This window comes from Anaerotignum sp. (assembly GCF_040307045.1).
Lineage (GTDB): Bacteria > Bacillota > Clostridia > Lachnospirales > Anaerotignaceae > Chakrabartyella.
The window spans coordinates 1-57,671 of the sequence record NZ_JAWRKF010000015.1 but is presented as its reverse complement, the minus strand read 5'-3'; the positions used below and the strand labels follow the sequence as shown (position 1 = coordinate 57,671).

Annotated in this window: 55 protein-coding genes, 2 tRNA genes and 1 rRNA gene (1 of these 58 running past the window's edge); 49 read left to right on the top strand and 9 right to left on the bottom strand. The window is 39.0% G+C overall.

Features of this window, described 5'->3' with window-relative positions:
- The 21 genes from ABVZ64_RS08075 to hflX all read left to right on the top strand — a co-directional run.
- Positions 1–272, top strand: the 3' end of a protein-coding gene (locus ABVZ64_RS08075; protein ID WP_502892589.1) for a transporter substrate-binding domain-containing protein. Its footprint begins 529 nt before the window's first position; only the last 272 of its 801 coding nucleotides appear in the window; its start codon lies off the left edge, out of view; the stop codon is at positions 270–272.
- Positions 273–307: 35 nt separating this feature from the next.
- Positions 308–967 (top strand): amino acid ABC transporter permease, encoded by a 660-nt coding sequence (locus ABVZ64_RS08070; RefSeq protein WP_352400503.1) that lies wholly within the window; start codon positions 308–310, stop codon positions 965–967.
- Positions 964–1,692: an amino acid ABC transporter ATP-binding protein gene (locus ABVZ64_RS08065; RefSeq protein WP_352400502.1), complete on the top strand. Its 729-nt coding sequence runs from the start codon at positions 964–966 to the stop codon at positions 1,690–1,692. Before ABVZ64_RS08070 ends, ABVZ64_RS08065 begins: the two co-directional genes overlap by 4 nt.
- Positions 1,693–1,988: 296 nt before the next feature.
- A complete protein-coding gene (locus tag ABVZ64_RS08060) occupies positions 1,989–2,795 on the top strand; it encodes a transporter substrate-binding domain-containing protein (RefSeq protein WP_352400501.1) in 807 nt (268 codons plus the stop codon).
- Between the two features lie 193 nt (positions 2,796–2,988).
- Positions 2,989–3,681 (top strand): DUF554 domain-containing protein, encoded by a 693-nt coding sequence (locus tag ABVZ64_RS08055; protein ID WP_352400500.1) that lies wholly within the window; start codon positions 2,989–2,991, stop codon positions 3,679–3,681.
- Between the two features lie 315 nt (positions 3,682–3,996).
- Positions 3,997–4,464 carry a ribosome maturation factor RimP gene (gene rimP / locus ABVZ64_RS08050; RefSeq protein WP_352400499.1) on the top strand — a complete coding sequence of 156 codons (468 nt, stop codon included), beginning with the start codon at positions 3,997–3,999 and terminating at the stop codon, positions 4,462–4,464.
- Between the two features lie 23 nt (positions 4,465–4,487).
- Positions 4,488–5,615, top strand: a complete 1,128-nt coding sequence (gene nusA, locus ABVZ64_RS08045; protein WP_352400498.1) for a transcription termination factor NusA — start codon at positions 4,488–4,490, stop codon at positions 5,613–5,615.
- A 17-nt stretch (positions 5,616–5,632) separates the two neighbouring features.
- Positions 5,633–5,908 (top strand): RNase P modulator RnpM, encoded by a 276-nt coding sequence (gene rnpM, locus ABVZ64_RS08040; RefSeq protein ID WP_352400497.1) that lies wholly within the window; start codon positions 5,633–5,635, stop codon positions 5,906–5,908.
- A complete protein-coding gene (locus ABVZ64_RS08035) occupies positions 5,901–6,215 on the top strand; it encodes a L7Ae/L30e/S12e/Gadd45 family ribosomal protein (protein WP_352400496.1) in 315 nt (104 codons plus the stop codon). The genes rnpM and ABVZ64_RS08035 overlap by 8 nt, the downstream gene beginning before the upstream one ends.
- Before the next feature lie 45 nt (positions 6,216–6,260).
- Complete coding sequence (gene infB, locus ABVZ64_RS08030; protein ID WP_352400495.1) at positions 6,261–8,495, top strand: translation initiation factor IF-2; 2,235 nt, start codon at positions 6,261–6,263, stop codon at positions 8,493–8,495.
- A gap of 12 nt (positions 8,496–8,507) precedes the next feature.
- Complete coding sequence (gene rbfA / locus ABVZ64_RS08025; protein WP_352400494.1) at positions 8,508–8,891, top strand: 30S ribosome-binding factor RbfA; 384 nt, start codon at positions 8,508–8,510, stop codon at positions 8,889–8,891.
- Positions 8,875–9,837 carry a DHH family phosphoesterase gene (locus ABVZ64_RS08020; RefSeq protein ID WP_352400493.1) on the top strand — a complete coding sequence of 321 codons (963 nt, stop codon included), beginning with the start codon at positions 8,875–8,877 and terminating at the stop codon, positions 9,835–9,837. Before rbfA ends, ABVZ64_RS08020 begins: the two co-directional genes overlap by 17 nt.
- 12 nt (positions 9,838–9,849) lie before the next feature.
- The gene (truB, locus tag ABVZ64_RS08015) at positions 9,850–10,752 is read left to right on the top strand and encodes a tRNA pseudouridine(55) synthase TruB (RefSeq protein ID WP_352400492.1); all 903 of its coding nucleotides are present in this window, start codon (positions 9,850–9,852) and stop codon (positions 10,750–10,752) included.
- An 11-nt stretch (positions 10,753–10,763) separates the two neighbouring features.
- Complete coding sequence (locus ABVZ64_RS08010; RefSeq protein WP_352400491.1) at positions 10,764–11,720, top strand: bifunctional riboflavin kinase/FAD synthetase; 957 nt, start codon at positions 10,764–10,766, stop codon at positions 11,718–11,720.
- Positions 11,721–11,738: 18 nt separating this feature from the next.
- Complete coding sequence (locus tag ABVZ64_RS08005) at positions 11,739–12,638, top strand: DMT family transporter (RefSeq protein WP_352400490.1); 900 nt, start codon at positions 11,739–11,741, stop codon at positions 12,636–12,638.
- Positions 12,639–12,784: 146 nt separating this feature from the next.
- Positions 12,785–13,048: a 30S ribosomal protein S15 gene (gene rpsO, locus ABVZ64_RS08000; RefSeq protein ID WP_352400489.1), complete on the top strand. Its 264-nt coding sequence runs from the start codon at positions 12,785–12,787 to the stop codon at positions 13,046–13,048.
- Positions 13,049–13,224: 176 nt separating this feature from the next.
- Positions 13,225–15,378: a polyribonucleotide nucleotidyltransferase gene (locus ABVZ64_RS07995; protein ID WP_352400488.1), complete on the top strand. Its 2,154-nt coding sequence runs from the start codon at positions 13,225–13,227 to the stop codon at positions 15,376–15,378.
- 129 nt (positions 15,379–15,507) lie between these two features.
- Positions 15,508–16,776 (top strand): M16 family metallopeptidase, encoded by a 1,269-nt coding sequence (locus tag ABVZ64_RS07990; protein ID WP_352400487.1) that lies wholly within the window; start codon positions 15,508–15,510, stop codon positions 16,774–16,776.
- Between the two features lie 65 nt (positions 16,777–16,841).
- Positions 16,842–17,069, top strand: coding sequence for a DUF378 domain-containing protein (locus tag ABVZ64_RS07985; RefSeq protein WP_502892588.1), 228 nt, complete (start codon positions 16,842–16,844; stop codon positions 17,067–17,069).
- 51 nt (positions 17,070–17,120) lie between these two features.
- Positions 17,121–17,960, top strand: coding sequence for a diaminopimelate epimerase (gene dapF, locus ABVZ64_RS07980; protein ID WP_352400486.1), 840 nt, complete (start codon positions 17,121–17,123; stop codon positions 17,958–17,960).
- Positions 17,961–17,992: 32 nt separating this feature from the next.
- Positions 17,993–19,270 (top strand): GTPase HflX, encoded by a 1,278-nt coding sequence (gene hflX, locus ABVZ64_RS07975; RefSeq protein ID WP_352400485.1) that lies wholly within the window; start codon positions 17,993–17,995, stop codon positions 19,268–19,270.
- Between the two features lie 114 nt (positions 19,271–19,384).
- Here hflX and ABVZ64_RS07970 read toward each other — a convergent pair whose 3' ends face one another.
- Complete coding sequence (locus tag ABVZ64_RS07970) at positions 19,385–19,645, bottom strand: hypothetical protein (protein WP_352400484.1); 261 nt, start codon at positions 19,643–19,645, stop codon at positions 19,385–19,387.
- 251 nt (positions 19,646–19,896) lie between these two features.
- Here ABVZ64_RS07970 and ABVZ64_RS07965 point away from each other — a divergent pair, with 251 nt between their 5' ends.
- The 12 genes from ABVZ64_RS07965 (at position 19,897) to eno (ending at position 32,767) form a co-directional block, all read left to right on the top strand.
- Positions 19,897–20,562: an ABC transporter ATP-binding protein gene (locus tag ABVZ64_RS07965; RefSeq protein ID WP_352400658.1), complete on the top strand. Its 666-nt coding sequence runs from the start codon at positions 19,897–19,899 to the stop codon at positions 20,560–20,562.
- On the top strand, positions 20,559–22,670 hold the full coding sequence (locus tag ABVZ64_RS07960) for a COG1361 S-layer family protein (RefSeq protein ID WP_352400483.1): 2,112 nt from the start codon (positions 20,559–20,561) through the stop codon (positions 22,668–22,670). Before ABVZ64_RS07965 ends, ABVZ64_RS07960 begins: the two co-directional genes overlap by 4 nt.
- Entirely contained in the window at positions 22,667–23,995 is a 1,329-nt protein-coding gene (locus tag ABVZ64_RS07955) for an ABC transporter permease (RefSeq protein ID WP_352400482.1), read from the top strand. The genes ABVZ64_RS07960 and ABVZ64_RS07955 overlap by 4 nt, the downstream gene beginning before the upstream one ends.
- A gap of 137 nt (positions 23,996–24,132) precedes the next feature.
- Entirely contained in the window at positions 24,133–24,789 is a 657-nt protein-coding gene (locus tag ABVZ64_RS07950) for a PrsW family glutamic-type intramembrane protease (RefSeq protein WP_352400481.1), read from the top strand.
- A gap of 105 nt (positions 24,790–24,894) precedes the next feature.
- Complete coding sequence (locus tag ABVZ64_RS07945) at positions 24,895–25,359, top strand: NUDIX hydrolase (protein WP_313528995.1); 465 nt, start codon at positions 24,895–24,897, stop codon at positions 25,357–25,359.
- 13 nt (positions 25,360–25,372) lie between these two features.
- Positions 25,373–25,669: a hypothetical protein gene (locus ABVZ64_RS07940; protein WP_352400480.1), complete on the top strand. Its 297-nt coding sequence runs from the start codon at positions 25,373–25,375 to the stop codon at positions 25,667–25,669.
- A 123-nt stretch (positions 25,670–25,792) separates the two neighbouring features.
- Positions 25,793–26,821, top strand: a complete 1,029-nt coding sequence (locus tag ABVZ64_RS07935) for a sugar-binding transcriptional regulator (RefSeq protein ID WP_352400479.1) — start codon at positions 25,793–25,795, stop codon at positions 26,819–26,821.
- Positions 26,822–26,975: 154 nt separating this feature from the next.
- Positions 26,976–28,169, top strand: coding sequence for a phosphoglycerate kinase (locus ABVZ64_RS07930; RefSeq protein ID WP_352400478.1), 1,194 nt, complete (start codon positions 26,976–26,978; stop codon positions 28,167–28,169).
- Positions 28,170–28,207: 38 nt separating this feature from the next.
- Complete coding sequence (locus ABVZ64_RS07925; protein ID WP_352400657.1) at positions 28,208–29,122, top strand: polysaccharide deacetylase family protein; 915 nt, start codon at positions 28,208–28,210, stop codon at positions 29,120–29,122.
- Positions 29,094–29,846: a triose-phosphate isomerase gene (gene tpiA / locus ABVZ64_RS07920; RefSeq protein WP_352400656.1), complete on the top strand. Its 753-nt coding sequence runs from the start codon at positions 29,094–29,096 to the stop codon at positions 29,844–29,846. Before ABVZ64_RS07925 ends, tpiA begins: the two co-directional genes overlap by 29 nt.
- 31 nt (positions 29,847–29,877) lie before the next feature.
- Entirely contained in the window at positions 29,878–31,425 is a 1,548-nt protein-coding gene (gpmI, locus tag ABVZ64_RS07915; protein ID WP_352400477.1) for a 2,3-bisphosphoglycerate-independent phosphoglycerate mutase, read from the top strand.
- 28 nt (positions 31,426–31,453) lie between these two features.
- Positions 31,454–32,767, top strand: a complete 1,314-nt coding sequence (eno, locus tag ABVZ64_RS07910; protein WP_352400476.1) for a phosphopyruvate hydratase — start codon at positions 31,454–31,456, stop codon at positions 32,765–32,767.
- 201 nt (positions 32,768–32,968) lie between these two features.
- Here the strand turns inward: eno and ABVZ64_RS07905 are convergent, their stop codons facing one another.
- Positions 32,969–33,688, bottom strand: a complete 720-nt coding sequence (locus ABVZ64_RS07905; RefSeq protein ID WP_352400475.1) for a GntR family transcriptional regulator — start codon at positions 33,686–33,688, stop codon at positions 32,969–32,971.
- Between the two features lie 278 nt (positions 33,689–33,966).
- Between ABVZ64_RS07905 and spoIVB the strand changes: the two genes are divergently transcribed.
- The 4 genes from spoIVB (at position 33,967) to ABVZ64_RS07885 (ending at position 38,266) form a co-directional block, all read left to right on the top strand.
- Entirely contained in the window at positions 33,967–35,232 is a 1,266-nt protein-coding gene (gene spoIVB / locus ABVZ64_RS07900; protein WP_352400474.1) for a SpoIVB peptidase, read from the top strand.
- 441 nt (positions 35,233–35,673) lie between these two features.
- Positions 35,674–36,501 carry a sporulation initiation factor Spo0A C-terminal domain-containing protein gene (locus ABVZ64_RS07895; RefSeq protein WP_352400473.1) on the top strand — a complete coding sequence of 276 codons (828 nt, stop codon included), beginning with the start codon at positions 35,674–35,676 and terminating at the stop codon, positions 36,499–36,501.
- A gap of 215 nt (positions 36,502–36,716) precedes the next feature.
- A complete protein-coding gene (locus tag ABVZ64_RS07890) occupies positions 36,717–37,655 on the top strand; it encodes a dipeptidase (protein ID WP_352400472.1) in 939 nt (312 codons plus the stop codon).
- Positions 37,656–37,732: 77 nt separating this feature from the next.
- On the top strand, positions 37,733–38,266 hold the full coding sequence (locus tag ABVZ64_RS07885; RefSeq protein ID WP_352400471.1) for a hypothetical protein: 534 nt from the start codon (positions 37,733–37,735) through the stop codon (positions 38,264–38,266).
- Between the two features lie 189 nt (positions 38,267–38,455).
- Here the strand turns inward: ABVZ64_RS07885 and ABVZ64_RS07880 are convergent, their stop codons facing one another.
- From ABVZ64_RS07880 to ABVZ64_RS07870, 3 genes are all read right to left on the bottom strand, one after another.
- Complete coding sequence (locus ABVZ64_RS07880) at positions 38,456–39,598, bottom strand: Glu/Leu/Phe/Val family dehydrogenase (RefSeq protein ID WP_352400470.1); 1,143 nt, start codon at positions 39,596–39,598, stop codon at positions 38,456–38,458.
- A 232-nt stretch (positions 39,599–39,830) separates the two neighbouring features.
- Positions 39,831–40,976: a DmpA family aminopeptidase gene (locus tag ABVZ64_RS07875; protein ID WP_352400469.1), complete on the bottom strand. Its 1,146-nt coding sequence runs from the start codon at positions 40,974–40,976 to the stop codon at positions 39,831–39,833.
- A 14-nt stretch (positions 40,977–40,990) separates the two neighbouring features.
- Positions 40,991–41,824, bottom strand: a complete 834-nt coding sequence (locus ABVZ64_RS07870) for an IclR family transcriptional regulator (RefSeq protein ID WP_352400468.1) — start codon at positions 41,822–41,824, stop codon at positions 40,991–40,993.
- Positions 41,825–42,185: 361 nt separating this feature from the next.
- Here ABVZ64_RS07870 and ABVZ64_RS07865 point away from each other — a divergent pair, with 361 nt between their 5' ends.
- From ABVZ64_RS07865 to ABVZ64_RS07850, 4 genes are all read left to right on the top strand, one after another.
- A complete protein-coding gene (locus ABVZ64_RS07865) occupies positions 42,186–43,019 on the top strand; it encodes a polysaccharide deacetylase family protein (protein WP_352400467.1) in 834 nt (277 codons plus the stop codon).
- A gap of 47 nt (positions 43,020–43,066) precedes the next feature.
- Positions 43,067–43,726, top strand: a complete 660-nt coding sequence (locus ABVZ64_RS07860; protein WP_352400466.1) for a flavodoxin family protein — start codon at positions 43,067–43,069, stop codon at positions 43,724–43,726.
- A gap of 109 nt (positions 43,727–43,835) precedes the next feature.
- Complete coding sequence (locus ABVZ64_RS07855; RefSeq protein WP_352400465.1) at positions 43,836–45,251, top strand: alanine/glycine:cation symporter family protein; 1,416 nt, start codon at positions 43,836–43,838, stop codon at positions 45,249–45,251.
- Positions 45,252–45,462: 211 nt separating this feature from the next.
- Positions 45,463–46,608 (top strand): M20/M25/M40 family metallo-hydrolase, encoded by a 1,146-nt coding sequence (locus tag ABVZ64_RS07850; protein ID WP_352400464.1) that lies wholly within the window; start codon positions 45,463–45,465, stop codon positions 46,606–46,608.
- Between the two features lie 366 nt (positions 46,609–46,974).
- On the opposite strand, the gene ABVZ64_RS07845 is transcribed toward ABVZ64_RS07850, so the two are convergent.
- Positions 46,975–47,142 (bottom strand): DUF1540 domain-containing protein, encoded by a 168-nt coding sequence (locus tag ABVZ64_RS07845; protein ID WP_352400463.1) that lies wholly within the window; start codon positions 47,140–47,142, stop codon positions 46,975–46,977.
- 300 nt (positions 47,143–47,442) lie between these two features.
- Here ABVZ64_RS07845 and ABVZ64_RS07840 point away from each other — a divergent pair, with 300 nt between their 5' ends.
- From ABVZ64_RS07840 to xerD, 4 genes are all read left to right on the top strand, one after another.
- Positions 47,443–48,639 (top strand): pyridoxal phosphate-dependent aminotransferase, encoded by a 1,197-nt coding sequence (locus ABVZ64_RS07840; protein WP_352400462.1) that lies wholly within the window; start codon positions 47,443–47,445, stop codon positions 48,637–48,639.
- Positions 48,640–48,698: 59 nt separating this feature from the next.
- Positions 48,699–49,229 (top strand): NUDIX hydrolase, encoded by a 531-nt coding sequence (locus ABVZ64_RS07835; protein WP_352400461.1) that lies wholly within the window; start codon positions 48,699–48,701, stop codon positions 49,227–49,229.
- A gap of 53 nt (positions 49,230–49,282) precedes the next feature.
- On the top strand, positions 49,283–49,858 hold the full coding sequence (locus ABVZ64_RS07830; RefSeq protein ID WP_352400460.1) for a stage II sporulation protein M: 576 nt from the start codon (positions 49,283–49,285) through the stop codon (positions 49,856–49,858).
- Between the two features lie 155 nt (positions 49,859–50,013).
- Complete coding sequence (gene xerD / locus ABVZ64_RS07825) at positions 50,014–50,898, top strand: site-specific tyrosine recombinase XerD (protein ID WP_352400459.1); 885 nt, start codon at positions 50,014–50,016, stop codon at positions 50,896–50,898.
- Positions 50,899–51,036: 138 nt separating this feature from the next.
- On the opposite strand, the gene ABVZ64_RS07820 is transcribed toward xerD, so the two are convergent.
- Positions 51,037–51,615 carry a DJ-1/PfpI family protein gene (locus ABVZ64_RS07820; protein ID WP_352400458.1) on the bottom strand — a complete coding sequence of 193 codons (579 nt, stop codon included), beginning with the start codon at positions 51,613–51,615 and terminating at the stop codon, positions 51,037–51,039.
- Between the two features lie 279 nt (positions 51,616–51,894).
- On the opposite strand from ABVZ64_RS07820, the gene ABVZ64_RS07815 reads away from it, so the two are divergent.
- On the top strand, positions 51,895–52,329 hold the full coding sequence (locus ABVZ64_RS07815) for a zinc ribbon domain-containing protein (protein ID WP_352400655.1): 435 nt from the start codon (positions 51,895–51,897) through the stop codon (positions 52,327–52,329).
- A 255-nt stretch (positions 52,330–52,584) separates the two neighbouring features.
- Here the strand turns inward: ABVZ64_RS07815 and tyrS are convergent, their stop codons facing one another.
- Together tyrS and pepT are read right to left on the bottom strand one after the other, a co-directional pair.
- On the bottom strand, positions 52,585–53,814 hold the full coding sequence (tyrS, locus tag ABVZ64_RS07810; protein WP_352400457.1) for a tyrosine--tRNA ligase: 1,230 nt from the start codon (positions 53,812–53,814) through the stop codon (positions 52,585–52,587).
- A 318-nt stretch (positions 53,815–54,132) separates the two neighbouring features.
- On the bottom strand, positions 54,133–55,362 hold the full coding sequence (gene pepT, locus ABVZ64_RS07805) for a peptidase T (protein ID WP_352400456.1): 1,230 nt from the start codon (positions 55,360–55,362) through the stop codon (positions 54,133–54,135).
- 412 nt (positions 55,363–55,774) lie between these two features.
- On the opposite strand from pepT, the gene ABVZ64_RS07800 reads away from it, so the two are divergent.
- The 3 genes from ABVZ64_RS07800 to ABVZ64_RS07790 all read left to right on the top strand — a co-directional run.
- Positions 55,775–55,860: transfer RNA gene (locus tag ABVZ64_RS07800), tRNA-Ser, on the top strand.
- Positions 55,861–55,903: 43 nt separating this feature from the next.
- Positions 55,904–55,994: transfer RNA gene (locus tag ABVZ64_RS07795), tRNA-Ser, on the top strand.
- Positions 55,995–56,241: 247 nt separating this feature from the next.
- A 16S ribosomal RNA gene (locus tag ABVZ64_RS07790) occupies positions 56,242–57,671 on the top strand; the annotation flags it as partial.

Below are 57,671 nucleotides of genomic sequence, written 5' to 3'. Positions count from 1 at the left end.
CTGTAACTTTTGATGATTCCAGTGCAATGTATATGGACGTAATGGTTGGTAACAGTGCAGCTTGCTTTGAAGACTATCCTGTAATGGGTTATGCAATTACCCAGGGAGTTGAACTGAAAATGGTAACAGATATGGAACAGGGCAGCTCTTATGGCTTTGCGGTTGCAAAAGGAAAAAATGCAGAACTTTTGGAAATGTTCAACAAAGGTCTTGTAAATGTGAAAGAAAACGGAAAATATCAGGAAATCATGGATACTTATATCCAAAAGTAATTTCTGATAAATAAAGCAATAGGGAGCAGTGCCTTATGAATGGTTCAAATTTTTTCGAATATACAATACAAATTTTGCCTCAGCTATTAGAGGGTATGTCATTTACAATACAGATGACTGTTGTGTCTTTGGTGTTAGCTTTGATTGTGGGCATCGTTTCTTGTATGTTTACCATCTCTAAAATAAAGGTGTTAAATTGGATTGCAGCTATCTATTTAAGCGTAATTCGGGGTACACCATTGATGGTACAGGCGTTCTTTATCTACTTTGGTATCACTTCGGCTTTAGATATTAGGATTTCGGCTTTTACAGCATCAATCATTGTTCTTTGCCTGAATGCAGGTGCATACTTATCCGAAATTTTCCGCAGTGGTATTATGGCGGTTAATAAAGGTCAGATGGAAGCGGCAAGAAGCCTTGGTTTGCCTCATGGCGTTGCGATGCGTAAGGTTGTCTTACCGCAGGCTATCCGAATTGTAATCCCTTCGGTGGTAAATCAGTTTATTATCACATTAAAGGATACCTCAATCCTTTCAGTTATTGGTTGTGCGGAGTTAATGCGTCAAGGGAGTCAGATTGTTGCAAGAAACTTCCGTAGCTTTGAAACCTATGCTGTAATTGCAATCATGTATTATATAATGATTACAATTCTGACAAAGGTCGCAAAGATCATTGAAAGGAGGCTAGCAAAATGATAAAAGTTAAAGTTGAAAACCTGAAAAAGAACTTTGGCAAATTGGAGGTTCTAAAAGGAATCGACCTTGAAGTCAAAGAAGGGGAAGTAGTTTGTTTGATTGGCCCTTCGGGCTCGGGTAAAAGTACTTTCTTGCGCTGCCTAAATCGTTTGGAAGAAATTAGCTGTGGTATTGTTATTGTTGATGACAATGATCTAACTGCCAAAGGTAGTGATATAAACAAAATCAGAGAAAATATTGGAATGGTATTCCAACAATTTAATTTATTTCCCCACTTAAATGTACTAGAAAACATTATGTTAGCCCCAGTGGATCGTAAAAAGATGACCAAAGACGAAGCAAAAGAGAAAGCAATTTCTTTATTAGAATCCGTAGGGTTGGCAGAAAAAGCAACAGAATATCCCGCAAATCTTTCTGGTGGACAGCAACAGCGTGTTGCAATTGCAAGGGCTTTGGCAATGGAACCAGATATTATGCTTTTTGATGAACCTACTTCAGCCCTAGATCCTGAAATGGTTGGGGAAGTTTTAGAAGTAATGAAAAAATTAGCAGCTGATGGTATGACAATGGTTGTTGTTACCCATGAGATGGGATTTGCAAGAGAAGTTGCAGATCGTGTTATCTTTATGGATGGTGGCTACATCGTGGAAGAAGGTACTCCAGAGGAAGTTTTTGGAAACCCTCAAAATAAAAGGACACAAGATTTTTTAAACAAAGTATTGTAATATTAGAATCCCTCGCAAATTGCGAGGGATTTTTTTGTATGGACTCCCTAAATTTTAGGAAAAAAGAGAAGTTAATGGACTTTGAAGTTGTAAGTGGTTTTGCTGCAGAATATATTAAAACAAGTGCGGCGTATTGCAGGAAAACGCCTAACAGTTTCTAAGAAAGCAAGATAACGTAATACAGAAGAAATTTATGGTGGTACATAGATAATAAAACGATAAAAGCCACAGAAACAGGATGGTTTTTCTGGATCTTTCATTTGTAGTGATAATTTATAAAAAAGGGGGTAATGTTAATGAGTTTTATGAAGAAAGGTGGTTTTGCTATTTTAGCGTTGGCTTTGGTTACAGGCTTGGCAGCATGTAATGATAAAGTGACAATTAGCGCCGAACAGAAAACCAATAGTGAGGTGCAGGAAGAAGGGAAAAAGTATGTTATTGCAACAAATACATTTTTTGCGCCTTTTGAGTTTCAAAATAATATGGGGGAATACGTAGGAATAGACATGGACCTTCTGGAGGCTATTGCTAAGGATCAGGGATTTAGGTATGAATTAGTCACCATGTCTTTTAATGAAGTTTTAACAGCAGTTGAGGAAGGACGGGTAGATGGGGCTTTAGCAGGCATTAGCATTACAGAGAAAAGAAAAGAAATATTTGACTATTCTAACCCTTACCTAGTGGGCGGTGTTGTAATGGCTGTTGCAGCTAACAGAAATGACATTAATAATTACGAAGATTTAGCAGGGAAAACAGTTGCCGTTGCAGTTGCTCAGGGAACTGAGGCGGAGGCATTTGCTGAGTCTATCAAGGATATATATGGTTTTAATATAACAACATTTAATGAATTTAGTGATGTATATATTGATGTATTAGAGGGGAATAGCCAAGCTTTATTTGAGGATTATCCAGTAATGGGTTATATCATATCACAGGGGGTTGACTTTAAAATAGTTTCTGACATTGAACGGAAGAACCCTTATGGATTTGCTGTGCCAAAAGGAAAAAACCCAGAACTGATAGAAATGTTTAACAATGGACTTGAAAATATTAGAAAGAATGGTAAATATCAAGAAATCATAGATACATATGTCCAAAGTTAAGTTCTATTTTTTATAGGTGTTTTTAAGATGGAATTGTTGCGTCTAAAATGAGATGCTCCTCGTTTAATAGAGGAGCTTTTTTGTGAGAAAAAATAGAGGTATGGAGGCTGCTTTTTTACTATTGTATTTCTAGACAAACACTTCTAGTAAATGGTATACTAATATTGTTTATACAAAAGAAGGGAGAATACAAATGATAGGAGTTCTGATTAACGTTATAGCAATCGTGATTGGTAGTGGCTTAGGAATACTGGTAAAGAAGGGGATGCCTTATAGGATTTCAGAGGCTATGATGAAAGGGCTGGGTTTTTGCACCTTATATATTGGTTGGTCAGGGTCGCTTAAAGGTAGTAACACTTTGGGTTTGATTATTTCCATGGCAATTGGTACTATGATTGGTGAGGGGTTTGACTTAGATGCAAAATTAAATGGATTTGCGGAGAAATTAGAAGCAAAGTTTCACAAGGGTGATGGCAAAGTATCTATGGCAGAGGGCTTTACCGCTGCATCTTTATTGTTTTGTGTTGGCGCCATGACTGTAGTGGGGTCTATGCAAGCAGGCTTATCTGGTGATTATGAAATGCTTTTTACAAAGTCTGTTTTGGATTTTATTTCTTCCATGGTTTTCGCATCGTCTTTAGGAATTGGGGTTATGCTTTCTGCTGTCTTTGTTTTCATTTTTCAGGGAAGCATTGTTGTATTGGCCCAAATTGTTGCACCGTTTTTAACGGATGCAGTGGTGGCGGAGATGACTTGTATTGGTTCAGTTCTGATTTTTGCATTGGGGCTAAACATGGTAGGAATAACAAAATTTAAAGTGTTAAATTACCTTCCCGCTTTGTTTTTACCCATTGTATTAACACCATTAATAGTAGGTATAATATAAATCTAAGGAATTGTTTTACATAATAATCAGTTTACGTTAATTTTGAGGAGGGCAAAGAGGTATTTAGAAACCACGAAATCAACTAGCTGAATAATTTTTTATTTATACTTTTGTAGTTTTATGGCTATCATATATTTGAAGCGTTTGTATGTTTGGTAAACAGGTCAGGGAGTGGGAAAATGTAGGAAAACCCTTGCTTTTTAGGGTGAATGGTGTTATACTGGTGCAAGAAACTTATAGTACGCGGACAAAAGAGTGGGTAAATGCCCACTCTTTGTTATTGCATAGGTTAATTTTTTTTAAAGAGGTGTGAGAATGGCTAAAATAAGTAATACAGATAAAAAGATATTGCCTTTTTTGGAACCCATTATAACAGAAAAAAATTTAGAGTTAGTTGATCTGGAATTCGTAAAAGAGGGTGCAAACTGGTATCTACGTGTTTATATTGATAAAGAAGGTGGCGTCGATATTGATGATTGTGAAGGTGTAAGCCGAGCGTTGGAGGCAAAGCTTGATACAGCCGATCCCATTGAACAAGCATATATTTTAGAAGTTAGTTCTCCGGGTATTGATCGCCCTTTGAAAAAAGAAGCGGACTTTGTGAAATATCGTGGCGAAATGATTGACATTAAATTGTATAGAGCGATGGATGGACAAAAACAGTTCCAAGGAAAACTATTGGGATTGGAAGATGGGGTTATTTCCATTGAGGATGAAGAAAACAAGGTGATTTCATTGGAACAAAAAGATATTGCTAGCGTACGCTTGGCAGTGATTTTCTAAGGCTAAGAGGAGGAATAGGAAAAATGGATAGAGCGGAGTTTATGGATGCTTTGTATTTGATTGAAAAAGAAAAGGGCATCGACAAGGAAGTGATTTTTGAAGCCATCGAGGCATCTTTGGTTTCGGCTTGTAAAAAGAACTTCGGTAGCGGCCAGAATATAAAAGTCGTGATTGACAGAGAGACTGGAAACGTGGCTTGCTTTGCACAAAAAACAGTTGTAGAGCAAATCGAGGATGAACAAAATGAAATTTTATTGGGGGCAGCAAGAGTTCTAAATCCCAATTATACGGTGGGCGATGTGGTTGACTTGGAAGTAACCCCTAGGGATTTTGGTCGTATCTCCGCGCAGACTGCAAAACAGGTGGTCGTTCAGAAATTCCGCGAAGCGGAAAGAGAAATTTTATACAATCAGTATATTACAAAGGAACGGGAAGTTGTAACAGGTATTGTTCAAAGAAGAGATAGACGTAACATTATCGTTCAGATGGGTAAGATTGATGCGGTACTGGCATCAAATGAACAGATTCCTGGTGAGCAATATAACTTCATGGATCGCCTGAAGGTATACGTTTTAGAAGTAAAACAAACAACAAAGGGTCCTCAGATTTTTGTTTCCAGAACACATCCAGAGTTGGTAAAACGCTTGTTTGAACATGAAGTTCCAGAAGTACATGATGGGACTGTTGAAATTAAAAGCATTGCCAGAGAAGCGGGTAGTCGTACAAAAATTGCTGTTCACTCTAAGGATAGCAATGTAGATGCTTTGGGTGCTTGTGTTGGTCAAAATGGTTATCGTGTAAACGTAATCGTAAGTGAGCTTGGCGGTGAGAAAATCGACGTTATTAATTGGAGCGACGATCCCAAAGAATTCATTGCAGCTGCATTAAGCCCATCTAAGGTATTGGCAGTTGCACTAAACGAAGAAGAACAGAGTGCAAAAATCGTAGTACCCGATCATCAACTTTCTCTTGCCATTGGTAAGGAAGGACAGAATGCTAGATTGTCTGCAAAATTGACAGGTTGGAGAATTGATATAAAGAGTGAAACCCAGGCGAACGAAACAAATTTCTTAGCAGAAACGCCAGTGGAAACAGTGGAAGATGCAGTGAATGCAGTAGAAACTGTTGAAGAGGAACTGACAGAAGAATAAGAATTGGGGGTGGCAGTATGAAACAAAGAAAAACTCCTCTTAGAAAGTGTACCGGATGTCAGGAAATGAAAAGTAAAAAAGAGTTGATACGGATTGTTCGTAATGATGAAGGTGAATTTTCTTTAGACAGAACAGGGAAAAAGCCTGGCAGAGGTGCTTATATTTGTCCAGATAGTGAATGCTTGACAAAGGCTCAAAAGTCAAAAGGCTTGGAACGTTCTTTTAAAGCACCTGTTCCAAAAGAGGTATATGAACAACTTTTAAATGAGCTGTGTGGTGAAGGAAATGAGTAAATTCTACTCTCTCTTAGGTCTTTGTAAAAAGGCAGGAAAGTTAGTTGGTGGTGAGGTGGCTGTAGAAAATGCAATTCGTCAGAAAACAGCGGTATTGCTGATTCTTGCAGGAGATGCCTCGGGCAACACCAGAAAAAAATTCAATAATTCAGCGGCATACTATAAAATCCCATTGGTTGAGGTGGGAGACAAAGATAGTCTAGGCGGTGCGGTTGGTGAAGAGATTCGGGCGATACTTGCAGTAACGGATGCAGGGTTCGCAAAAAAACTAAAAGAGCTAGCGGAAGAAGAAAAGGTTATGGAGTAAGATAGGGAAAAACGATTCGTCGTTTGGAAAGTAGAGGTGTAGTGAATGTCAAAGACTCGTATATATGAATTAGCAAAACAACTTGGCGTTACAAACAAGGAATTAATGGCAAAATTAAAAAGTATTAATGTGGAAGCAACCAGTCATATGGGTGTTTTGGAGGCAGATGTGGTTGAAAAAGTAAAATCTTTATATGTGCCTGCAAAACAAGCACCCCAAGGAACAACAGAAAAGAAGAATATACCCCAGCATACTGGGAACAAAGAATCTACAGCAAAGAATGAAAAAAGTAATTCTCAGGGGAAAAAGGAAGATGGCAATAAAGGTACTCCAGTAAAGGAACAGCCTCGTCAAAACCAAAACCAAAATAATGGGAATAAAAAAGATGATAAAAATAAAAAAGGTAAGCAAAAAGAACAAAAAGTAAGAGAAGATCCAATGGAACGTAGACGTCGTGAAAGAGAAGAAGCGGCTCTTATGGCAGAGTTAGAAGCTTTGGAAGCGGCAGAAAAGGCTGCGAATCCAGACTCTGTTTCCAGGGTTATTCCTGAAACAATTTCTGTAAAAGACTTGGCAGAAATCCTTGGTAAAAAAGGCTCTGACCTTGTGATGAATTTGATGAAAAAGGGCAGAATGCTGAATATCAATGCAACTCTTGATTTTGACACGGCTGCCGCAATTGCAGGAGAGTTTAACGTAATTCTTGAAAAAGAAGAAGAACAAGATATTATGGAAGTTGTTTTTGCAGAGGCGGAAGAGGATGATAGCGTTCTAGAAGAACGTCCTCCTGTTGTTGTTGTTATGGGCCATGTTGACCACGGTAAAACATCCCTATTGGATGCAATTCGTCACAGCGATGTAACGAAGGGAGAAGCTGGTGGTATCACCCAGCATATTGGTGCTTATACAGTTCAAATTGCTGGCAAGCCCATAACATTTTTGGACACACCAGGCCACGAAGCATTTACGGCTATGCGTATGCGTGGAGCCCAGATTACAGATATTGCAATTTTGGTTGTTGCTGCTGATGACGGTGTTATGCCTCAGACAGTAGAGGCGATTAATCATGCAAAAGCTGCTGGTGTTGAAATTATTGTTGCAATCAACAAGATGGATAAACCTTCTGCAAACCCTGATCGTGTAAAACAGGAATTGACAGAGTTTAACTTGTTGGCAGAGGATTGGGGTGGTGAAACTATTTGCGTACCTGTTTCCGCGGTCTCCAAGGATGGCATTGATACATTACTTGAAATGATCACTCTGGTTGCTGAAATGAAAGAATTACGTGCAAACCCTAATAAAAATGCAAGAGGTGCCATTGTTGAAGCACAGTTGGATAAGGGTAGAGGTCCCGTTGCAACTGTTTTGGTTCAGAGCGGTACTTTGCAGGTGGGAGACCCTATCGTTGCAGGTTGTGCTTATGGTAAAATCAGAGCGATGACCGATGATAAGGGAAGACGTGTGAAAAAAGCAGGCCCTTCTACACCTGTTGAAATTTTGGGCCTTTCAGAAGTACCTACTGCTGGTGACGGTTTTTACGTTGCGGAAAGCGATAAGCAGGCAAGGCAGGTAGCTGAAAGTATTGTTGCAAAGAATAGAGAAAACTTAATCAAAGAGACACCACAGAAGGTTTCTTTGGACGATTTGTTCTCTCAGATTCAGAGCGGTAATATGAAAGAATTGAATATCGTTGTTAAGGCTGATGTTCAGGGGTCTGTGGAAGCCGTTCGCCAGAGCTTGGAACGGTTGTCCAACGAAGAAGTACGTGTACGCATCATTCATGGTGGTGTAGGTGCAATCACAGAAAGCGATGTTATGTTGGCCTCTGCATCAAATGCTATCATCATTGGCTTTAACGTACGTCCTGAACCCGCTGCAAAGGCGTTTGCAGATGAGGAAAAGGTTGATGTTCGTCTATATCGTGTAATTTACAATGCAATTGAAGATGTAACAGCAGCAATGAAGGGTATGCTTGACCCTGTCTTTGAAGAAAAGGTGCTGGGTCATGCAGAAGTTCGCCAATTGTTTAAGGCTTCTGGTGTAGGTACCATTGCAGGTAGTTATGTAAAGGATGGTAAATTCGTTCGTAATTGTCAGGTGCGTATCATTCGTGATGGTATTGTAGTTTACGAAGGTGACCTGGAAAGTTTAAAGCGTTTCAAGGACGATGTAAAAGAAGTAACAACAGGCTATGAATGTGGTTTGGTGTTTAAGAAGTTTAATGATTTAAGGGAAGGTGACTGGGTAGAGGCCTTCACAATGGTAGAGGTGCCCAGATAATTAGGTGATACTATGAAAAATAACACAAGAATTTCTCGTATTAATGATGAGATTATGAAAGAAATTTCTCAGATTATTCGAGGAGAGTTGAAAGATCCACGCATTGGTTCTTTAACCAGTGTGGTTAGGGTTGAAACAACACCTGATTTAAAATACTGCAAGGTGTATGTTTCTGTTTTGGGTAATGACGACGAGAAAGATAGCGTAATGAAAGGCCTGAAAAATGCTAGCGGATTTATTCGTCGTCTTGTTGCCCAGAGGGTTAACTTACGTTTTACACCTGAATTCACATTTAAATTGGATGAGTCTGCGGAGTATGCGATTCACATGAATCAGCTGATTAAGCAGATTTCCAAAGATTTAAAGGAGAAAGAAGCCAATGCAGAGAAAGAATGATTCTTTAGAAAAAATAAGAGAAATCATTTCACTTCATCAAAATATTGTGCTTTGTGGACATACAAACCCCGATGGGGATGCCATTGGAGCTAGTCTTTCTTTGGCTGCATCCCTGAAACAAATGGGTAAAAATGTTTGTGTCCTTTTGGAACCCTATGCAATGAAGTATGACCTGATTCCTAACAAAGATTTGATTGGGAGCATGGAATTTGTGAAAGCCATTGACCTTTTTATTGCCTTAGACTGTGGCGATATGGGGCGTTTGCAGGGTGTGGAGACGGCTTTTCATGATGCAAAATGTATCATGAATATCGACCACCATGCCAGCAACTCATACTTTGGAGAGTATAACTATGTGGAGGAAAATGCATCTTCGACCAGCGAAATCGTATTTAAGCTGCTGCAAGGGCATTTTCCCATGGATGAAAGCGTTGCCGCAGGATTGTATGCAGGAATAATTTATGATACAGGTGGATTTCGCCATACGTCTACGACGCCTTTTACGATGCAGGCCGCAGGGGAGCTAATGTCCTATGACATCCCATATACCAAAATATATAATGCCTTGTTTGATTGCCGCACATTTTCGGAAATGAAAATTATGGGTAGAGCATTCGATAAGGCGGAAAGCTATTTTGACGGAAAGGTAATTTGCAGTTCAATTACTATAAAAGATATTGAGGATTGTCATGGTACCAGTAAAGAGCTAGATGCAATCATTAACTATCTAAAAGGAGTAAATGATACCAAAATTGCTTGTTTCTTATACGAGAAAAATGAAATGGATGTCAAAGTTAGCTTTCGTGGAAATGATGGCTATGATGTATGTACCTTGGCCCAGAAGTTTGGCGGGGGCGGCCATGTAAAAGCCGCTGGATGCACTATAGCTGCACCAATTGAAAAAGCAAAGGATATGGTTTTTACTGAAATAGAAAAAATGCTGTAAGGAGGAAGCCTTTTGGATGGGATCCTAAATATTTATAAAGAAAAAGGTTTTACTTCTCATGATGTGGTAGCAGTGGTACGTAAAATACTGCATATGAAAAAGGTTGGGCATACAGGCACCCTAGACCCTGACGCGGAAGGGGTTCTGCCCGTTTGTGTTGGTCGTGGCACAAAGCTTGCGGATATCATTATGAATGGGCATAAAAGCTATCGTGCAGTTTTGCATCTTGGCATTACCACAACAACAGAGGATGCTTCGGGAGAAGTTTTGGAGAAAAAGCCTGTCTTATTTGACGAGGATATAATTCGAGAGACTGTGAAGGGTTTCGTTGGTGAATTAAACCAAGTTCCTCCCATGTACTCTGCTGTTAAAGTGAACGGAAAGAGATTATACGAGCTGGCTAGGGAAGGCAAAGAAATTGAACGTAAATCACGCAAAATTACGATTTATGATATTCAAATTCGTCGACTTATCCCCCCTTGTCAGGTGGAGATGGATGTGACCTGCTCAAAGGGAACCTACATCCGTACCCTGTGTGCTGACATTGGCAAAGCTTTAGGTTGTGGGGGACATATGTCTGAGCTTGTTCGTACTGCAACAGGAACATTTTCTTTGGAAGATGCCATTAAGCTTGGAGATTTAAAAGCATTGGCGGAAACAGGACAAGTGGAAAAGGTGCTTTTAAAGTTGGAAGACGCTTTGACGGAGTATACCAAGGTTTTTGTTTCGGAAAAATCTGCAAAGTTATTATACAACGGAGGAAAAATTCGAAGTGGTTTTTTGAAGCCTGAAAAGGCCATAAAAAACGGCCAAGTTGTGGTGGTGTTTGACCATAAAAAAAACCTTGTAGGATTATATACAGTAATTGAAGAAGAAAATGACTTTTTTATCAAACCGTTTAAGATGTTGATTTAAGGAGTAGAGAAATGGAACATATCGCGGATACGCACATAGAACAGAGTCGACCTACAGCAGTTACGCTAGGCAATTTCGATGGCTTGCATCTGGGACATCGTGCGTTGATCAAATTGACAAAGCAGTTTGCAGAGGAAGAGGGACTACAAAGTGTCGTATTTACATTTTCTCCCCACCCTATGCTGGTGTTCAAGAAAAAAGAGGACTTTGCATTGATTATGGCTCCCTCAGAGAAAAAATTTACCATGGAGCAAATGGGGATTGACACTTATATTGAGTATCCTTTTAACCAAGAGTTTGCATCAATGAGCGCTGAAGATTTTGCTATAAAGCTGATCTTTGAGAAGTTGCAGTGTCGTGTTTTAATAGTTGGGGAGAACTACCATTTTGGTTCTAACCGCTCCGGGAATTATGAAATGTTGCAAAAATTAGGCCAAGAGCGTGGCGTAAAGGTTGTAGCAGTACCCTCTGTACTTTTTGATGAGGAGAGAGTAAGCTCATCGAGAATTCGAAAGTGTTTGATTCAAAAGGATTTGGAAGATGCAAACCGAATGTTGACAGTGCCGTACTTCATTTTGGGTACAGTGTCTGAAGGTAAAAAATTGGGCAGAACCATAGGTTTTCCTACGGTTAACATTATTGCTCATCCCTTAAAGCTATTTCCACCCAACGGTGTTTATGCTACAAAAACATTATACAAAGGGAAGTATTATTATGGTGTGACCAATATTGGAATTAACCCAACGGTGGATGGAACGCAGAAAATTGTGGAAACCTATTTATTGGACTTTAGTGAAAATGTGTATGGCGAAACCTTGCAGACATTTTTCTATAAATTCTTACGTAGTGAGCGCAAGTTTCCCAGTGTTGAGGAACTACGGCAGCAAATTCAACGAAATGCTGAGCAGGCAGCGGAATACTTTGCATCAGAGGAATATTTGAAAAATTGGAAAAGTGCCCAAGAATAAAAATTGGGGAGATAGTATATGAGTCAAAAAAAGAAATTATGGGCGACCATTGCGTTGCTTTTAACGGCTGCAATTTGGGGTAGTGCCTTTGTGTTCCAAAAATTTGCCGTTGATGAATTATCAACATCTTTTATTATTGCATCACGTTTTACGATTGCAGGTGTATTGACCGCCATAGCAACAATAAAAAAATGGCATCGTATTGACAAGAGTTATTTACTAGGTGGCTTTGCTGCAGGCACTACTATGGCGTTGGGTACGGGCTTACAGACGGTGGCCATGACCTTTGGCACAACACCAGGCAAAAGTGCCTTTTTGACTGCCGCCTATTGTGTGATTGTTCCGTTTTTATGCTGGATTTTCTTGAAGGAAAAGCCAAAGAAAAATCATATTATTTCTGCTGTAATTTGTTTACTGGGAATTGGATTTATCTCTTTGGATGGCAATTTTAAAATTACCTTTGGTGATGGTGTGACATTGCTATGCAGCGCGGTCTTTGCGGGCAACATAATCTCTATAGCATTTTTTTGCCGTGGTAGGGATCCCATGGTGTTGACTATGATTCAAATATGCGTAGCCGCTATATGGGGCTGGATTTCTGTTGTTGCTACAAGCACTATGCCACAAGAAATCAGTATGGCATCCGCAGGAAATGTACTTTATTTGGCAGTTTTTTCTACTGCTTTATGTTTAAGTTTACAGAGTGTTGGGTTAAAATATATAAATGCAACTGTGGGTACAATTTTATTAAGCCTTGAAGCAGTTTTTGGTGTAATTTTTTCAGTGTTATTATACGAAGAGGTGATTACTCTTAAAATCGCCATTGGCTTCATCATCGTTTTTGTAGCAGTTATACTTTCACAGCTTGATTTTATCAAGCCCAGTCAGGACAAAGCCGTGAAAAACACAGAGAATTAACGTATTGTCCTTGCAAAGATAGGGTCAATATGCTAAAATAAAAATGCTGTAAAACCGAGACTCAGTTTTTGGATTCTCCAACCATCACTTAGCCTCTGGGGATGCACAATTACATTCATTTTAAGAATTTTGAGGAGGAAAACAAAATGGCAACAATTAACAAACAAGAAATTATCGCAAAATTCGGTAGAACACCTAACGATACAGGTTCTCCCGAAGTACAGATTGCTCTGTTAACAGCAAGAATCACAATGCTTACAGATCACTTGAAGGAACACAAGAAAGATCACCACTCCAGAAGAGGTCTTCTGAAAATGGTTGGTCAAAGAAGAGGTCTTTTGAACTATTTGAAAGAATTGGATATCGAAAGATATCGTACTATCGTTGCAGAACTTGGTCTGAGAAAGTAAGATTTGCGATATAGACAAAAGAGAGGTAAAATTCCTCTCTTTTCTTCTATTAATTTATGAAGTAAAAAAAGAGAATGTGGCACTATAGATTTCCAGCTTTGTTTATAGCCATCACGAGGGTGTAAATAAAGTTGAAGATCTATGGTGCATAGATGAAAACAAAAGGAGAATTCAAAATGTTTAGAACTTATTCCATGGATTTGGCTGGCAGAACACTGACAGTAGAAATTGGTAGAGTTGCAGAACAGGCAAATGGTGCGGCCATTTTGCGTTATGGCGAAACAACTGTTTTAGTGACGGCTACTGCATCTACAAAACCCAGAGAAGGCATTGATTTTTTCCCTCTGAGTATTGATTATGAAGAAAGACTATACTCTGTTGGTAAAATACCCGGTGGCTTCATCAAAAGAGAGGGGAGACCTTCTGAAAAAGCAGTTTTAACATCTAGATGTATCGATAGGCCATTAAGGCCTTTGTTCCCAAAAGACTACAGAAATGACGTTGCCATTGTAGCAACTGTTATGTCTGTTGATCAGGATTGCTCCCCCGAGGTGGTAGCAATGATTGGTGCGTCTTTGGCATTGAATATTTCCGATATTCCTTTCAATGACCCCGTTTCTTCTGTGAACATTGGCTATTGTGATGGACAGTTGGTTGTGAACCCAACTGCAGAACAGAGAGAAACATCCAGATTGTCTTTAACTGTTTCTTCTAAAGAAGATAAAGTTATGATGATTGAAGCCGGCGCAGATGAAATTCCTGACGCATTGATGATGGAAGCAATTCATTTGGCCTTTGATACAAACTTAGAAGTTGTTAAGTTTATCAAAGAAATTGTTGAAAAAGAGGGTAAAGAAAAAGCACCTTATGAAGAATACACCATCAATCAGGAAGCATATGACTTGGTTACAGGCTATGTAACTGACGCAAGAATGGAAGATGCGGTGTATGCTGAATTAAAACAAGACAGAGATGCAAAGATTAAAGCCATTACTGAGGAAGTATTAGAGACTTTGAGCGATAAATTGATTGGGATTTACGGCGAAGAAGCAAATATTGCTGCCTTGTTGGGAGATATCATCTATAAATTTGAGAAGATGACAGTAAGACGTATGATTTTAAGAGATCATAAACGCCCTGATGGTCGTGGAATCGAAGATATCAGAGCACTTTCTGCTGAGATTGATGTGTTACCTCGTGTTCACGGATCTGCATTGTTCTCCAGAGGTCAAACACAGTGTTTGACTGTAACGACACTAGGCATGATTAGTGAAGGCCAGCGTTTAGATGGCTTGGATACAAATGAAACAGAAAAACGCTATATCCATCACTATAACTTCCCTGGTTACTCCGTTGGTGAAGCAAAAACATCCAGAGGACCCGGCAGACGTGAAATCGGTCATGGCGCTTTGGGTGAAAGAGCGTTGTTGCCAGTTATCCCAAGTCCTGAAGAATTTCCCTATGCAATTCGATTGGTATCTGATATTTTAAGCTCCAATGGTTCTACATCCCAGGCAAGCATTTGTGGGTCTACGCTGTCATTGATGGCAGCAGGTGTTCCTATTAAGCGTCCAGTTGCAGGTATTTCTGTGGGATTGGTAACAGGGGACAACGATGAAGATTTTGTTGAAATCACTGATATTCAGGGCGTGGAAGATTTCTTTGGTGATATGGACTTTAAGGTTGCTGGTACAAGCGAAGGTATCACAGCAATTCAGATGGATATGAAAATTAAAGGCTTGACTTTTGCTATGATTGAGCAGGCTTTTGCTCAGACAAGCAGAGCAAGAGAGTATATTTTAAATGAAGTAATGCTGAAAGCAATTGCACAACCCAAGAGTGAGCTTTCTCCTCATGCGCCTAAGATTGCTTCTATGCAGATTGATGTAGAAAAAATTGCAGAAGTAATCGGTACAAGAGGTAAGGTTATTAAAAAGATTGTTGAAGAAACTGGCTGTGCAATTGATACAGAAGATGATGGCACAATCTTTATCAAAGGAATTAACGCTACTGATATTCAGCGCGCAATTGACATGATTAATGCCATTGTAAAGGATCCTGTGCCAGGTACAGTTTACACAGGTGCAATTACAAGACTTATGACATTTGGTGCATTCTTTGAAATCGCTCCTGGAAAAGAAGGCTTGATTCATATTTCCAAGATTTCCAATAAGCGTGTTGAAAAAGTAGAGGACGTTTTGGCTGTAGGCGACATTGTAACTGCAAAATTGATGGAAATTGATAAGCAGGGCAGATTGAACTTCTCTATTAAAGATACATTGCCTAAGGAAGAAAAGCATAAAGAAGATAAGAACGAACATCAAGCATAATCTCTAAACAAGTTAGGAGGCTGTGGGAAGGAAGGTTTTCCTATACAGCCTCTTTTTTGTTGAAGCATAAAAAAGCCAGATTGGAACATGATAAAAGAAATTAGTGATTTTATGCATGGGAGAGATAATATGGTTATTATTAAAAAACTACAAAACGGAATATCTGTGGCATTAGAAGAAATCACCTATGTGAGGAGTATTTCCTTTGGAATTTGGGTGAAGAATGGTTCTAGAAATGAAAGACCTGAGGAAAGTGGGGTTTCTCATTTTATTGAGCATATGATGTTTAAGGGCACTGAGAATAGAAGTGCAAGACAGATTGCAGAGGAAATGGATGCATTGGGTGGGCAAATTAATGCCTACACCACAAAGGAATATACCTGCTATCATACCCGTGTTTTGGATGAGCATTTTAACAGGGCCTTGGATGTTATGAGTGATATGATTTTACGATCCTCATTTGATCAGAAAGATGTTGAGAGAGAGCGAAATGTTATCACGGAGGAAATAAATATGTATGAAGATGCACCCGAAGAACTGGTGCACGATGCTTTGCAAGACACCATTTGGAGAGACAGTTCTTTGGGGATGCCTATTTTAGGTACCACTAAGACAATCTCTACCTTTACATCTGAAAGCATCAGAAGTTACTATGAAAGAAACTATCATACTGAAAATATAGTGTTGTCCGTTGCTGGTAATTTTAAAGTTGACAAAATGTTGGAACAGTTGAATGACGCTCTTGGCAATTGGACAGCGAAGCGCCCCTTTGAGCAGTACAATTCAAAAGCAACTTACCAGGTTTCCCATGTTGCACGGGAGAAAGATGTGGAGCAAGTACACGCATGTATTGCCTTTCAAGGGTTAGAACGTGAGGATCCAATGAAGTATGCCCTTGGCGTCTTTAATACCATTTTTGGTGGTGGTATGAGCTCACGTTTGTTTCAGAAGGTAAGAGAGGAAAATGGTTTGACATACTCTATTTATAGTTATACTACTGCTTTTGCAGATACAGGATTATTCTCAATTTGTGGTAGCATGAATCCCAATCAGCTGGAAAGAGTATATGATTTAATTGTAGGAGAAATAAAAGAGGCAAAGGCAAATCTTTTACCACAAAAATTAATTGAAGTTACCAAGGAGCAACTCATTAGTAATTTCATTATTGGAACGGAAAGCACCTTGAATCGAATGACTGCCGCAGGCTCCGCTTTGCTTTTGCGTGGTCAGGTGCAAGATAATGAAGCGGTCATTGGAAAGCTAAGCAAGGTTACTGCTGAGGATATTTTAGAGGTTACGGAGCGTGTATTTGATTTGAATAAGGTAAGCTGGTGTGCTGTGGGAAATGTAGGTGAAATTGATGCCCATAGCATAGGAAAAAAAGTTTTTCATATTTAATGAAATCTGAGGGATAATAAGGATAACGGTATTATTCCGTCATTATTTTTTAGGAGGTTATTATTATGAAAGCTTTAAACTATGTTGCATTAACATTGGTAATCATTGGTGCTTTAAACTGGGGGCTGATTGGTTTCTTCGGTTATGATGTTGTTACAAGCATCTTTGGTGGAAGTATGTTCTGGATTTCCAGGGTCATCTTTGGCTTGGTTGGTTTAGCTGGGCTGTGGTCTTTGACACTTTATGGTTCCGTAGCACAGGAAAACCCTACAGTACGCATTGCTAGACATTAACAGAAATGGCGGCGGTATTACCGCTGCTTTACATAGAATAGGGGGAGAAAAATGCGTTTTACAAAGATGGAAGGCTGCGGCAATGATTATATTTACATTAACTGCTTTGAGGAAAATGTAGAGAAACCGGAAAGGTTAGCAGTAGCTATGAGTGAGCGCCATTTTGGAGTTGGAGGGGATGGTTTGGTCTTGATTATGCCCTCAAACAAGGCGGATTTTCGTATGCGTATGTTTAACCTGGATGGTTCAGAAGGCGAAATGTGTGGGAATGCCGTTCGCTGCATAGGCAAGTATGTATATGAGCGAGGATTGACAACAAAAGAACAAATTTCACTGGAAACTGCAGGGGGAATTCGTTATTTGGAGTTATGCATCGAAAATGATGTGGTGAAGACTGTTGGTGTGGATATGGGAGAGCCGATTTTAGCGGCAGAAAAAATTCCTGTTGTTCACGGAGAAAGCCCTGTCGTAAACAAAAATATTTTCATCGATGGAGAAAATCTGTTATGCACCTGTGTATCTATGGGAAATCCCCATGCTGTTGCCTTTGTGGATGATACTAAAACTTTTCCTGTGGAGCATTATGGAAAGAAAATTGAGTGCAATTCACTTTTTCCCAACAAAACGAATGTTGAGTTTGTCCAGATTATAAGCCGAAGCCAAATAAATATGAGAGTTTGGGAACGGGGCAGTGGCGAAACACTTGCCTGTGGTACAGGGGCATGTGCTTCCGTTGTAGCATCTATTTTGAACGGATTTTGTGATAGAGAAGTAAAGGTATCCCTTCTTGGGGGGACGTTAACAATAAAATGGGATGCACAGGACAATCATGTTTACATGAGTGGTCCAGCGGCATTTTCCTTTGATGGTGTTTGGTTAAGAGAGGTTTAAACCTTGCAGCTAGCAAGGAAAGGAGGAAGAGTATGGCGAAAGAAATGCATGAGACAGCAAAAATGGAAGAGAAGGTAATCCTAGTTGCTGTAGAACCGGACGAACGAAACAGTCGTTCTGCCATGGAGATAGATGCGTGTTTGGATGAATTACAAGAACTTGTCCAGACGGCAGGGGCTGTAGCCGTTGCAAGAAGCGTGCAAAAAAGGGATCGAGTTCATCCGGGACATTACTTAGGAAAAGGTAAGATTGAGGAACTAAAAATGATGGTAGAGGCATATGGAGCTTCTGGTATTGTTTGTGATGATGAACTTTCTCCAGCCCAGCTGAAAAATCTTGAAAAGATGCTAGAAACCAAAGTTATGGATCGGACCATTGTGATTTTGGACATTTTTGCAGGTAGGGCAATTTCTGGTGAGGGTAAAATTCAAGTGGAGTTGGCCCAATTAAAACATCGACTGTCGCGATTGACAGGTATGGGTGCATCAATGTCAAGGCTTGGCGGTGGTATCGGTACAAGAGGCCCTGGTGAAAAGAAGTTAGAAACAGACAGACGTTACATTAAAGATCGGATTGCAGAATTAAACATTGCTGCAAAGGAAATTCAAACTCATCGGGAATTATTACGCAATCAGAGAGGGAAAAAAGGAACTCCTGTAGTTTCGTTGGTTGGCTATACCAACGCGGGGAAATCTACATTAATTAATAAGCTGACTGATGCAGGGGTTCTGGCGGAAGATAAGCTATTTGCAACCCTGGATACAACCACCAGAAAGGTGGAACTCCCAAATGGCTCTGAAGTTTTATTGACAGATACCGTTGGTTTTATTCAAAAGCTTCCGCATCACTTGGTGCAGGCATTTCGAGCAACATTAGAGGAATTAAAATATGCAGATGTATTACTGCATGTGGTTGATGCGTCTAATCCTAACAGGCAGGAGCAGATGCAGGTTGTATATAAAACATTGGATGATTTAGGGTGTGCAGACACACCAGTCATTACAATTTTTAATAAGATGGACAAAGATGTGGAATTGCCTCTGCCAATAGATACTAGAGCCAGGGAGATTGTACAAATTTCTGCGTTTACTGGTGATGGCTTGGAGGTAATGCTAGGATCTATTGAAAAAGTGTTAAAAAGCTTTCGAAAGTCTTTGGTTGTTGTTATTCCCTACACAGAAGGGGGCTTGATTGGTTGGGTGCACGGGCGTTGTGAAATTATTCATGAGGAGCACACTGCCGAAGGCGTCTTATTGGAAGTATATGTGGATGAAGAATCCGCCAATAGGCTAGAGAAATATCAGCGATAAAGGTATCTCTTGAAGTTTATGCAGTTGGGCATAAATTTCAAGAGATTTTTTATGGTTTTTCTGGGGAGATCAGTTTTTTCTGCAGTTGTTTTTTTTTGCTTGGTAAGAAGTGTACTATGGGAAGACACAACTTAATTTTTTACCATCTAGAATGGCAACCGCTTGGTCATAATCAGATCTATTAACATAAATGAAATACTCGGTTTGCGCCATATTATTCATTCCTGGATAACCACGTGCTTCACTTCTCCAAAGGTTTCCAAAGGTTGAAATTGTGTAGTCAATATTGTGTGCAGAAAGTAAATCTCGTATTCTGGCCTGATCTTCCATGGAATTTGTGATGAAAAGCTCTTTTCGATTGAAGATTGTAATCATGGCATTGCCTCCCTCTTTTATAATTAAGATAGCATAGTAAATAGTGGGTTTCAATGGATATTGGAAAGAATTGTTTAACCTATCGTAAGAAAATTTTAAGCTTTCTCGTTAGCTTTTGTAACAACTATATGCTAAAATCTATATATTAAAGATTCATTAAAATGTTCGTTTTAACGAAATTTGGATGGAAAGGAGTGTGAAACTTGGGTCGTAGTGTGATTCGTATTAAGAATGTTAAAAAGTATTATCAAATGGGAAAAGAAAAAATTCAAGCGGTTGATGGTATAAGTTTAAACATTAGGCAAGGTGAAGTTTGCTGTTTGCTTGGAAAATCTGGCTCGGGTAAATCCACTTTATTGAATTTGATCGCAGGGTTAGAAAAACCCTCATCTGGTGAAATCATATTTAATAAAAAACATATTGAACGTATGAATGAAGACCAGCTGGCGGATTTCAGACAGAAATATGTTGGGTTTGTATTTCAGTCCTATAATCTTTTGCCCACATTAACGGCAATGGAGAATGTAACATTACCATTGATTTTTAAAAATGTGCCCTTGAAGGAGCGGAATGAGCGAGCAATGGAAATGTTAAAAGCCGTTGGACTGGAAGACAGAGCTCATCATAAGCCCCATGAAATGAGTGGCGGACAGCAGCAAAGGGTAAGTATTGCAAGAGCGTTTATCAATAGCCCTCAGGTGGTATTTGCTGATGAACCAACAGGGAATTTAGACACCCGTACCACCTATGAAATGATGGATTTGATTACAGCTTTGGCAAAAAAAAATAATCAGACATTGGTAATTGTAACCCACGATTTAGAGCTGTCAGATTATGCAGATCGTATTGTGATGTTATCAGATGGTCAGGTAGAGCGAATCGAAGATAAAAGGCAGGTCGAAGGAGAGAAAGAATGATGAACAGAAGGCTAGGACAAAAAATTGTAACTTTTTTATTGATGTTTTCCGTGATACTGGGACAAACTGTTATCGGGTTTGCAGATGATTTTAGTGATAATGGATCCCCGAAGATTATAGTAGGGGGAGAAACAGTTGTAGAAGTTCAGGCGGGTCAGGAAAACCGTGTTACCTTTCAGGTGAAAAACAAAGGGGCAGTTGCCGCAGATAATGTTTATGTGAGTCCCAAAAAGAATGCAACAGACCCTTTTCGTGTTTCTGTACAAGGGGGCGGTGATATCGGTAGCATTGGTGCCAACGGCTACAAAAATATGTCGTTAAATGTGACGATTAATGGTGATGTGAAGGAGTCAAGTTATCCTGTAACTTTAGAGTTTACATACAGAAATGCAAACGACACAACATTTTCAAGTACAGAGACGGTTTATTTGAAGATGAAAGGATTTGACAATGATCCTAGCTTTAAATTGGACAATATGAAGCTGACTCCTGAAAGCATGTCTCATGGAAGTAGTGCAAATTTAAGTGGTAAAGTTGTGAATAACGGCGGACAGGATATGATTGACGTAGATATTAGCTTAGATAACTTAGCAACAGATAAAATTAGTTTGAGTGGTGGATTTAGCAGCAAGCATTACTCCAAAATCCCTGTGAATGCCAGTGTTGATTTTGCATTCCCCCTTGTTGCAAGTGCTGATATGGCAGCTGGCAACTATCCCGTTACCATTAAATTAAAGTTTAAAGATGGGTTTGGTAAAGCTGTTGAAAAAACCCAAGAATACTATGTTAATGTTGGTGGTGTGGCTGGGCAGAAATCTCAGCTTGAGATTAAAAATATGAGAGAACCCGGTGGAGTGTATGGAGTAAACCAAAACTTTACAATCAGCTTTGATTTACACAACAGTGGAAAGATTGCTGCAAAAAATATCGTTGTAACTGCAGAGTCAGTGGATACGTCGGCAGTAGTTCCTAAGTCAGGCAGTGTAAAAACTGTAACGGAATTGGCGCCAGGGGCAACAACAACGCTTTCTTTCACTTTTGCAGGTACTGCAGCATCAAAGTCTCAGAACTATGCCATTCAATTTACAACAGAATATACTTCTGGTGGCACAGCAGTTACCTCGTTTAAGCAATTTGCAGGGGTGAACATTAGCAATCCAGATAAAGATGAAGAAAATGCCAGCAAGCCTAAACTTATCGTAAGTAACTATGAGTGCGACCCATTGATTGTAATGGCAGGGCAGGAATTTGACTTAAATATGGATATATTAAATACCCACGCATCAAAAGGTGTGAAAAATATCAAAATGTATTTAACTTTGGCTGAAGAAACTTCATCTGATAGCCAAAAGTCTGGAAATATCTTTACCCCCGTTGAAAGTAGTAATACATTCTACTTCGATGCAATTGGCCCTAAGGGTACAGCACAGAAACAGCTACGACTATATGTTGTCCCTGAGGCCCAGCCAAAAACATACACTTTGACAGTAAACTTTGAATATGAAGATAGTGCTGGAAAGGAATTTACAGCAACTGAGTTGCTAGGTATAAACGTAAAGCAGATAACAGAGCTACAGGTTGATGAGTTTGCTATTCCTGATATGGTAGAAGTGTATTCTCCTGTAACAGTATCTTTTGGGTACTATAATACGGGCAAAGTTACATTGAACAACGTAATGGTTAAAGTAGAAGGCGATGTTGAATGCCAGAATAAGAATACCTATATAGGCAACTTGGATTCGGGTGCAAGTGAATATTTTGAAACCTCTTTTACACCGTTAACAGCAGGAGAAGTACCTGTAAGCATTATTATCTCTTATGAAGATGCAACAGGAGAGGTTAAAGAAGAACGCAGAGATTTTGTGCTAAATGTATCAGAACCAATGATGCCAGAGGATATTGATGGGACAGATTCTGTAACACCTCCAATGGACATGAAAAAAGTAATGATTTCAATTGCAATTTTAGCCCTTTTCGGCATGGGGTTGTTCATTTTTATTAGACGTCAGAAACAAGATCCTCATAACAGTTTTGCAGAGAGTGTAAGTGATATTATTGACGATGATGATGAAGATGACGACGATGATAGAGAGGATATGTCTTTATGAGTACGAGAGACTTATTGAATATGGCTCTGCGCAACTTGTTAAAGAGAAAACTGCGAACATTTCTAACAGTTCTAGGTGTAGTAATAGGCACAGCCTCCATTGTTGTAATGGTTTCCATCGGTATTGGTATGAATGAAAGCTTTGAGCGACAACTGCAAGATTGGGGAAGCTTACAAGTGATTAATGTTTTTTCGCCAAATGGCGGTGGAGGTGCCTACATGATGGGTGAAGATACCTCTATGAATACCCAAAATAAGGGTAAGCAAGTAAAATTGGACGGTGCTGCGGTAGAATCTTTTCGCCAAATATCCAGTGTAGAAGCCGTATCTCCTGTAAAAAACTTATACTTAATGTTAGGAAGCGGAAAACTTGTTGCGGATGCCAATATTATTGGATTAGATCCTGCAACTATGGAAGCCATGGGCTATAAAGTGGATGGAGGGCGTGCCCTTACCGGTGAAGATGTGAAGGCAATTGTTATTGGTGGCGCAGTAGAATTCTATGACCCCAAATTAAGCTGGGAAATGAGAATGAGTGCAGAAAAGCCTAAGCTTGAATTAATTGGTGAAAAGGTTGAAGTTACATATGATTGGGGTTACGGCACAAAGCATGCTGACAAATCCGTGAAACCATTTAAATTTGAGGTGGTAGGTACTATGCCTGCCGACGGTAGCAATAGTTGGAGCGTGGTTATGCCCTTAAAGGAAGTCGAAAAAATAGAGAAGGCACAAAAAGAATGGGAAAAGACGAAATATGGGTCTTCTAGTGGCAATAATCAAAAAAAATCCCAAGAATATGAACAGGTTCTAGTAAAAGTTGATGATATTAAAAATGTTCAGGTGGTACAGCAACATATTAAGGATCTTGGTTATCGGGCCTCAAGCTTAACGGATCAGTTAGAAGCTATGAAACAAACTACTAAAATGTTGCGTATGGTTTTAGGTGCAATTGGTGCAATTTCTTTGGTTGTAGCCGCAATTGGTATTACAAATACTATGGTTATGGCAATTTATGAGCGGACCAGAGAAATTGGTATTATGAAGGTAATCGGTGCATCCTTAAGAGATATTAAGCTTCTTTTCTTAACAGAGGCTGCCTTTATTGGTTTTGCTGGCGGTATTATTGGTATCCTTGTTAGTTTTGCAACCTCAAAGCTTGTAAACTTTGTTGCTATGCAACAGGGAAGTGATATGACATCATCCATTCCTTTATGGTTATATCTAGGTTCCATTGGTTTTGCAACCGTAATCGGTGTTCTTTCAGGATACTTACCAGCAAAAAGAGCCATGAAATTAAGTGCCTTAACAGCAATTAAAACAGAGTAAATTTATGATACGAGTGAAAACACACTATTTGTTTGTTAGTACAAAAAGATAGTGTGTTTTTTATTTAAATCATTATAGATATTGTTTTTTTGGAAAGACTAAGTGAGAAATGTCAAAAGAAAAAAGGAAGGGTTTTCATGCTGATACAACTTGCTGCTGCACCTGTATTGGTTGGCCTTTTTTATATTTATGTAAGAGATAAATATGAAAAGGAACCTTGGAGAATGCTTCTGTTGGGGTTACTATACGGGATTTACGCTACCTGTGTAATTTATGCAGTTGGATTGGGTTTGGAAAAAGTATTTCCTCATCGTGAGAATCCATTTTATACGGCATTTGTTAGCTCAGCAGGGGTTGAGGAGGTGATTAAGTACGTTTTCTTAATTTTCTTGATTTGGAAAAATGGGAATTTCAACGAACCACTGGATGGGATAGTATACGGTGTTTTTGTATCACTAGGCTTTGCCTGGATAGAAAATATAATTTACGTAACCCACCCTGTCATGGGTGGATACGGCACTGCTTTGTCCAGGGCCGTACTTTCGGTGCCTGGCCATGGATTATTTGGCGTACAAATGGGATATTATCTGGGGTTAGCCAAGTTTTTTGGAGGAAAAAAGCAATTAATTTTAGCATTAATTGTTCCGTATATAGCCCATGCATTGTATAACTATTTTTTGTTAGAAAAGTCACCAGCGTTTTGGATACCTTTTTGGATATTGGAAATTTGGTTATGGTGGTCAGCTTTGCGGCATATAAAAGAATTGGTGAAAATTTCACCGTTTCGAGAATAAAATCTACTTGATTTTATAGTAGCTCTTGAAATCGATTACAAAAAGCGGTATACTAATACAAATAGGACAACTGGCAGAAAATAGAATAATTACGGAGGTAAAGCAGTGATAGAAGCGGTGAGCTGTGGAGGCGTTGTTATTTATAAGTGGAAAATTCTTCTCTTATATAAAAACCAAAACGGCAGATACATGGGCTGGGTATTGCCCAAAGGCACTGTGGAAGAAGGCGAAACCTATCGGCAGACCGCTTTGCGTGAGGTAAAGGAAGAATCCGGTGCAACGGGCGAAATTATTAAATATGTGGGGAAAACCCAATATACCTTCAAAGGCAGTGAAGATACCGTAAGCAAAACAGTTCATTGGTATTTAATGAGTGCCAATTCCTTTTTCTGTAAACCTCAGAGCGAAGAATACTTCGCCGATGCCGGTTTTTATAAATTTCATGAAGCCTATCATCTGTTGAAGTTTAATGACGAACGTCAGATTTTGAAAAAAGCATATTATGAGTATAGTGAAATGCGCAAGAATAAGGAGTTTCTAAAACGGAAATTTTCTGAAAATAAACTTTAAAGGAGAAATGGATATGAGAAAATATTTTGAGGTAAAACCAAGTTTCGATGATTTGAAAGATAGAATCGTAGTTTTGAACAACGATCGTGATGACAAAAAAACATTGTTTATCGTTTTATCTGTTATCGCTGCTGTTTTAGCAGTTGTAGCTTTGGGTGTTGTTTATCTGTTGAAAACAAAAATGGATGACGAATATGATGAAGACTGGGATTATGACTGGGACGATTTAGAAGATGAATATTGTAATGAAGAAGACTGCTGCTGCACAGACAAAGATGTAGATGCGTCTGTAAAAGTTGAGCAGATTTAAAGAAGATGGGGCGGCAGGTGGCCGGTATGGTCTTTCTACCGACTGCACGCCACCTCCTTTTTTTCTTTTGGTTGGGACAAAAAAATAAAGACGGGACATAAAAAGACCAAAGGAAGGTGAAATATGGAAGATAAATTGCAACTAATTCGTAAAATTGCACCTGATCTAACAGAAGAAATGATTAAACGCTATCGTGTGTTAAAAACTGTTCGCCTTTTGCAGCCTTGTGGTAGAAGAATGGTGGTGCTTGCACTGGGGATGACAGAAAGAACAGTCCGAAGTGAAATTGAACGTTTTAGCGTACAGAAATTGGTTCAAGTTTCAAAAACAGGCATGATGGTTACTGACGAAGGGATGGAAGTCCTGGAGGGGTTGGATTCAATCTTCTCCATTATGACAGGTTTATCAGTTTTAGAAGAAAAGCTGGCTAAATTGTTAGGAGTTAAACGTGTTATGATTGCCCAGGGCAATGCGGATGTCAGCGAACGAAGCCGTAAAGAAATGGGGCAATTGGCTATGCGCCGGCTTTTGGAAAAAACCAACGAGGAAAGCTGCATCGCCATCACCGGTGGTACAGCTATGGAAGACTTGGTAATAGCGGCTCCTGAAATGTCTAAACCAACGGCAAAAATGATTGTTCCTGCAAGAGGTAGCATTGGCAGAAAGATGGAACTGCAAGCGGATACTTTGGCAGTTCAGTTGGCAGAAAAATTGCAGTCGGAATATCGATTGTTACATCTGCCGGATAATTTAAGTGAAACTGCTTTGGAAGAAATGAAAAAGCAACCAGAAATTCTTGAAACCATTCAAGAGATGGAGAAGGCGAACATACTGCTTTTGGGTGTGGGTAATGCGTTGGAAATGGCAGAAAAACGGAGATTGGATGAAGAAATAAAACTATATTTAGCAGAAAAAGAAGCAGTTGCAGAGGCTTGTGGCTATTACTTTAATAAGGGTGGCGAGGTGGTTTATAAAACGCGCTCCATTGCCATTGATTTTAATGAGATTGATAATATGGATGAGATCATCGTAGTTGCAGGCGGGGAGAAAAAGGCAGAGAGTATCTTTGCTGTTAGTCAGAGTATTCCAAGCGGTGTATTTGTTACCGATGAAGGCGCCGCATTAAAGTTATTAGGGATGTTAGAAGCATAAAATGATTGTTTAAATGCCGAGGCAATATTTTTTCCTACAAATAAACGGAATTTTTATATTCTAAAATAAAAGAGAAGATTTGGGGAAAAGTAGAAATATTGGGATAATAGGTGTCTTAGATACCTACAACGTCAATCAGAAAGGAGTAATAAAAATGCTTAACAAAAAATCAGTGAATGATTTAAAGGTAAAGGGGAAACGTGTATTGGTTAGATGCGACTTTAATGTTCCCTTGCAGGATGGGTTAATTACTGATGAAAACAGAATTACTGCTGCTCTGCCAACAATCAAAAAACTTATGGAGGATGGAGGTAAGGTTATCCTTTGTTCACATATGGGCAAACCGAAGGGTGAACCAAAGCCTGAACTCTCATTAGCACCTGTTGCAAAAAGACTTTCAGATTTATTGGGGAAAGAAGTTGTTTTTGCGAATGATGATACAGTGGTTGGTGAAAATGCCATAAAAGCCGTTGAAGCAATGAAGGACGGAGACGTGGTTTTGCTGGAAAACACACGATATAGAAAAGAGGAAACCAAGAATGAAGAAAATTTCAGCAAGGAATTAGCTTCCTTAGCCGATGTTTATGTGAATGATGCATTTGGAAGTAGCCATAGAGCGCATTGCTCCACGGTAGGTATTACAAACTTTGTTGAGGAATCTGCTGTTGGTTATCTGATGGAAAAGGAAATTGAGTTTTTAGGTAATGCAGTAAACAAGCCAGAGCATCCTTTTGTAGCAATTTTAGGTGGCTCAAAGGTTTCCGATAAGATTAATGTAATCAACAATTTGTTAGAAAAGGTAGATACTTTGATTATCGGTGGCGGTATGGCCTATACTTTTGCAGTAGCTCAGGGTGGTAAAGTTGGCGATTCATTGCTGGAAGCAGATAAAGTTGAATATGCAAAAGAAATGATGGATAAGGCTAAGGCAAAGGGCGTTCGTTTATTATTGCCTGTGGATACAGTTATTACGAAAGAATTCAAAAATGACACTGAGTTTAAAACTGTTTCTTCCTTGGAAATTCCCGATGGATGGATGGGGCTTGATATCGGTGAAAAATCCAGAGAAATGTTCGCAGCGGCAATTAAAGAAGCAAAGACTGTTATTTGGAACGGCCCTATGGGCGTTTTTGAATTTGAAAACTTTGCAGGGGGCACAAAAGCAGTGGCTCAGGCAATGGCAGATATTGATGCAACAACAATTATTGGTGGTGGTGATTCTGCTGCTGCAGTAAATCAGTTAGGTTTTGGAAATAAAATGACACATATTTCCACAGGCGGTGGTGCATCTCTTGAATTCTTGGAAGGAAAGGACTTGCCTGGTGTAGTAGCGGTGCAAGATAAGTAAGGTTTAAGATGAAACAAAGGGGAAGAAAATTTGTGGTAATGGCTTTGCTCAGCTGCTTGATTTTTCAACAAACTGTCTGGGGAAAAACTGTTGTTGCCATAGATAGTTTAGATGAACAAGAGCAGATTAAGCCGGTGGAAACCATGATAATTCCACCGACGGATTATATCCCAGTTATTATGTATCATCATTTTGCAATTAGAGATATGGGAGAAGGAAATGGTGTTGTGACCACCCAAGCCGAACTGGAGGCTCAAATTAGTTTTTTAAAGGACAAAGGGTATGAATTTATTTCCCTGGAAACCTTACAAGAACTCCTCCAGAGGGTGGAAAAAGAGAAGGTTCAATATAAAAGAAGTGGAAAAGATGAACTGAGCTTAGAGCTGAACCAAAAGTATATCTGCATCACGATGGATGACGGATATGTGAGCAACTATGATTTAGCTTTTCCTATTTTTCAAAAACACCGAGTACCCGCATCTATTTTTGCTGTGACGGATAGTATAACCCAACAAACGGGTTTAAAGAAATTTAACTGGAATCAAGGGCAAAAGATGGTAAATAGTAGATATGTAAAAATTTATAACCACACTGCAAATCATGTTCCTGTGGATCTTGAGCCAGAGGAAGAATTTTTGGCCGAGGTGGATAAGGCGGAAAAAGCGTTGCAAAAATACTTGAATCAAAGTAGTTGTACAGCGTTGGCCTTTCCCAATGGCCGTTTTACCCCCTATACCCAAGAACAGTTAAAGGAAATGGGTTTTGATTTACTATTTACTGTGGAAAGTGGAGTCATTACAAAACAAACATCTCCCTTTGAAATTCCCAGAATCAATGTAGAATCCGGCTGGGATGGCCAGGATTTGCTGGAGAACATAGAGAGGGTTGCTAGAAAAAGCTTTGTGCCGAAAGAGAGGGAAGCAGATCATGAGAAAAAAGATCATAGCAGGTAACTGGAAAATGAACAAAACACCTAAAGAGGCCGCTGAGTTTTGCAAGGAAATGAAAAGCAAGGTAGCCTCCTCTGAGGTGGACGTTGTATTTTGTGTACCCTTCGTAGATTTACATCCTGTTTTAGAGGAATTGCAAGGCAGTCGCATAGGCGTCGGTGCAGAAAATATGCATTTTGAAAATAGTGGTGCTTATACAGGAGAGATTTCCCCATTGATGTTAAAAGAGATGGGTGTATCATATGTGGTTTTAGGACACTCGGAACGCCGCCAGTTTTTTAATGAAACCGATGAAATGGTTAACAAAAAAGTAAAAAAAGCTTTGGAAGTAGGAATCACTCCTATTATGTGCTGCGGTGAAACCTTGGAGCAAAGAGAAGCGGGAATAACCATTGAGTGGATTCGTATGCAGGTGAAGTTTGGTTTGTCTGGCATTAGTGCAGAGGAAGTAAAAAAGGTTGTAATTGCCTATGAACCTATTTGGGCCATTGGAACAGGCAAAACAGCAACCTCTGAGCAAGCACAAGAAGTTTGCAAGGCCATTCGACAGGTTGTTGGCGAGGTATATGGACAGAATACAGCTGACCAGGTAAGAATTCAGTACGGTGGTAGTGTAAATGGAAAAAATGCAGCAGAATTGTTTGCTATGGCAGATATTGATGGTGGTTTGGTTGGCGGAGCGAGCTTAAAAGATGAGTTCCAAGAAATTGTTCACTATCAGAAATAAAAGCAAACAGTAAAAGTGAGGCGGTAGAATAATGGACAAAAAGACAACAGTATTAATGGTACTGGATGGATTTGGAATCAACGAAAAAGTTGAAGGAAATGCGATTAAGCAGGCGAATACGCCTGTGTTAGACGGCATTTTCAAGAAATACCCTTTTGTAAAAGGTTATGCTAGTGGGCGTGATGTTGGTTTGCCCGAAGGACAAATGGGTAACTCCGAAGTTGGTCATTTGAATATTGGGGCAGGTCGTATCGTATACCAGGAATTAACCCGTATTACAAAAGCTATTGAAGATGGGGATTTTTATGACAACCCTGAATTGCTTCAGGCCATTGAGCATTGCAAAAAAAATTCCTCTGCTTTACATCTATATGGACTGGTTTCCGATGGTGGTGTGCATAGCCACAATTCCCATATCTATGCGTTGTTGCGTTTAGCAAAGAAGCATGATTTGGAAAAGGTATATATACATGCTTTTTTAGATGGTAGAGATACTCCTCCTTCCTCAGGGGCAGAGTATGTGGCTGAACTGGCAGAAAAAATGCGTGAAATTGAATTAGGCCAGTTTGCAACGGTGATTGGCCGCTACTATGTAATGGATCGTGATAAACGTTGGGAAAGAGTGCAGGAAGCTTATGATGCCATGGTATTGGGCAAAGGAACAACTGCCACAGATGCAGTTGAAGCCATCAAGAAATCCTATGAAAATGGGAAAACGGATGAGTTTATGCCGCCCACTGTAATTGTGGATGAATTGGGTATAGCCAAGGGCAAAATTGCTGATCATGATGCAGTAATTTTCTTTAACTTCCGACCTGACCGTGCAAGAGAAATAACAAGAGCAATGTGTGACACTGAATTTGATGGGTTTCATCGTGGTAAGGTGTTGCAGGACTTGAAATATGTATGTTTTACAGAATATGATGTTACAATCCCCAACAAGGAAGTTGCTTTTAAGCCCCAAAGATTAACAAATACTTTAGGAAGTTATATTTCTTCCTTGGGTTTAAAGCAATTGAGAACGGCAGAAACAGAAAAGTATGCCCATGTAACATTCTTTTTTAATGGTGGGGTGGAAGAGCCGAATCCCAATGAGGATCGGTGGCTGGTTCCATCTCCCAAGGTTTCAACTTATGATTTGAAGCCAGAGATGAGTGCTTTTGAGGTGACTGAGGGCTTGGTAAAAGCCATACGGTCCAAGGAATATGATTTAATCATTGTGAATTATGCCAATCCTGATATGGTTGGCCATACTGGTGTAATTGAGGCTGCGAAAAAGGCTGTGGAAGCGGTTGATACTTGTGTTGGCAAGGTAATGGAGGCATTGTTGGAGACAGGAGCAAATATGTTCCTTTGCGCAGACCATGGCAACAGTGACCAGATGGAAGACTACGAATCCCACGAAGCATTTACTGCCCACACAACAAATCCAGTGCCATTTGTTTTGGTCAATTATACAGATGGAGTTGGTTTAAGAGAAGGTGGCAGACTTGCCGATATTGCTCCTACTCTTTTGGAAATGATGGGAGTGCCTATACCCGAAGAAATGACTGGAAAAAGCCTGTTAACAGGCAAGTAAATACAAGCAGATATAAGGAGGAAACAAAATGAAAGGTTTTTTTGAAATTACAGATGTATACGCAAGAGAAGTATTAGACTCCAGAGGTAATCCTACTGTTGAGGTTGAAGTAATTGTTGAAGATAGCATCGTTGGCCGTGCAGCTGTTCCTAGTGGTGCATCCACAGGTGCCTTTGAAGCAGTGGAAATGCGTGATGGTGGTGACAGATATAATGGTACCGGTGTTCAGGATGCAGTGGATAACGTAAACGATATCATCGCTGAAGAAATCATCGGAATGAATGCTTTGGATCAGGTTTCTGTTGACAAAGCTATGATCGCTTTGGACGGTACACCTAACAAAGCAAAATTAGGTGCAAACGCAATTCTTGGCGTTTCTATGGCAGTGGCAAAAGCTGCTGCAGAAGCTTTGGATATGCCCTTATATCAGTATTTAGGCGGATTCAATGCAAAAACAATGCCTGTTCCTATGATGAATATTATGAACGGTGGTAAACACGCCGACAACACTGTTGACGTACAGGAATTTATGGTTATGCCTGTTGGCGCACCTTCCTTCAAAGAAGCACTTCGTATGTGTGCAGAAATTTATCATATGTTAAAGAAAGTTTTGAAAAACAAAGGCCTTTCCACAGCGGTTGGCGATGAAGGTGGTTTTGCACCTGACCTGCCCACAGCAGATGCTGTAATCGACTTGATCAAAGAGGCTGTTGATGCCACAGGTTATAAATGGGGAGAAGACATCAAAATCGCATTGGATCCTGCTATGACAGAGTTATATGATGAAAAAGATGGAAAATATCACTTCCCTGGCGAAAGCAAAATGGCTGGCAAAGAAATCGTTAGAACTTCGGAAGAAATGGTTGATTTCTGGAAGTCCTTGGTTTCTAAATACCCAATCGTCTCCATCGAAGATGGTTTGGCGGAAGAAGACTGGGCAGGCTGGCAGTTGTTAACAAAAGAATTGGGAGACAAGGTACAGTTGGTTGGCGATGACCTTTTCGTAACAAACACAGAGCGTTTGCAAAAAGGAATTGACTTGAAGGCTGGTAACTCAATTTTGATTAAAGTAAACCAGATTGGTACTTTAACAGAAACTTTCAATGCCATTCAACTTGCAAACAGAAACAAAATGACAGCTGTTGTATCTCACAGAAGTGGTGAAACCGAAGATACAACCATTGCTGACATCGTTGTGGCAGTTAATGCTGGGCAGATTAAGACAGGTGCACCTGCTAGAACTGACCGAGTTGCTAAATACAATCAGCTTCTTAGAATCGAAGAAGAATTAGATGATGCGGCTGAGTACTTGGGCATGGACGCATTCTTTAACTTAAAGTAAGAGTATTCTTAGAGATGAATTTAAAAGGCTATTGGGATAATATCCCAATAGCCTTTTTTTCATGATTATAAAAGTAAAACAAAAAAACCATATCTTTTTAGAAAAGCATTTAACAAGGGAAGCCTTAATTCTGAAAGGTTAATGAGAAAAATATATGGGCTAAAGTATGAAAAAAACACCCCACAAAAGGACTGTTTAATACTATTTATTATTTTTTTCCTCTGCTTTTGCTGTCATTATTTTAAACAATTCTTGCATATCCATGTTTCCATTTCGCATAATCCATTCAATGGCACCAAAAACTGGTGACAAGTGATTGGGTATAAATTCTAACAATGCAGCCTCATTTTTATCTTTTAACAATTGTATCATTTCTAGATGTTGATCGAAGGAGGGCTGATGTTTTGTTAATGGCATTTTTGAAAGCATAAAAACTTGAAACATAGAACCAATATTCCAGTTATTGATATATAGTTTTGTTAACTGAGAATTTCCGGCTAAGGTTACAAATAGAGTATGGAAGCGAATCTCCAACTCAGTTGCCAAGTTATAATTTTGGCTGTCCACGCCAGCAAGCTCAATTGCTACTGCTTCCATTTCATCTAAAATTTCCTGAGAGAAGTCTATGTTCTGAATGGCTCTTTTCACAGCATAAAGCTCAAACATTTCACGAACTTCGGTGATTTCCTTTAGCTGTTGAGGTGAAAAATCTGCAACGATTACTCCGCGTCGTGGCAAAGCAATAGCCAAACCCTGCGCCACTAGACGGTTAATTGCAGAAACAACGGGGGTTCTGCTAATTCCCAATGAATCAGAGATTTCTTGAGTTGATAATTTTGAACCCGGGGGATAGGTACCGTTTTGTATACGCCCTCGGATTTCACGAAAAGCGTAGTCTAACAGAGATTCTGCATATTCCATATAGTGCTCCTCTTTCTTTGTAAATAAGTTTTCAATTTAAAAGAACAAAATTTAAATTCAAAATGATACTTTTTATTATAAAGCCTGAAAATGACATTGTAAACCCTATTCAATAATGTTAACGAAAAATGTGGCAGAATGCTTCAAATCCTATAAAATAGCCTTTTTTGTTTATCTGTATTTTATAGGTTGAATAGCATGGTTTTTGTTTGGCTACATTAATGTTGGAGCAAAAATTTTTTTTTGTTCTAAATCAGCAGCAGTCGGGAGTGGGGCATATGTGGTTAAAAAAGGAAAAAAAACGCCGTTTTTTTGTTTCAGTTTCGGCGGTTCTAATCCCAACACTGCTGTGGTGCAGTGTAAGCTGGCTCTTACCCAATGATCTGACCCTGATAGAAGGCGAAAAGACGGAAATTGCAACGCAATTACCTATTTCAGCCAAAACTGGGGAAAGCATTAATGTGATTGGTGTAACAACAAAGCCATTGGCGGATGCTTTTCATCTTGAATTAGGTTCTTCTATTATGGCCGATCCTATTCAGGTAGGAACAACCAAAGTTACTTTTTATCTATGTAATGCTTTGCCAATCAAAACCATTGATGCTACTGTCATTCCAAAAACCACTTTAGTGCCAGTAGGCAAAACTGTAGGTGTAAGTTTAGATACAAAAGGTCTTTTGGTTTTGGGAACTGGGCAGGTAAGTATGGCGGAAAATGACACGGCTGAACCATGTAGGGGAATATTAAAAACAGGCGATTTATTGTTAGAGGCAAATGGGCAAGAACTCATCAATAAAGAAAAATTTGTTGACGTAGTGACACAAAGTAACGGACAGGCCATTGATTTGCTTTTAGAGAGAAAAGGACAAAAAAAGCAGGTTACAGTAACACCTGTTTATAGTGAAGCGGAGCAGGCTTTTAAGCTGGGTTTATGGGTGCGGGACAGTATTCAGGGTATTGGGACAATCACCTATTATGATCCAAAATCCAACAATTTTGGTGCATTAGGTCATGGAGTTTATGACGTGGACACGGGGGAATTGATGATTATTAAGCAGGGAACAATTATTCCGTCTCAACTGACAGATATCATCAAAGGTGAAAAAGGTGAACCTGGAGAATTAGCGGGTATTATTCAACGGGGTAAAACACTGGGTGAAGTAGAAAAGAATACAGAGGTAGGCATCTACGGCACGTTGAATCAACCAAATGAATTTACTAAGGCTGCATTACCAATTGCATTGAAACAGGAGATAAAAATAGGCAAAGCAGAAATCCTATCAAATATCGAAGGTGAAGATGTTGAATGCTATGAAATAGAAATTGAAAGTTTAGGTAAAGGTAACGGAAAAGATATGATGATTCGTGTTACCGATAAGCGGTTGCTGGCAAAAACAGGTGGTATTGTTCAAGGGATGAGTGGTAGCCCTATTATTCAAAATGGAAAGTTGGTTGGAGCTGTGACTCATGTGTTAGTAAACGACCCTGAACGGGGGTATGGAACTTTTATTGAAACAATGTTACAGGAAATGAACAAAAATTAAAAGATTATCAAGGGCCAATAAGGATGTGAGAGGAGATATATTTCAATAAATGTATCTCCTCTTAATTATTTATAGCAATATGAATAGATCATTTAATTATTTAAAAAGTTTATTGTGAATTAAATATAAAATTCTTTCTAAAAATAGAAAAAAAACTTTTTTTTTCAATAAAATAAAAGGTGATTATTTATTTATTATCTTGTTCTTAGACATTTGAGTGCAAAAAAAATGAAAAACGGTTCTTTTTTTACGATAAATTTTAACAATTTTTAACCGAATTGTTATATTTTAGGAATGATTGGGAAGCTTAAAATGATGAAATACGGAGAAAGGAAAAAATCTTGCGATATGTTCTCGAATACTGACGAAAATAAAAATGCATGATATAATATTTTTTGTGGGAGAGAGGAAGGGAAGCCTTTTCTTCCAACATATATAAGAATGGGGGAGTCAAAAGTGAATGAATCAGAGAAATTAAAGGTGGTTTTAGCAGACCGAGATGGGTTCTACTTACAAAAACTGAAACGTTGTCTCGAACGTAAGGGGGACATGTCTGTCGTTGGAATGACTGACAGTGGACCAGCAGTACTTGAAATGGTGAGAAAACTAAATGCAGATGTTGTGCTCCTGGATATTCTATTGGGAGATCGCGATGGTTTTTGGGTTTTGGAAAGCCTGAAAAAATTAGGTAGTGATTGTATTTGCATCATGATTTCAGCTATTGATAGTGACAAGCTAGTGCGTAGAGCAATAGGATTGGGAGCTGACTACTATATGGCTAAGCCAATTCAAGGAGAATTATTGCTTGAAAGAATTCATCAGTTAGTGGAGGGGGAAGACAGAGAAAAACAAGAATCTTCCAAAACCACAGGCGAAGATATAACTGCCTATGTAATTGATGGCGGTTATCAGAACCTTGAAGCTGATATTTCTGCAACATTAAGCAGAATGGGTATTTCTGCAAGCATTAAAGGCTATCACTTTATTAGAAGGGCAATTATGATGGCCGTTGATAATGAAGAAGCTCTCATTGGCATTACAAAAGGGTTGTATCCTGATATTGGTAAATTATTTAAAACCTCAGCTAGTAAAGTTGAAAGAGCAATTCGACATGCTATAGAAAGTGCGTGGAAGAAAAATGGTCAACAGGTATATTTTGAAGTCGTTGGATATTTAACACCGGACAAGCCTACTAATGGACAATTTATTGCTGCACTTACTGAATATTTCCGGATACGTCAAAATGAAGTTTCTAAAAAAATTAGTTAATTCTTATATAAGGATATTTACAAACTTTAAAATATAGTCAATTTATCCCCTCTGTGCCTTTGGCAAAGAGGGGTTTTCGTTTAACAAAAAGTTGCCTATAATTAAAGGATTTAGATCGCCCCATACATTCTAAATATAAAACTTTGTAAGCAATGGTTCTTTTTGTTGTTAATCCTTCCATAACAATATAGAATAAAAAGAAGTGAGGTGACAGAATGAGAAGTTATGGGGATGGACATTGCGATACTATTGTTAGAATTTATGAAAAAGGTCAGGAGCTCTTTTGTAATGATGGGCATATTGATATACAACGTCTAAAAAATTTTCAGGCACCATTACAATTTTTTGCCATTTGGCTGGAGCCCAGGTACTATCCCATTGCTATGCATCAGACAATGAAATACATTGAATTTTTTTATAGCCAGATTGAAAAAAATCCTGATTATATAGGGCATATTTGTTGTTATCAGGATGTGCAAGAAAATATTAAGAACAATAAAATCAGTGCTTTGTTGTCTATCGAAGGTGGAGAGGCCTTAGAGGGTGAAATTTCTGCAATTCATACCTACCATCGATTAGGGGTAAGATCCATGAGCTTGACATGGAACCATAGAAACCAGCTTGCTGATGGTGTTGCAGAAAAAGATTCCAAGAGGGGTCTTACAAAATTTGGAACGGATGTTGTTAAAGAGATGGAGGAATTGGGAATGATTGTTGATGTTTCTCATCTTTCGGAACCGGGGTTTTGGGATGTATATAACCTTGCCAGGAAGCCTTTTATTGCAAGCCACTCCAATGCTAGAGAAATTTGTGATGTGCCTAGGAATCTTACGGATAACCAACTGCGTGCCATTGCCGAAAAGGGAGGTATTATTGGTCTCAATCTGTATCCGCCTTTTTTAACATCAAAAAAAGAGGTAAAAGTGGAAGATGTGTTTCGACATATAGATCATATACTTTCTATTGCTGGAGAGGATTTTATTGCCTTGGGCACGGATTTTGACGGGATTGATTGTTGCCCAGAGGAGATATTAGATGTAAAGGATATGGAGCATATCTTGTCTAGAATTGAGAGGGAATTTGGAGAACAGGTGGTAGAAAAGATATCTTCAAAAAATTTACTTCGTGTGGTAAAAGAGGTGCTTTGTTTTTAAATTTTGGAGGCATCTATTTGAAAAAACAAATCGAAAAATTTTAAGTTGAAAAAGCGTTTGTGAGAATAGGGGGGACTATGGATAGCCAGTGGAAAAAAATGATAGCAAAGGTTGTTGTTGGCTTTGTAGTATTTGTAATGTTTGGCTATGTTCTTTTCAATGGTTTAGGAAGATTTCCTTATGATAAAGGCGAGCTGGAACAACAATTCTTAGACAGAGCCAAAGAGGTACTGTTATTAGGGGATGAAGAATATACATTGGTTTCTAAGGAATATGCAAATAGTGTTACCTTTCTCTTAAAGACAGAAAGTGATGAACGTGCCTGTGGCACTTATGTTAGAAATATGTTTTGGCAAAAGTACCAAGAGAGTCATTTCTATTCGGGAAAGAATGGCGTGCTGTATCAGGATACATATTCTTACCGCGTAAATGATCATATGTTGATTTATGATATGAATTTTACATTTACAGATGAACCTAAAATTATTCCTCCAAAAGAAGTGGTACCAATTATGTACTATAAGTACTTAGGCGTATGTATAGTAGCCATGGGATTTTTCGGAGGAAGGATTTTGGCAAACAGAAAACCTATAAAAGGGAAGAATGGTTAATGATAACAAATCAGAATTTAAATTATGGTCTGCAACCTATGAACCTATGAAACGTTAAAGAAAATAGATTTTTTGTGATTTGAAGGATGGAACAGGGCAGAAAAGGAAATTAAAATTGGAAGTCAACTATGACTTTTGAATTGAAAAAAGCTCCTCTTTTATAAAAAGGAGCTTTTTTTTAATGATTTATTAAATTTCTAAAGGATCACAAGCTGTAGGCTCAAAAATTTTGTAGGCTGCTTCTCTTTGGAACATTTTTTCTTTTGCTGCGTAATCAAACAACTTGCGAGTGTTACCACGACAAACTTTTTCGATGTCATCTAAAACTACTTGACAGTCTTTCTCTAAATTTCCGAAAATTACACTATGGTAAGCACGAACAGCACCTAAATTTGCAACAAAATCTACAACGACATCAATGCCATTTTCTGCAAAAATTTTATCTGCCTCTTTGGTTGTAGCAATATTTGCACCTTCTACAACCAAGGAAGCTTTCACTTTAGTTGCATTGTCCTTGTTAATAACATCTTCCAATGCAGCTGGGATTAAAATATCACAGTCTACATCTAACCACTCGGAATTGGGTTTTACCGTATATGTATCTTTAAATTTGGCACGATCCATTTCACCAAAAGTGTTTTTATTCGCAATCAGCTCTGCCACATCAAGGCCTTCTTGACACTCCACAACACCAAGGGCATCACTAATACCTACTATAGTATAGCCTAATTCAACTAATTTCCGAGCAGCACTTGCTCCTACGCATCCGAATCCTTGAATAAAAACTTTACCTTTTTTGTCTCCTTGTTTGGACTTCCACGCTTCATCTAGAGCCCAGGCAACGCCGAAACCAGTGATGCAATTGTTTAAGCTAAAGCCTTGAATTTCTTGATCCAGCATAACATTGTAAGCCCTCATGTTTTCAAGAATTTGAGTGTTTTTCTTCATTGTTTTAGTAAGGGGGATTTCTCTGCCGTATTTTGCATAAATCTTTCTTGTTGTGGAGAAAGGAACACCAAGATCTCCGGCTAAAGCTACCCCAGCATCAATGTAAGGCATCATTGCTACAATAAATCTTTCTAATACTTCTTCAGCATCAGGGGCTTTATAGTCATAGCGAATACCTGCTTTGCAACCACCAGAAGAACGAGGCTTGCATGCTTCATGCTTCCATGCCATTACAGTGGCCAACCTTTGAACTTCTTCTTTAGAGACACCGGTGTGCATTCTGATACCACCGTCAGCATAGCCGTTTACTGTGTTATATAAGCACATCCAGCCCACAGCGTCTGTTATATTATCATTCCATTCAACAAGTAAATAAGGTTTCATTTGTTATCCTCCTTAAGAAATTAGAATTAAATTGTATATGATTCTTATCGTTTGTGGTTTTCACACGGTAAGATATGTGATATATCAAATTATAGCAAACTAAGTGGGATATTCAACATATATTGGTGAAATTTCTCATAAAAATGGAATAATAGTCCTGCATAGTGGAATGAAAAGCCTGCACCATTGTTTTTGGTGTAGGCTTTTATTTTAGCGGCTTTTAATTTGAACATTATGTCTGATAACGCATTTTGATGTAGTTGTTATAGTGTTGCAGTATAGATTTAATTTGATCATGGGGGATTGCAGGAACAAAATTTCCATTTCTGCCAACCATAGATTCTGCTGCGACAAGGGCATTTACAATTGCCTCTTCTGTAGCTTGTGAAACGGCTTTGAACAGGGGTTCAATCTGCTCATCAGACAGGAGCGTAATTTTAGAAGTTGTGTAAGAAAACGCATTTTCGTTGGCGGTAGAGAAACCTATAAAAATATCTCCGGAGCCATTTTGATAGCCTCCCCCTAAGTTCCCGATTCCTAGGGAAACTCGCCTGCAAAGTTTATTGATTTGCCATGGTAAAACGGGAGCATCTGTGGCTACAATTACAATGATAGATCCTTCCCCAGGTTTTGGGGAGTAGCTATGAATGCATTCATCACAGTTTTTAATTTCTTTTCCGAAAGGGATACCGGCAACCTGCAGTTCCTCTCGTCGCCCGTAGTTTGCCTGAACCAAAACACCAACAGTGTAGGTAGCCTTCACTTCATCGATTTCGATGACTCTAGATGAGGTACCAGTGCCACCCTTGAAGCTATAACAACGCATTCCTGTGCCTCCGCCAACATTACCCTCTGCAATCTCACCGCTTTTGGCAGAATTGAGAGCTTCAAAGACATGATTTTCTTTTATTCTGAACCCATTAATATCATTTAAAATCCCATCATAGGTTTCCCCTACTGTGGGGTAAAAAAAACCAAACCCATTAATTTCTTTGCCTTCCCGATAGGAAGGGTAATAACAATTATTTTGTATCATCCACTTTGCGGTAGAATCCCTAACGATGCCAACGCTATTGGTGTTTGTAATCATAATTGGGCCATGTAAGAATCCTGAGTCATCAATCCAGTGGGTTCCTGTTAGCTCTCCATTCCCATTCAGGTCATGGCGGCCAGCAAAAACAGCACTCTTTTTTTTCCCTCGGGGAAAAATGGCAGTGACACCTGTTCTTGCAAATTCCGATTTCTTGTTTTCAAAGTCTTCTGGAGTACCAATGCAGACAGTGGAGTAGCCCACTTCAACCCCTTTCACATCTGTTATGGCATTAAATTTACCAGGTATTCCTTCAAAGGGAATACCTAAGTCTCTTGCTCTTGGCATCAATTCACCTCATTTTATTTTTCCTTATATCCTAACTTGGAGGAGATGGATTTGCTAGCCTCAAGTAAATCTTGTTTTATTCCATTTTCAATTTTCGGAAGAATACGCTGCGTAGGACCACTGGCACTTAGTGAAGCAATGATTTTTCCTTCAAAATTTCTAATTGGAACGGCTATGCAACTTAGACCTTCACAATGTTCTTCTTTATCTAATGCAAATCCATTCTCACGGATGTCAAAAAGTTCGTTTAACATTTTTCCAGGGGTTGTAATCGTGCTACCAGTAAAGGCTTCTATTTTGTTTTCTCTAAAGAAGTCATAGATTTTGCTGTCACTTAATTGGCTAAGAATTAGTTTTCCTTTGCTTGTTGCATAGATAGGTAATTTTTCACCTATATGGGAGCTTGCTTTTAAACTTATATTAGGTTCAACATTAAATGCAACGGTTACGAAAGCGCCATCACGAATGCCGATGGAGAAACTTTCGATGTGTTTTTCGCAAAGGCAATTCAAGATTGGAACACACTGCTCTGAAGACAGGCTGTGTTGCTTGGGAACAGTATTACCAATGTTATATAACTCCCAACTTAGTTTATATTTACTTCCGCTGGAATTTTTTTCAACATAATCATAGGAATATAAAGTGTCTAGAATTCTATGAACACTACTTTTTTTCATTTCCAGCCCCTGACAGATTTCAACTAAACTTACCCCTGACTCACCTGCATTTTTTTTTAAAAAATCAATAATTTCTATAGCTTTTTCTAAAGTCAATACGGGATATTTAGGGGAATGTTTATTCAGGCTGTCATCAAACGTGGTATTTTGCCCGTTTTCATGCTCTTTCATTTTAAATAGCGCAAGGAAGTATTGCGCGTCCTCCTTTCAAATTTTAGTTTTATTTAGGATATCAGATAAATTATAGATACATATTCCGTTTTATGGAATTATAGCTTATGAAAATAGAAAAAGCAATCAAAAATATAAAAAATCTTAGTTAATTGATAAAAATAGAGGTGCTGTTCCAAATAACAAGACGAAGAATACAAAAAATATAAAAAAATAAGGAGCAACATTGACAATATAATCCTTTAAAAGTATACTCGCATTATAAAATATCTAACATACAGAATAAGTGTACCGATATATGGGATAAACATGCTTATTTTTGCTAAAACAATGTGATACGACAAAGGAGAGAGAAGAAATTATGAAGAAAATGCCAGTTTTACTTACCTTTGACGTTGATGGTGAGATGATTTGGAGAAATCGAGATCCTGAAAACGCCAACAGACCCGTTACATTGTCATTAGGGCAGTATGGTATTCATCGTGGGTTACCAAGACTGCTAAAACTCCTTGACAAGTATAAGATCCCTGCAACATTTTTTGTGCCTGGTATGACTGCTGAAATGTATCCCCAGGCAATAACTAGCATTGAAGAATCCGGAATTCACGAAATCGGCCACCACAGTTATAGTCATAAGTTTCCCGATATGTTTCCTTCTAAAGAGGCGGAGGCAGAAGATTATGCAAAGGCTAGTGAAATTATTGAGCCTATGATTGGGAGAAAGTTGACTGGCTATCGTTCTCCGGCTTGGGAATTCAGTCGCAACACACTAAGTATTTTAAAGGATATGGGTATTGAGTATTCCAGTAATATGATGGGAACAGATTGCTTGCAATATCTTGAAATATTTGGTGAGAAAAGTGATATTGTTGAAATTCCCATTCATTGGGTATTAGATGATGCTGCTTTTTGGCTGTACAGCGTTAGGTTGCAAGGCAAGAGTATGCAGTCCTTAGACAATGTGGAGAGGTGTTGGATAGACGAATTCGACGGATTGTATAATGAATTTATTGAAGAGGAGGAACAGGGGATCGACTCTGATATTGTTTATGTTCTGACTTGCCATCCTCAGATCATCGGAAGACCTTCCAGATTAAAAGTTCTTGAAAATGTAATTAAGCACATTAGACAGTTCCCTAATGTGGAATTTATGACATGCCCTCAAGTTGTAAAGTCTTTTAAAGAGAAGAAGTAACGTTGAAGCTAATATAAATTAAAATTCATTTTAAGGAGAAGATTTTTATGGAAAAGAAAATCATTTTAGGTATTTCCTCAAGCCCAAGAAAGGGAGCCAATACGGACATTATGCTACATGAAGCATTGAGGGCTGCTGAAACAGTTGAGGGGATTGAAACAAAGGCAATATATTTAAGGGATTATGACATACATAACTGTAGAGGTTGTTTTGCCTGCTGTCGTGAACCAGGAAAAAGGGAAAACGGAAAATATGCTTGTGCAATGTTTAAAGACGGCATGGAAGAAATTTATCCATTGTTGAAAGAGTGCCACGGTTTGATTTTAGCTTCTCCTGTATATTTTGGTAGTATAAATGCCCAGATGAAACAGTTTATGGACAGAACAGAAGGACTTTTACGTTATGGGACAAGCCAGTATCAGTATGGATTGCAAAACAAGGTGGGTGGTTGCTTGGCTGTTGGTGGCAACAGAAATGCTGGTGAAGAATTCACATTGCTTGCAATGCAGTATTACTTCCAGGTTCATGATATGATTGTTGTTGGCTCTGGCGGAGAACCTACGCCTGGTTGCTACTTAGGGGGTTCCTGTACAACTTATCCAAATAAAGGCGATGTAGTTGATGGTATTTTGCAGGATGAGATTGGCCTGAAAAGTACAAGAAACACTGGTATAAAGGTTGCTCAAACCGTTATGAGGTTGAAATAAGGATTTAAAAGAGATACAATGCAACACCGCAATAGCTCATTAGCAGTAAGAAACATTTGTACGGAAAATTAAAGCTAATTTGTTTTTTAATACTAAAGGAGGATTTTTTATGGTAGATGCATTAAATAATTTTTTTGGACAAATCAGTGGCATCCTTTGGGGTAACCTCTATATGTATGTTCTTGTTGGAACAGGTGTCTTTTTTACAGTTGGGCTTAAGTTTCCTCAAATCAGAAGAATGAAGGATAGCTTTCGTTTAACATTTGCCGGTTTCAAGAAAAAAGAAAAAGCAGGCAAAGATGGTATGACAGCATGGCAGTCGCTGACAACTGCCATTGCTGGACAGGTTGGTACTGGTAACATTGCAGGTCCTGCTACAGCAATTATGGCTGGTGGCCCTGGTGCAATTTTCTGGATGTGGGTTAGCGCATTCTTTGGTATGGGTACAATTTTTGCAGAGGCAACAGCTGCACAGAAGTACAAAGAGGTTTTGCCCGATGGAACCGTTGTTGGTGGTCCTTCTCATTACATAAGAGCTGCATTTAAAGGCAAACTTGGCAGTGGCTTGGCAACGGCATTTGCAATATTTTTAATTATTGGTTTTGGTATTGCGGCAGCAATGATCCAGGGAAATACCATTAGTGATGCTTTTGCATATTCCTTCGGGGTGCCTAAAATTGCAATTGGTATTGGGCTTGCAATCCTAACATTAATCGTTGTTACTGGTGGTGTAAAAAGGATTGTTGGATTTATTACCAGCTGCGTACCTGCTATGGCATTAATGTATATTATCGCGGGTTTGATTGTAATTTTTGCAAACGCAGATCAAATCATTCCTGCTTTTAAAATGATTTTTATAGGTGCATTTAATCCTAGAGCCGTTGCGGGAGGTATGTTTGGTGTTGGTATAAAAGAAGCTATGCGTTATGGGATTGCTAGAGGTTTGTTCTCTAACGAAGCTGGTACTGGTTCCACACCTCATGCTCATGCTGTAGCAAAAGTTAAACACCCTTGTGATCAGGGCTTAGTTGCATTCATGAGCGTTTTTATTGATACATTCATCATTTTAAATATTACAACTCTTGTAATTTTAACAAGCGGCTCTTTTGCATCAGGTGGAGAAGGCATTACATTGACACAGGTTGCATTTGAAGGTGTTTTTGGTACTGCAGGGTCTTTGATTATTTCTGTTTGTATTTTCTTCTTTTCCTTCTCAACAATTATTGCTGCATATTTCTATGGAGAGCAGAACGTGATTAAGCTGTTTGGTAAGAAGGCGGTTCCTGCATACACAGTAATTATAGCATTATTTGTTATTATTGGTTCCGGATTTACAGTTAGCCTTGTTTGGAGTATTTGTGACGTATTTAATGGGTTCATGGTGTTTGTAAATATCCTTGGTCTTTGGGGTGTTAGTACGGTTATTTTCAAACTTTGGAAAGAGTATGAAAACGACAAAAATCTTGATACAACCTTAAATGATATCATAAGGGAAAAGAATGAAAATATAGATGTGAGCCTTTAATGGTGACTTCAACCCTCTATGATTTCGAGTCAAATAATTGAATTAACGGTTTGGCTATATCTTTATTCTGCATTGGAATTTATTAAGAGTTTGTGCCCTACATAAATTCTGGGCGTGGGAGTAGTCCAATGGGTGGTATTTGGTTGAATTAATTTGAATTCTAAAAATGTTTTTTCTACATATTAGGAACAAGAAAGGAAGATGAAAGAATATGTCCACTGTTGAAAAAATTGTTGCGTATGCGCAAGAACATCAGAATGAATATTTAGATGTTTTGGAAAAAACAGTAAATTTTGAATCCTATATTTACGGTGCAAAAGAAATAAAAGATAGATGTGGTTTCTATCTTGAAGAACGATTTCAAAAACTAGGATTCGAAACCTGGCATGTGGATGGTGGGGAAAGTGGTACACACATCTGCGGTAAGCTTGGGGATGGATCTAAAAAGATTTTCCTTCTTGGTCATTATGATACGGTTTTTCCTACAGGAACCACAAAAGAAAGGCCTTTTAGAATTCAAGAGGACAAGGCATATGGACCTGGGATTTTTGATATGAAGGGTGGAATTGTAAACTTTTATATGGCTGTGAAAGCGTTAAAAGAATTAAATTGCCTCCCGAATGATACACAGCTTACCTTTTTCTTTAGCTGTGATGAGGAGGGGGGAAGCGTTACTTCAAAACATATAATTGAAGAAATGGCAAAGGAAGCGGATGTGTGCCTTTGTGCTGAACCCGGTCACAAGGGCGAGGGATATATCACCATTGAGCGCTATGGCAGAGATGTCATCACGGTTGAAGCAAAGGGTGTGGCCGCCCATGCTGGGAATAATCCACAACAAAACCCATTGGTTGAGCTATCAAGGCAGGCTTTATATATTCAAGAAAATTGTAGAGATGATAATATGCTATATGCATCCATCGTAAGTTTTCACGGGGGAGAGCCGGGGCCAACTGCTGCAACACCTGAATCTGGTTATTTTATAGTGGATATTCGCTATCGTGGACAGGAGAGAGGAAAAAAGGCTGCAGAGATTTATGGGAACTTAAAGCCTACTATTGAGGGTGTGGAATTAAAGGTTTTGGGTGGGGTTGAAAAACCTGCCCTCGTTCAAGGAGATTTTTCCAAAGAGGCGATTGAAAGAACCGTTGCAATCATTAAAGAAATGGGATATGAATTTAGGCCTGTTTGCCTAGGTGGTGGTAGCGATGGCAACTTTACCAGTGGCGTTGGATGCCCTACCATTGACGGCTTAGGACCAAATGGGGAGTTTTTACATAATCCAAAGGAATATATTCTGATTACCACAATTCCTCAGAGGGTTGGATTGGTTGCAGAATTGATTAGGACACTGTGATACCATTTCATGTTTGCAGCTAAATGCACTTTTTGAAAGGATAACGTAAAAAGTTATATTAAGAAGTGATTTTTTAGAGCAACAGTAACTGCAACTAAACGGGGAAAGTGATTTGCTACATTCCCCAAATTTTATGTGGTGGGCAATTATCCTGATGTTTGGTGTAGGTTCTTTATCAAAATAGAATGTAGTCACAACAATGTTTCAAAAACAATGATTTAAATCAGTTGATACGATGATCAAAGAAGGCTGTTGCAATTGCAACAGCCTTCTTTGGTTTATCTAAGCAAAATAAAACCGTTTTATATTGTTATAATTAAAAGAATATGCGATAAGCCAAAGCTTATCGCATATCGTTAGAGCGGATTATTTACATTTACAGTCAAAAGAACAACAATCAACGCTTGTAGAGCTTTTGGGGTTTGCATTATGCGCCCGAATTTGAATGGTGTCTAATGAACAACAATCTTTCTCCGCACAGTTGTGTTTACAATCATGCACAGAACATCTAATAGAGCTATTAGATTTTGTCATAATTAATCCCTCCTCTTTTTTGGTACATAAGTAGTATTGACATTTTAGCACCCCACATGCTATTTAAATTTTGGATAAAGAGGATAAAAGTATATTCAAAAACGAAAAATTAAAAAAATATATATAAGGTTTATAGGGGTGTAAAAACATTATATATCTTGCGTTTGAGTAGGCTTTTTGATAATATGTATAGGAAGATATACAATATACATTTTTTGAAGTTTGGCTACTTGTTTGAATTATAAATGGGTTAAGTAGGCATTCCTATTATATAAAATACAGTAATGAGGTGTAGAATTTATGGAATTATCTAAAAAAGCATTGAGCATCAAACCATCCAGCACTTTGGCGATTTCTTCCAAAGCTTCTCAGTTAAAAGGGGAAGGAAAAGACATTGTAACCTTTGGTGTAGGAGAACCGGATTTTGATACCCCGGAACACATTCGCAAGGCCGGAATTGCTGCCATCGAAAACGGAGATACAAGGTACACTGCGGCAGCAGGAACACCTCAGTTACGGCAAGCTGTTTGTGACAAGTTGAAAAGAGACAACGGATTGAATTATGTGCCAGCCCAGGTAATTATTAGCAATGGGGCAAAGCACTCCTTGATGAATGCCTTTATGGCAATATTGAATGAAGCGGATGAAGTCATTATTCCTGCGCCTTATTGGTTAAGCTATTCAGAAATGGTAAAAATTGCCGGAGGCACACCTGTTATTGTTCATACAAAAAAAGAAAATCATTTTATGCTGACTCAAGAAGAATTGGAAGGGGCTTATTCAGAAAGAACAAAAGCTGTTGTTTTAACCAGCCCTTCTAATCCAACTGGTATGGTGACTTCCTACGAAGATTTAAAAATGGTTGCTGATTTTGCAGTGGAAAAAGATATTTTTGTAATTTCAGATGAAATTTATGAGAAATTAATTTACGATGAGGATAAAAAGCATATTAGCATAGCTTCTTTGGGTGAGGAGATTTATAACAGAACAATTGTAATCAACGGTGTTTCTAAAAGCTATGCAATGACTGGTTGGAGAATTGGTTTTGCTGCTGCGCCCATGGAGGTTGCAAAGTTGATGGCCTCTTTGCAGTCTCACATGGCTTCTAATCCTAATGCCATTGCTCAGGTGGCTACACTAGAGGCATTAAATGGTCCTCAGGACTGTGTTGAAGAAATGTGCGTTGAATTTAAAAAAAGAAGAGATTATATTTTTGAAAGAGAAGAAGCAATTCCCCTCATTCATGCATTAAAGCCAGAAGGTGCCTTTTACTTATTTGTGGATGTATCTGGAACTTATGGTAAAACATATGGTGGTGTGCAAATTCAATCAGCAGCAGATTTTGCATCCATTTTATTGGAGGAAAAATTTGTTGCAGTTGTCCCTTGTGCAGATTTTGGAATGCCTGACCATATTCGATTGTCCTACGCAACCAGTATGGAGTTGATTAAAAAAGGCATGGATCGCATTGAAGAAATGGTAAAAGAGTTACTGTAAATACTACGAGAAAAAGGCAGTTTTAAACTGCCTTTTTCTCATAGAAAGGGGTTATTTTCGTGAGCTATAAAGTGTTGGGAAGTAATGAAACTTACAGAGGAAAGATTTTAAAAGTAACAGTAGATAAAATTGAGATGCCAGATGGAAGAGCTGCATACCGAGAAACTGTCATAAGAGAGAAAAATGCGGCGGCAGTTTTGCCTGTCTTAGCCGATGATAGAATTCTTTTTGTTCGTCAATACCGTCATGCCTTTAGAGAATTATTATTGGAAATTCCAGCGGGAGTTTTAAATGATGGGGAAGTGTGTGAGAATTGTGTCATAAGGGAACTTGAAGAAGAAACGGGAAAAAAAGCTGGAAGGATTGAGTTTCTTTGCGACATTTATCCAACAGTTGGATTTTGTACCGAAAAAATTTCTTTGTTTTTTGCCTTTGATTTGACAGAGGGGAAGCAAAAATTAGATGAGGACGAATTTATTGAGCTGGAGAGTTATACCTTAGATCAGGCGATAGAAATGATTTATAATGGAGAGATAAAAGACGGTAAGACCATTGCAGCTATTTTTGCATATAAAAGCAAGCATATTTAAGTTAGACGAGCCATATCCTGTTAGCAGAGGATTGCGAAAGGAGGATGGCACTTATGGCAAAACGAAATAAAGTAATAGATAGAAGAGGGCAAAAGATAATTACTATCGTTTGTCTTTCTTTTTTATGTGGTGTCTTGGGGGGAGCAATTGCGGCAAATTTGATGGGAGATGGGGCCAAATCCGAATTGGCTGGCATCATTCATAATGCCGCACAAATTCAAGAGTCTGGCAGCTTTGCCGTTGTCTTTTGGAAATATTTAAAGTACGACATTGTTATTTGGATAGGCGGGTGGTTGAGCCTTGGTCTATTCCTTTCAGGTGCCGCTTTTTTATTAAGAAGTATCTCACTGGGGTTTGCTTCTGCAATGATGATGGTTACATATGGGATGAAAGGTGTGTGGGGTGCCATGCTCGGCATTTTGCCGCAAAACATCGTATTGATTCCAGCTTATATCTTTACCATGTGTGCAGCAATATATTACCTTATGGCATGGAACGAAGGAAATGGAAAACGGGGCCTTAGAAGAGAGCGCAGGAGAAAACAAACAGAGTATTGTTTATTGTTTCTTGCTTCAGCTATATTAATAGCCATTGGTGCAGGGATTGAAGTTGCCCTATATCCACTATAAAAAACAAAACAGAAAGAATCATATGGTAATTTTAGGTAAAAAGTAGTTTTTACGTGGTCAAATATGACGATATTTGGTTTTTTTTACAAAAAATAGTGACAACCCTCTGAAAACTAAGTATAATTAGACATACATATTAAAAAGGGGACTTGGGTATGGATAAAGCGATAACTGAATTTGCGAACTACCTTAGGGATGAAAAACATTCGTCTGAGAATACAGTGCTTTCTTATGTTAGAGATTTAAAAGGGTTTAGCTGTTTCATGCACAACTGTGGTGTTGAAGATATTACAAAGGTCAATTATACAAATATTATGGCTTTTATTTATGAGTTGCAAAATCAGAAAAGGGCTGGTGCAACAGTTTCCAGGAATATTGCTTCAATTCGTGCCTTTTATAATTTCCTTCTAAAAAAGGGAGACGTGATTGAAAATCCTGCCTTGGGCTTAGAATTACCAAAGATAGAAAAGAAAATGCCAGAAGTGCTCCCTTTGGATAAAGTGGAACGTTTGTTGGAGCAGCCGTTAACCGCTGAGCCAAAAGGTATTAGAGATAAGGCAATGTTAGAGCTACTATATGCAACTGGAATTCGTGTTTCTGAGCTGATTTCATTAAAGGTCAATGATGTAAACTTACCCCTAGAATATATTCGTTGCGGAACGGAGCAAAGGAGCAGAATAATACCAATTGGTAGTCAGGCAAAGGCCGCGCTCAAAAAATATATTGATAAAGGTCGTAGTGGGCTCATTTTAGATGGAGAAGAACGGACTCTTTTCGTGAACTGTAATGGTAAGCCAATGACAAGACAGGGTTTTTGGAAAATCATTAAAAGCTATGCGAAAAAGGCGAATATTGATGAAGATATTACGCCACATATGTTGCGGCATTCTTTTGCTGCACATTTGATTGAAAATGGTGCGGATCTAAAGTCGGTTCAGGAAATGTTGGGACATTCTGATATTTCTACAACACAAATCTATATTAAGATGACAAATCAAAAACTAAAGAATGTATATGCCAAGGCTCATCCTAGAGCCTAAAACCAAAAAAACCGCCAAAAGGCGGTTTTTTTTTCTGTAAGATAAAAAAGATTAAGGTGAGATTTGGTGAGTAACAAGGGAAAGTAAAGCCCTTTGCAACGTAGAAGTTGCAAAGGGTAATTTTTCTATCTATTATAATTAGATTTCAATTTTTGCACCCATTAATTTTGCAAATTCTGAAACAATTGCAGCATCCCCCGGCCAAGCTGGTGCAGTTACTAAATTACCATCTACAACTGCTTTATCAGCATCTACTGAAATATACTCGCCGCCTGCTAAAGTGATATCGGGGCCAACTGCGGGGTAAGCAGTTGCTTTTCTTCCCTTTAATACATTTGCTGCAGTTAACAGCTGAGGGCCATGGCAAATTGCAGCTACGGGTTTTTCTGCTGCAAAGAATTCTTGCACAATTTCAATTACACGAGGGTATAATCTCAAATATTCGGGGGAACGACCACCTGTGATAAATAAACCTAAATAGTCAGATGTATTTACTGCATCAAAGTCAGCAGTCAAAGCAAAATTATGTCCTCTTTTTTCGGAATATGTCTGCTCACCTTCAAAGTCATGAATTGCTGTACGAATGATATCTCCAGCTTTTTTTTCGGGGCAAACCACGTCAACTTGATAGCCTAATACTTGCAACGCTTGAAAGGGTACCATTGTTTCATAATCCTCTGTAAAATCACCTGCTAGCATTAATACTTTTTTTGCCATACATAATTCCTCCTTTGTTATATTAGGACAGCTTCTTAGCTGAACATATCTAGGGCATCTATTTGTACTGATTTAAGAACAGTATAATGCTAAATGCTGGAAAAATCAAGATATTGAAGATTATTTTTGTGTTAGATTACTGAAAAATGTGGGGCAATTTGTGTCACATGAGTGGTTTCATGGGGAGCAGCGTGTTGGGAGAGCAACCATGGGTTGCTTTTCAAAACCATCCAAAGGATGTATACTAAAGTAAAAAATGGGTGAGGTGTTGGTGTGGAAATGAAAGAAGTTCTGTTAGATTTAAGAAGAAAGCAAGGATTATCCCAGGAAGGGTTTGCAGAGAAGCTTTTTGTTACCAGGCAAGCTGTTTCACGTTGGGAGTGTGGTGAAACTATTCCTAATGTAGATACGTTGAAATTAATTTCAACAACGTTTGACATAGGAATCAACGACTTATTGGGAATACCACTTACTGGAACATGCCAAAGTTGTGGAATGCCATTAGGGCAAGAAACTTTTGCAGAAGAAGATGAGAGTAGTTTGAACCCCCAATATTGCAAATGGTGTTACGATAAAGGTTCTTTTTTATCTAATTGTACTATGGATGAGATGATTGAACAATGCATCCCTCATATGCAATGGGAAGATCCGGAAAAGTGCAGGGAATTTTTAAGAGGAGTATTGGTTCATTTAGACAGATGGCATTCGGCTTAATTTGGGGTGATAGGCCACTTTGGCAGGTTGAAAAGATCAAAAGAATTGTTGATAAATAGATGCTTACAATCTACATGGTTGGTTAATGAGACAATTCAATTAAAATATCATAAAAAGGAGTTGTCTCATTGACAACTCCTTTTTACAAAATCCAAAATACTATGTTATTTTAGAAATAGAATATACTGTCTTAGCTCAACTTTTCATTATAAGCAACGAGGCAAAAACTTTCCATGATAGCTGGATGGCCATGTATTATTTTATAACAACATTGTGGAATGTTTTTTTGCCTTTTTGAATTAAAAGCTTACCGTCTGTAAACAAAGCGGTTGTTACTTTAAATTCCAAATCAGTGATAGGTTGTTCTGCTACTTTTACGCCGCCTTGCTGAACAGCACGTCTGCCTTCAGAACGAGAAGGAACAATGCCCGTTGTTGTAAGAAGTGTTAAAATATCCATACCTTCAGCAAAATCAGAAGCTGATAATTCTGTTGTAGGAACAGAACCTGCTACTACACCTTTTCCAAAAAGAGCGCGGGCGGCTTCCTGAGCTTTTGTTGCCTCTGCTTCGCCGTGAACAATTTTCGTTAATTCAAAGGCCAATACTTCTTTTGCTTTATTTATTTCGCTGCCTTCTAATGCACCAAGGCGGCGAACTTCTTCCATAGGGAGGAAAGTAAGCAACGCTAAACACTTCTCAACATCTTTATCACCAATATTTCTCCAGTATTGAAAAAATTCGTAGGGGGTTGTTTTTTGGGGATCTAACCAAACAGCACCGCTTACGGTTTTGCCCATTTTAATACCTTCGCTGTTTGTAAGTAGCTTGAATGTCATTCCGTATGCAGGTTTACCTAGTTTACGACGAATCAACTCAACACCAGCGATAATATTTGACCATTGATCGTTACCACCAAGTTGCATTACGCAGTTATGGCGATTGTAAAGCTCAAAGAAGTCGTAACCCTGCATAATCATGTAGTTAAATTCTAAGAAAGATAGTCCTGCTTCTTTATCCATACGTGTTTTGAAGCAATCTGCGGCCAACATACGGTTGACGGAGAAGTGGACACCAATATCACGAAGAAATTCAATATAGTTCAAGTTTCTCAGCCAATCAGCATTGTTTACGATGATTGCACTATTGTTATCAAAATTGATAAAATGAGACAGCTGTTCTTTAATACAAGCTACATTATTGTCTATTGTTTCAACAGTCATCATTTGGCGCATATCTGCTTTGCCAGAAGGATCGCCAATCATACCCGTACCGCCACCCATTAAACAGATAGGTCGGTTACCGCAACGCTGCATATGAGCCATGGCCATAACGGTAAGGAAGTGGCCTACGTGAAGGCTATCAGCAGTAGGGTCGATACCAATATAAAATGTAACACCGCCTTTTTCAAACAGTGCTTTGATTTCATCTTCATGGGTCATCTGTTCAATAAATCCACGTTCCTTTAAAACTTCGTATGCATTCATTTTAAATTCTCCTTTTATTATTTTATTTTTGTTATCAATTTACGTTTTTGAGCAAAACAAAAGGGTTCTATCGTCTAAAGGACGAGAGAACCCGTGGTACCACCTTAATTTATGCTTATCATAAACTAAAAGACAAACATCTTCCGGCTCTTATAACGGAGAGCAACCGTTGTACCATTGCCTGTACAAAGCTCATGAGGCGTAATTTACAAATTCTGTGCTGCAGCTTTTTCACCAAACAAACTGCTCTCTGAGGTTGTAACCAGAATTGCCCATAAAACTCATTCAACGCTATTATTCAAATATGGCGATATTCTATCATATCTTTTTTTTAAAGTCAAGCGTTATTCCTAGTTCAGCAATTTTAATAATAGTTTGCACTGCCTTTTCCATAGAGGAAACAGGAATAAACTCATAGGGGCCATGAAAGTTATGGCCTCCTGTAAATAAATTGGGGCAAGGCAAAGACATGTATGATAGCCTTGCTCCATCAGTACCTCCTCGGATGGGGCGAACTAGGGGGAGGACGGCAGTGGCTGCCATTGCTTCTTTGGCCAAATCTATGACAGAGATATGTTCGGACACACAAGAAAACATATTATAGTACTCATCACGTATTTCAAGGGTAATTGAATTTGGATATTGATTTTTTTTGCGGTCTACAATCATTTGTAGCATATTTTTACGATGTTCGAATGCGTTGCTATCAAAGTCTCGTATGATATAACTGAGAGTTGCTGTGGAGACTGTTCCTTCAAAAGAGCATAAGTGGAAAAATCCTTCGTAACCTTCGGTTTTTGAAGGGATTTCCTTTTCGGGAAGTAAGGCTGCAATTTCAGTACCCAGAAGGGCAGCGTTTACCATAATATTCTTTGCTGTGCCAGGGTGCACATTTTTCCCTTCAATTTTGATAATTGCTCTAGCAGCATTAAAGTTTTCATACTGAAGCTCGCCGAGCTCCCCACCGTCAATTGTGTATGCAAAATCTGCAGCGAAGGCTTTTACATCAAAGTGATCAACACCGTGACCAATTTCTTCATCAGGAGTGAAGGCAATACGGATTTTGCCATGGGGGATTTCGGAGTGTTTTTTAAGATATTCCATTGCAGTAAGAATCTCCGCAATCCCTGCTTTATCATCTGCACCCAAAAGCGTTGTTCCGTCAGATGTGATTAAGGTATCACCAACATAGTTTTTTAGTACAGGAAATTCTTCGGGGGAGATGCTAATATTATTTAGAGGAATATTACCGCCGTCATACTGTTCAACAATATTTGGCATGATACCTTCACCCTTTGCATCGGGGCTTGTATCCATATGCGCGATAAAGCCGATGATGGGAGAATTTTCGACTGTTGCTGGCAATGTTGCCATGACATACCCGTGTTGATCTACGGTAACGTCGGATAAACCAATTTCACGACATTCTTTTGCAAGATAATCTGCAAAATGAAGCTGCGTGCGTGTACTGGGAAAAGTGGAAGAATTAAAATCTGATGTGGTATTATGTTTTACATAGGTTAGAAAGCGGTCTGTTACTGATTTCATGGATTGTCAAATCCTCCTTTGTAGAAAATCAATTACTATTATTTTAAATGTTATTTTACAATATTTAATTAGGGTTAAACTAGTATAACCATTTTACTGGCATATACATTCTTCTTATTGTAGCATTCATTGCCAACAAAAGCCACCCTAAAAGTAAAGGCAACATATGTGAAAAGGTATGAAAAATATAATAAGGAAAAAACTCATATTATAAAAAAAATTAGCGAAAAAACAAAAAATAGTGTTGACAGAAACACCAAAGTAAGTTATATTATATTTCACCGTCTCCAATACGCAAAAACAGAGACGCAATAAAATGAAAAAAGAGTGAAAAAAGTCCTTGACAAAATAGTATGTCTTTAGATATAATATTAAAGGTTTCGCTGCTCAAGAAAAGCGATAAAACCCATATGGAGAGATGTCCGAGTGGTTTAAGGAGCTGGTCTTGAAAACCAGTGACTCCGAAAGGGGCCGTGGGTTCGAATCCCACTCTCTCCGTAGTTACAACTTAATAAGTACAATTTTAACACGAGATCATTATGGAGAAGTACCCAAGTGGTTGAAGGGGTTCGCCTGGAAAGCGGATAGGTCGTTAACGCGGCGCGAGGGTTCAAATCCCTCCTTCTCCGCCATTTAACTCGAAGAAAGACTGAAAGCTTTCGAAAAAAGGTTAAAAAAGTGCTTGACAAGAAGAAAGTAATCTGGTAAGATAACTTTCGCCGCTAAAAAAGCGGATTGATCCTTGAAAACTAAACAGTAGAATACAAACACACAACCCATAGTCAATTCAAAAGCATATGCTTTTAAAAGAGACAAAAGAGTTTGCTGGTTTCGAAAAAACCAGAGAAAGCCAGATTAAAGACTGGCAGGACAAAACTTTAATTTAAGAGTTTGATCCTGGCTCAGGATGAACGCTGGCGGCGTGCTTAACACATGCAAGTCGAGCGGAGATATTTAAACGGAAGGTTTCGGCTGGAAGGTTAAATATCTTAGCGGCGGACGGGTGAGTAACGTGTGGGCAACCTGCCCTGTACTGTGGAATAATCACTGGAAACGGTGACTAATACCGCATGTCATCACAAGGGGGCATCCCCTTGTGAGAAAAGGATATATTCGGTACAGGATGGGCCCGCATCTGATTAGCTAGTTGGTGAGATAACAGCCCACCAAGGCAACGATCAGTAGCCGACCTGAGAGGGTGATCGGCCACATTGGGACTGAGACACGGCCCAAACTCCTACGGGAGGCAGCAGTGGGGAATATTGCACAATGGGCGAAAGCCTGATGCAGCAACGCCGCGTGAAGGATGAAGGGTTTCGGCTCGTAAACTTCTATCAATAGGGACGAAAAAAATGACGGTACCTAAATAAGAAGCCCCGGCTAACTACGTGCCAGCAGCCGCGGTAATACGTAGGGGGCAAGCGTTATCCGGAATTACTGGGTGTAAAGGGAGAGTAGGCGGCATGGTAAGTTAGATGTGAAAGCCCGGGGCTTAACCTCGGGATTGCATTTAAAACTATCAAGCTAGAGTACAGGAGAGGTAAGTGGAATTCCTAGTGTAGCGGTGAAATGCGTAGATATTAGGAAGAACACCAGTGGCGAAGGCGACTTACTGGACTGAAACTGACGCTGAGGCTCGAAAGCGTGGGGAGCGAACAGGATTAGATACCCTGGTAGTCCACGCCGTAAACGATGAGTGCTAGGTGTCGGGGGGGAACCCTCGGTGCCGCAGCTAACGCAATAAGCACTCCACCTGGGGAGTACGATCGCAAGATTGAAACTCAAAGGAATTGACGGGGGCCCGCACAAGCGGTGGAGCATGTGGTTTAATTCGAAGCAACGCGAAGAACCTTACCAAGGCTTGACATCCCTCTGACCGGTGTAGAGATACACCTTCTCTTCGGAGCAGAGGTGACAGGTGGTGCATGGTTGTCGTCAGCTCGTGTCGTGAGATGTTGGGTTAAGTCCCGCAACGAGCGCAACCCCTATCCTTAGTAGCCATCATTCAGTTGGGCACTCTAGGGAGACTGCCGTGGATAACACGGAGGAAGGTGGGGATGACGTCAAATCATCATGCCCCTTATGTCTTGGGCTACACACGTGCTACAATGGCTGGCAACAAAGTGATGCAAAACGGCGACGTCGAGCAAATCACAAAAACCCAGTCCCAGTTCGGATTGTAGTCTGCAACTCGACTACATGAAGCTGGAATCGCTAGTAATCGCGAATCAGAATGTCGCGGTGAATACGTTCCCGGGCCTTGTACACACCGCCCGTCACACCATGGGAGTTGGAAGCACCCGAAGTCG

Excerpts from the sequence above, each read along its gene's own strand:
- ABVZ64_RS08070 (WP_352400503.1), top strand. The coding sequence starts at position 308 with ATGAATGGTTCAAATTTTTTCGAATATACAATACAAATTTTGCCTCAG.
- ABVZ64_RS08065 (WP_352400502.1), top strand. The coding sequence starts at position 964 with ATGATAAAAGTTAAAGTTGAAAACCTGAAAAAGAACTTTGGCAAATTG.
- ABVZ64_RS08060 (WP_352400501.1), top strand. The coding sequence starts at position 1,989 with ATGAGTTTTATGAAGAAAGGTGGTTTTGCTATTTTAGCGTTGGCTTTG.
- ABVZ64_RS08055 (WP_352400500.1), top strand. The coding sequence starts at position 2,989 with ATGATAGGAGTTCTGATTAACGTTATAGCAATCGTGATTGGTAGTGGC.
- rimP (WP_352400499.1), top strand. The coding sequence starts at position 3,997 with ATGGCTAAAATAAGTAATACAGATAAAAAGATATTGCCTTTTTTGGAA.
- nusA (WP_352400498.1), top strand. The coding sequence starts at position 4,488 with ATGGATAGAGCGGAGTTTATGGATGCTTTGTATTTGATTGAAAAAGAA.
- rnpM (WP_352400497.1), top strand. The coding sequence starts at position 5,633 with ATGAAACAAAGAAAAACTCCTCTTAGAAAGTGTACCGGATGTCAGGAA.
- ABVZ64_RS08035 (WP_352400496.1), top strand. The coding sequence starts at position 5,901 with ATGAGTAAATTCTACTCTCTCTTAGGTCTTTGTAAAAAGGCAGGAAAG.
- infB (WP_352400495.1), top strand. The coding sequence starts at position 6,261 with ATGTCAAAGACTCGTATATATGAATTAGCAAAACAACTTGGCGTTACA.
- rbfA (WP_352400494.1), top strand. The coding sequence starts at position 8,508 with ATGAAAAATAACACAAGAATTTCTCGTATTAATGATGAGATTATGAAA.
- ABVZ64_RS08020 (WP_352400493.1), top strand. The coding sequence starts at position 8,875 with ATGCAGAGAAAGAATGATTCTTTAGAAAAAATAAGAGAAATCATTTCA.
- ABVZ64_RS08010 (WP_352400491.1), top strand. The coding sequence starts at position 10,764 with ATGGAACATATCGCGGATACGCACATAGAACAGAGTCGACCTACAGCA.
- ABVZ64_RS08005 (WP_352400490.1), top strand. The coding sequence starts at position 11,739 with ATGAGTCAAAAAAAGAAATTATGGGCGACCATTGCGTTGCTTTTAACG.
- rpsO (WP_352400489.1), top strand. The coding sequence starts at position 12,785 with ATGGCAACAATTAACAAACAAGAAATTATCGCAAAATTCGGTAGAACA.
- ABVZ64_RS07995 (WP_352400488.1), top strand. The coding sequence starts at position 13,225 with ATGTTTAGAACTTATTCCATGGATTTGGCTGGCAGAACACTGACAGTA.
- ABVZ64_RS07990 (WP_352400487.1), top strand. The coding sequence starts at position 15,508 with ATGGTTATTATTAAAAAACTACAAAACGGAATATCTGTGGCATTAGAA.
- ABVZ64_RS07985 (WP_502892588.1), top strand. The coding sequence starts at position 16,842 with ATGAAAGCTTTAAACTATGTTGCATTAACATTGGTAATCATTGGTGCT.
- dapF (WP_352400486.1), top strand. The coding sequence starts at position 17,121 with ATGCGTTTTACAAAGATGGAAGGCTGCGGCAATGATTATATTTACATT.
- hflX (WP_352400485.1), top strand. The coding sequence starts at position 17,993 with ATGGCGAAAGAAATGCATGAGACAGCAAAAATGGAAGAGAAGGTAATC.
- ABVZ64_RS07970 (WP_352400484.1), bottom strand. The coding sequence starts at position 19,645 with ATGATTACAATCTTCAATCGAAAAGAGCTTTTCATCACAAATTCCATG.
- ABVZ64_RS07965 (WP_352400658.1), top strand. The coding sequence starts at position 19,897 with ATGGGAAAAGAAAAAATTCAAGCGGTTGATGGTATAAGTTTAAACATT.
- ABVZ64_RS07960 (WP_352400483.1), top strand. The coding sequence starts at position 20,559 with ATGATGAACAGAAGGCTAGGACAAAAAATTGTAACTTTTTTATTGATG.
- ABVZ64_RS07955 (WP_352400482.1), top strand. The coding sequence starts at position 22,667 with ATGAGTACGAGAGACTTATTGAATATGGCTCTGCGCAACTTGTTAAAG.
- ABVZ64_RS07950 (WP_352400481.1), top strand. The coding sequence starts at position 24,133 with ATGCTGATACAACTTGCTGCTGCACCTGTATTGGTTGGCCTTTTTTAT.
- ABVZ64_RS07940 (WP_352400480.1), top strand. The coding sequence starts at position 25,373 with ATGAGAAAATATTTTGAGGTAAAACCAAGTTTCGATGATTTGAAAGAT.
- ABVZ64_RS07935 (WP_352400479.1), top strand. The coding sequence starts at position 25,793 with ATGGAAGATAAATTGCAACTAATTCGTAAAATTGCACCTGATCTAACA.
- ABVZ64_RS07930 (WP_352400478.1), top strand. The coding sequence starts at position 26,976 with ATGCTTAACAAAAAATCAGTGAATGATTTAAAGGTAAAGGGGAAACGT.
- ABVZ64_RS07925 (WP_352400657.1), top strand. The coding sequence starts at position 28,208 with ATGGCTTTGCTCAGCTGCTTGATTTTTCAACAAACTGTCTGGGGAAAA.
- gpmI (WP_352400477.1), top strand. The coding sequence starts at position 29,878 with ATGGACAAAAAGACAACAGTATTAATGGTACTGGATGGATTTGGAATC.
- eno (WP_352400476.1), top strand. The coding sequence starts at position 31,454 with ATGAAAGGTTTTTTTGAAATTACAGATGTATACGCAAGAGAAGTATTA.
- ABVZ64_RS07905 (WP_352400475.1), bottom strand. The coding sequence starts at position 33,688 with ATGGAATATGCAGAATCTCTGTTAGACTACGCTTTTCGTGAAATCCGA.
- spoIVB (WP_352400474.1), top strand. The coding sequence starts at position 33,967 with ATGTGGTTAAAAAAGGAAAAAAAACGCCGTTTTTTTGTTTCAGTTTCG.
- ABVZ64_RS07895 (WP_352400473.1), top strand. The coding sequence starts at position 35,674 with ATGGGGGAGTCAAAAGTGAATGAATCAGAGAAATTAAAGGTGGTTTTA.
- ABVZ64_RS07890 (WP_352400472.1), top strand. The coding sequence starts at position 36,717 with ATGAGAAGTTATGGGGATGGACATTGCGATACTATTGTTAGAATTTAT.
- ABVZ64_RS07885 (WP_352400471.1), top strand. The coding sequence starts at position 37,733 with ATGGATAGCCAGTGGAAAAAAATGATAGCAAAGGTTGTTGTTGGCTTT.
- ABVZ64_RS07880 (WP_352400470.1), bottom strand. The coding sequence starts at position 39,598 with ATGAAACCTTATTTACTTGTTGAATGGAATGATAATATAACAGACGCT.
- ABVZ64_RS07875 (WP_352400469.1), bottom strand. The coding sequence starts at position 40,976 with ATGCCAAGAGCAAGAGACTTAGGTATTCCCTTTGAAGGAATACCTGGT.
- ABVZ64_RS07870 (WP_352400468.1), bottom strand. The coding sequence starts at position 41,824 with ATGAAAGAGCATGAAAACGGGCAAAATACCACGTTTGATGACAGCCTG.
- ABVZ64_RS07865 (WP_352400467.1), top strand. The coding sequence starts at position 42,186 with ATGAAGAAAATGCCAGTTTTACTTACCTTTGACGTTGATGGTGAGATG.
- ABVZ64_RS07860 (WP_352400466.1), top strand. The coding sequence starts at position 43,067 with ATGGAAAAGAAAATCATTTTAGGTATTTCCTCAAGCCCAAGAAAGGGA.
- ABVZ64_RS07855 (WP_352400465.1), top strand. The coding sequence starts at position 43,836 with ATGGTAGATGCATTAAATAATTTTTTTGGACAAATCAGTGGCATCCTT.
- ABVZ64_RS07850 (WP_352400464.1), top strand. The coding sequence starts at position 45,463 with ATGTCCACTGTTGAAAAAATTGTTGCGTATGCGCAAGAACATCAGAAT.
- ABVZ64_RS07845 (WP_352400463.1), bottom strand. The coding sequence starts at position 47,142 with ATGACAAAATCTAATAGCTCTATTAGATGTTCTGTGCATGATTGTAAA.
- ABVZ64_RS07840 (WP_352400462.1), top strand. The coding sequence starts at position 47,443 with ATGGAATTATCTAAAAAAGCATTGAGCATCAAACCATCCAGCACTTTG.
- ABVZ64_RS07830 (WP_352400460.1), top strand. The coding sequence starts at position 49,283 with ATGGCAAAACGAAATAAAGTAATAGATAGAAGAGGGCAAAAGATAATT.
- xerD (WP_352400459.1), top strand. The coding sequence starts at position 50,014 with ATGGATAAAGCGATAACTGAATTTGCGAACTACCTTAGGGATGAAAAA.
- ABVZ64_RS07820 (WP_352400458.1), bottom strand. The coding sequence starts at position 51,615 with ATGGCAAAAAAAGTATTAATGCTAGCAGGTGATTTTACAGAGGATTAT.
- ABVZ64_RS07815 (WP_352400655.1), top strand. The coding sequence starts at position 51,895 with ATGAAAGAAGTTCTGTTAGATTTAAGAAGAAAGCAAGGATTATCCCAG.
- tyrS (WP_352400457.1), bottom strand. The coding sequence starts at position 53,814 with ATGAATGCATACGAAGTTTTAAAGGAACGTGGATTTATTGAACAGATG.
- pepT (WP_352400456.1), bottom strand. The coding sequence starts at position 55,362 with ATGAAATCAGTAACAGACCGCTTTCTAACCTATGTAAAACATAATACC.